This is a genomic window from Alkalicoccus saliphilus (genome assembly GCF_003044065.1).
In the GTDB taxonomy this organism is placed as follows: domain Bacteria; phylum Bacillota; class Bacilli; order Bacillales; family Salisediminibacteriaceae; genus Alkalicoccus; species Alkalicoccus saliphilus.
Window position 1 is genome coordinate 1 of sequence record NZ_PZJJ01000025.1, and the last position, 47,493, is coordinate 47,493.

At 44.6% G+C, this 47,493-nt stretch carries 46 protein-coding genes, 2 pseudogenes and 1 riboswitch; of the genes and pseudogenes, 18 read left to right on the forward strand and 30 right to left on the reverse strand.

Annotated features, from left to right (window positions below; genetic code table 11):
• Positions 1 to 417 (forward strand): hypothetical protein (locus C6Y45_RS17625; RefSeq protein ID WP_218017817.1); only part of this gene is annotated, 417 nt, incomplete at its 5' end.
• Positions 418 to 523: 106 nt separating this feature from the next.
• Here C6Y45_RS17625 and C6Y45_RS13115 read toward each other — a convergent pair.
• The 4 genes from C6Y45_RS13115 to C6Y45_RS13130 all read right to left on the reverse strand — a co-directional run bounded on the left by C6Y45_RS13115 (position 524) and on the right by C6Y45_RS13130 (position 2,745).
• The gene (locus C6Y45_RS13115) at positions 524 to 751 is read right to left on the reverse strand and encodes a hypothetical protein (protein ID WP_107585685.1); all 228 of its coding nucleotides are present in this window, start codon (positions 749 to 751) and stop codon (positions 524 to 526) included.
• Between the two features lie 140 nt (positions 752 to 891).
• Positions 892 to 1,155: a hypothetical protein gene (locus C6Y45_RS13120; RefSeq protein WP_107585686.1), complete on the reverse strand. Its 264-nt coding sequence runs from the start codon at positions 1,153 to 1,155 to the stop codon at positions 892 to 894.
• Between the two features lie 105 nt (positions 1,156 to 1,260).
• Positions 1,261 to 2,085: a GvpL/GvpF family gas vesicle protein gene (locus C6Y45_RS13125; RefSeq protein WP_107585687.1), complete on the reverse strand. Its 825-nt coding sequence runs from the start codon at positions 2,083 to 2,085 to the stop codon at positions 1,261 to 1,263.
• A gap of 27 nt (positions 2,086 to 2,112) precedes the next feature.
• Positions 2,113 to 2,745: a TetR family transcriptional regulator gene (locus C6Y45_RS13130; protein WP_107585688.1), complete on the reverse strand. Its 633-nt coding sequence runs from the start codon at positions 2,743 to 2,745 to the stop codon at positions 2,113 to 2,115.
• Between the two features lie 276 nt (positions 2,746 to 3,021).
• On the opposite strand from C6Y45_RS13130, the pseudogene C6Y45_RS13135 reads away from it, so the two are divergent.
• Positions 3,022 to 3,579: pseudogene (locus C6Y45_RS13135) on the forward strand (DUF4256 domain-containing protein).
• 268 nt (positions 3,580 to 3,847) lie between these two features.
• On the opposite strand, the gene C6Y45_RS13140 reads toward C6Y45_RS13135, so the two are convergent.
• The 8 genes from C6Y45_RS13140 to C6Y45_RS13170 form a co-directional block, all read right to left on the reverse strand.
• Complete coding sequence (locus C6Y45_RS13140; protein ID WP_107585689.1) at positions 3,848 to 4,171, reverse strand: hypothetical protein; 324 nt, start codon at positions 4,169 to 4,171, stop codon at positions 3,848 to 3,850.
• Positions 4,172 to 4,192: 21 nt separating this feature from the next.
• Complete coding sequence (locus tag C6Y45_RS13145) at positions 4,193 to 4,747, reverse strand: DinB family protein (protein WP_107585690.1); 555 nt, start codon at positions 4,745 to 4,747, stop codon at positions 4,193 to 4,195.
• Between the two features lie 11 nt (positions 4,748 to 4,758).
• Positions 4,759 to 5,712, reverse strand: coding sequence for a BMP family ABC transporter substrate-binding protein (locus C6Y45_RS13150; RefSeq protein ID WP_160058376.1), 954 nt, complete (start codon positions 5,710 to 5,712; stop codon positions 4,759 to 4,761).
• Positions 5,713 to 5,804: 92 nt separating this feature from the next.
• Positions 5,805 to 5,975, reverse strand: coding sequence for a hypothetical protein (locus C6Y45_RS17630; protein WP_160058378.1), 171 nt, complete (start codon positions 5,973 to 5,975; stop codon positions 5,805 to 5,807).
• Positions 5,976 to 6,009: 34 nt separating this feature from the next.
• Positions 6,010 to 6,246 (reverse strand): molybdopterin converting factor subunit 1, encoded by a 237-nt coding sequence (moaD, locus tag C6Y45_RS13155; RefSeq protein ID WP_107585692.1) that lies wholly within the window; start codon positions 6,244 to 6,246, stop codon positions 6,010 to 6,012.
• On the reverse strand, positions 6,243 to 6,713 hold the full coding sequence (locus tag C6Y45_RS13160; RefSeq protein ID WP_107585693.1) for a molybdenum cofactor biosynthesis protein MoaE: 471 nt from the start codon (positions 6,711 to 6,713) through the stop codon (positions 6,243 to 6,245). The genes moaD and C6Y45_RS13160 overlap by 4 nt, the downstream gene beginning before the upstream one ends.
• A complete protein-coding gene (gene mobB / locus C6Y45_RS13165) occupies positions 6,656 to 7,174 on the reverse strand; it encodes a molybdopterin-guanine dinucleotide biosynthesis protein B (protein WP_107585694.1) in 519 nt (172 codons plus the stop codon). Before mobB ends, C6Y45_RS13160 begins: the two co-directional genes overlap by 58 nt.
• Positions 7,171 to 8,445: a molybdopterin molybdotransferase MoeA gene (locus C6Y45_RS13170; RefSeq protein WP_107585695.1), complete on the reverse strand. Its 1,275-nt coding sequence runs from the start codon at positions 8,443 to 8,445 to the stop codon at positions 7,171 to 7,173. The genes mobB and C6Y45_RS13170 overlap by 4 nt, the downstream gene beginning before the upstream one ends.
• Before the next feature lie 460 nt (positions 8,446 to 8,905).
• Here C6Y45_RS13170 and C6Y45_RS13180 point away from each other — a divergent pair, with 460 nt between their 5' ends.
• Complete coding sequence (locus tag C6Y45_RS13180; protein WP_107585697.1) at positions 8,906 to 9,160, forward strand: GlsB/YeaQ/YmgE family stress response membrane protein; 255 nt, start codon at positions 8,906 to 8,908, stop codon at positions 9,158 to 9,160.
• Between the two features lie 146 nt (positions 9,161 to 9,306).
• Here C6Y45_RS13180 and cls read toward each other — a convergent pair whose 3' ends face one another.
• Both cls and C6Y45_RS13190 read right to left on the reverse strand, forming a co-directional pair.
• A complete protein-coding gene (cls, locus tag C6Y45_RS13185) occupies positions 9,307 to 10,761 on the reverse strand; it encodes a cardiolipin synthase (RefSeq protein ID WP_107585698.1) in 1,455 nt (484 codons plus the stop codon).
• A 278-nt stretch (positions 10,762 to 11,039) separates the two neighbouring features.
• Entirely contained in the window at positions 11,040 to 11,396 is a 357-nt protein-coding gene (locus C6Y45_RS13190; RefSeq protein WP_107585699.1) for a DUF805 domain-containing protein, read from the reverse strand.
• A 162-nt stretch (positions 11,397 to 11,558) separates the two neighbouring features.
• A riboswitch (guanidine-I (ykkC/yxkD leader) is annotated at positions 11,559 to 11,659 on the forward strand.
• Positions 11,660 to 11,712: 53 nt separating this feature from the next.
• Here C6Y45_RS13190 and C6Y45_RS13195 point away from each other — a divergent pair.
• Both C6Y45_RS13195 and C6Y45_RS13200 read left to right on the forward strand, forming a co-directional pair.
• A complete protein-coding gene (locus C6Y45_RS13195; protein WP_107585700.1) occupies positions 11,713 to 12,552 on the forward strand; it encodes a DMT family transporter in 840 nt (279 codons plus the stop codon).
• Positions 12,553 to 12,633: 81 nt separating this feature from the next.
• A complete protein-coding gene (locus C6Y45_RS13200) occupies positions 12,634 to 13,437 on the forward strand; it encodes an alpha/beta fold hydrolase (protein WP_107585701.1) in 804 nt (267 codons plus the stop codon).
• A gap of 108 nt (positions 13,438 to 13,545) precedes the next feature.
• Here C6Y45_RS13200 and C6Y45_RS13205 read toward each other — a convergent pair whose 3' ends face one another.
• Positions 13,546 to 15,717 (reverse strand): glycoside hydrolase family 16 protein, encoded by a 2,172-nt coding sequence (locus tag C6Y45_RS13205; protein WP_107585702.1) that lies wholly within the window; start codon positions 15,715 to 15,717, stop codon positions 13,546 to 13,548.
• 536 nt (positions 15,718 to 16,253) lie between these two features.
• On the opposite strand from C6Y45_RS13205, the gene C6Y45_RS13210 reads away from it, so the two are divergent.
• Positions 16,254 to 16,862, forward strand: coding sequence for a serine/threonine protein kinase (locus C6Y45_RS13210; protein ID WP_107585703.1), 609 nt, complete (start codon positions 16,254 to 16,256; stop codon positions 16,860 to 16,862).
• Positions 16,863 to 17,130: 268 nt separating this feature from the next.
• Here the strand turns inward: C6Y45_RS13210 and C6Y45_RS13215 are convergent, their stop codons facing one another.
• The 3 genes and pseudogenes from C6Y45_RS13215 to C6Y45_RS13225 form a co-directional block, all read right to left on the reverse strand.
• Entirely contained in the window at positions 17,131 to 18,069 is a 939-nt protein-coding gene (locus C6Y45_RS13215) for a ring-cleaving dioxygenase (protein ID WP_107585704.1), read from the reverse strand.
• Between the two features lie 73 nt (positions 18,070 to 18,142).
• Positions 18,143 to 18,580, reverse strand: coding sequence for a MarR family winged helix-turn-helix transcriptional regulator (locus C6Y45_RS13220; RefSeq protein WP_107585730.1), 438 nt, complete (start codon positions 18,578 to 18,580; stop codon positions 18,143 to 18,145).
• A 186-nt stretch (positions 18,581 to 18,766) separates the two neighbouring features.
• Positions 18,767 to 19,774 (reverse strand): annotated as a pseudogene (locus C6Y45_RS13225) (FtsX-like permease family protein); the annotation flags it as partial.
• A gap of 409 nt (positions 19,775 to 20,183) precedes the next feature.
• On the opposite strand from C6Y45_RS13225, the gene C6Y45_RS13230 reads away from it, so the two are divergent.
• Complete coding sequence (locus C6Y45_RS13230) at positions 20,184 to 20,897, forward strand: hypothetical protein (RefSeq protein WP_107585706.1); 714 nt, start codon at positions 20,184 to 20,186, stop codon at positions 20,895 to 20,897.
• Between the two features lie 66 nt (positions 20,898 to 20,963).
• On the forward strand, positions 20,964 to 21,395 hold the full coding sequence (locus C6Y45_RS13235; protein ID WP_425427870.1) for a tubby C-terminal domain-like protein: 432 nt from the start codon (positions 20,964 to 20,966) through the stop codon (positions 21,393 to 21,395).
• Positions 21,396 to 21,834: 439 nt separating this feature from the next.
• Here C6Y45_RS13235 and C6Y45_RS13240 read toward each other — a convergent pair whose 3' ends face one another.
• The 3 genes from C6Y45_RS13240 to C6Y45_RS13250 all read right to left on the reverse strand — a co-directional run bounded on the left by C6Y45_RS13240 (position 21,835) and on the right by C6Y45_RS13250 (position 25,657).
• On the reverse strand, positions 21,835 to 22,647 hold the full coding sequence (locus C6Y45_RS13240; RefSeq protein ID WP_107585708.1) for a hypothetical protein: 813 nt from the start codon (positions 22,645 to 22,647) through the stop codon (positions 21,835 to 21,837).
• A 344-nt stretch (positions 22,648 to 22,991) separates the two neighbouring features.
• A complete protein-coding gene (locus C6Y45_RS13245; protein ID WP_107585709.1) occupies positions 22,992 to 25,082 on the reverse strand; it encodes an AAA family ATPase in 2,091 nt (696 codons plus the stop codon).
• 158 nt (positions 25,083 to 25,240) lie between these two features.
• Positions 25,241 to 25,657: a GNAT family N-acetyltransferase gene (locus tag C6Y45_RS13250; RefSeq protein WP_160058380.1), complete on the reverse strand. Its 417-nt coding sequence runs from the start codon at positions 25,655 to 25,657 to the stop codon at positions 25,241 to 25,243.
• Positions 25,658 to 25,918: 261 nt separating this feature from the next.
• On the opposite strand from C6Y45_RS13250, the gene C6Y45_RS13255 reads away from it, so the two are divergent.
• The 9 genes from C6Y45_RS13255 (at position 25,919) to sdhB (ending at position 33,722) form a co-directional block, all read left to right on the forward strand.
• A complete protein-coding gene (locus C6Y45_RS13255) occupies positions 25,919 to 26,293 on the forward strand; it encodes an ArsR/SmtB family transcription factor (RefSeq protein WP_107585711.1) in 375 nt (124 codons plus the stop codon).
• 65 nt (positions 26,294 to 26,358) lie between these two features.
• The gene (gene arsD / locus C6Y45_RS13260; RefSeq protein WP_107585712.1) at positions 26,359 to 26,730 is read left to right on the forward strand and encodes an arsenite efflux transporter metallochaperone ArsD; all 372 of its coding nucleotides are present in this window, start codon (positions 26,359 to 26,361) and stop codon (positions 26,728 to 26,730) included.
• 246 nt (positions 26,731 to 26,976) lie between these two features.
• Positions 26,977 to 28,740: an arsenical pump-driving ATPase gene (gene arsA, locus C6Y45_RS13265; RefSeq protein ID WP_107585713.1), complete on the forward strand. Its 1,764-nt coding sequence runs from the start codon at positions 26,977 to 26,979 to the stop codon at positions 28,738 to 28,740.
• Positions 28,741 to 28,812: 72 nt separating this feature from the next.
• Entirely contained in the window at positions 28,813 to 30,144 is a 1,332-nt protein-coding gene (locus C6Y45_RS13270) for an arsenic transporter (protein WP_107585714.1), read from the forward strand.
• 329 nt (positions 30,145 to 30,473) lie between these two features.
• Positions 30,474 to 30,905, forward strand: a complete 432-nt coding sequence (locus C6Y45_RS13275) for a ferritin-like domain-containing protein (RefSeq protein WP_107585715.1) — start codon at positions 30,474 to 30,476, stop codon at positions 30,903 to 30,905.
• Positions 30,906 to 31,039: 134 nt separating this feature from the next.
• Positions 31,040 to 31,492 carry a MarR family winged helix-turn-helix transcriptional regulator gene (locus C6Y45_RS13280; protein WP_107585716.1) on the forward strand — a complete coding sequence of 151 codons (453 nt, stop codon included), beginning with the start codon at positions 31,040 to 31,042 and terminating at the stop codon, positions 31,490 to 31,492.
• A gap of 23 nt (positions 31,493 to 31,515) precedes the next feature.
• The gene (paiA, locus tag C6Y45_RS13285) at positions 31,516 to 32,034 is read left to right on the forward strand and encodes a spermidine/spermine N(1)-acetyltransferase (protein WP_107585717.1); all 519 of its coding nucleotides are present in this window, start codon (positions 31,516 to 31,518) and stop codon (positions 32,032 to 32,034) included.
• A 20-nt stretch (positions 32,035 to 32,054) separates the two neighbouring features.
• Entirely contained in the window at positions 32,055 to 32,678 is a 624-nt protein-coding gene (locus tag C6Y45_RS13290; protein WP_107585718.1) for an FMN-binding negative transcriptional regulator, read from the forward strand.
• 282 nt (positions 32,679 to 32,960) lie between these two features.
• On the forward strand, positions 32,961 to 33,722 hold the full coding sequence (gene sdhB / locus C6Y45_RS13295) for a succinate dehydrogenase iron-sulfur subunit (RefSeq protein ID WP_107585719.1): 762 nt from the start codon (positions 32,961 to 32,963) through the stop codon (positions 33,720 to 33,722).
• Positions 33,723 to 33,867: 145 nt separating this feature from the next.
• On the opposite strand, the gene C6Y45_RS13300 is transcribed toward sdhB, so the two are convergent.
• Positions 33,868 to 34,737 (reverse strand): alpha/beta fold hydrolase, encoded by an 870-nt coding sequence (locus C6Y45_RS13300; RefSeq protein WP_107585720.1) that lies wholly within the window; start codon positions 34,735 to 34,737, stop codon positions 33,868 to 33,870.
• 203 nt (positions 34,738 to 34,940) lie between these two features.
• Here C6Y45_RS13300 and C6Y45_RS13305 point away from each other — a divergent pair, with 203 nt between their 5' ends.
• The gene (locus C6Y45_RS13305) at positions 34,941 to 36,023 is read left to right on the forward strand and encodes a ketopantoate reductase family protein (protein WP_107585721.1); all 1,083 of its coding nucleotides are present in this window, start codon (positions 34,941 to 34,943) and stop codon (positions 36,021 to 36,023) included.
• A gap of 213 nt (positions 36,024 to 36,236) precedes the next feature.
• Here C6Y45_RS13305 and C6Y45_RS13310 read toward each other — a convergent pair whose 3' ends face one another.
• The 8 genes from C6Y45_RS13310 to C6Y45_RS17635 form a co-directional block, all read right to left on the reverse strand.
• Entirely contained in the window at positions 36,237 to 37,421 is a 1,185-nt protein-coding gene (locus C6Y45_RS13310) for an erythromycin esterase family protein (protein ID WP_107585722.1), read from the reverse strand.
• Positions 37,422 to 37,629: 208 nt separating this feature from the next.
• The gene (locus C6Y45_RS13315; protein ID WP_107585723.1) at positions 37,630 to 38,235 is read right to left on the reverse strand and encodes a TetR/AcrR family transcriptional regulator; all 606 of its coding nucleotides are present in this window, start codon (positions 38,233 to 38,235) and stop codon (positions 37,630 to 37,632) included.
• A gap of 178 nt (positions 38,236 to 38,413) precedes the next feature.
• Positions 38,414 to 41,002: a PEP/pyruvate-binding domain-containing protein gene (locus C6Y45_RS13320; RefSeq protein WP_107585724.1), complete on the reverse strand. Its 2,589-nt coding sequence runs from the start codon at positions 41,000 to 41,002 to the stop codon at positions 38,414 to 38,416.
• 509 nt (positions 41,003 to 41,511) lie between these two features.
• Complete coding sequence (locus tag C6Y45_RS13325) at positions 41,512 to 43,188, reverse strand: SulP family inorganic anion transporter (RefSeq protein WP_107585725.1); 1,677 nt, start codon at positions 43,186 to 43,188, stop codon at positions 41,512 to 41,514.
• Between the two features lie 175 nt (positions 43,189 to 43,363).
• Positions 43,364 to 44,047: a potassium channel family protein gene (locus tag C6Y45_RS13330; RefSeq protein WP_107585726.1), complete on the reverse strand. Its 684-nt coding sequence runs from the start codon at positions 44,045 to 44,047 to the stop codon at positions 43,364 to 43,366.
• 235 nt (positions 44,048 to 44,282) lie between these two features.
• Positions 44,283 to 45,218 carry an endonuclease I family protein gene (locus C6Y45_RS13335; protein ID WP_245922659.1) on the reverse strand — a complete coding sequence of 312 codons (936 nt, stop codon included), beginning with the start codon at positions 45,216 to 45,218 and terminating at the stop codon, positions 44,283 to 44,285.
• Between the two features lie 438 nt (positions 45,219 to 45,656).
• On the reverse strand, positions 45,657 to 46,595 hold the full coding sequence (locus C6Y45_RS13340; protein WP_107585728.1) for an endonuclease I family protein: 939 nt from the start codon (positions 46,593 to 46,595) through the stop codon (positions 45,657 to 45,659).
• A gap of 440 nt (positions 46,596 to 47,035) precedes the next feature.
• Positions 47,036 to 47,173 carry a hypothetical protein gene (locus C6Y45_RS17635; RefSeq protein WP_160058382.1) on the reverse strand — a complete coding sequence of 46 codons (138 nt, stop codon included), beginning with the start codon at positions 47,171 to 47,173 and terminating at the stop codon, positions 47,036 to 47,038.
• Positions 47,174 to 47,493: the final 320 nt, after the last annotated feature.

Consider the following 47,493-nt stretch of genomic DNA (forward strand, 5'->3'; position numbering starts at 1 on the left):
CCAGGCGTCCCGACGACTTCCCTTCCCTTCTACAAAAAAAGCGTAGCACAAACCATGGCCTTGGTTTGTGCTACTAATGTTAGTATGTTTCCGGGCGGGCCGGCTTCAGCTAATTTCTTCCTCCCAATGCTCGGAAGAAATGGATCTTCTGCTCGTCCTATCTCGCCTCGGAGTCGCCTGCTGCAGCTCCAACAGGAAAATAAAAAGAAGGTTTCTCTTCTAAAAAATGTGTTGATTCCGTCCTTTCTTCCATTCAGGAGAGGCTTTTTCCTCCGAAACGACCGGCGGGGACGCCGGTGGGATAAAGCGAAGTCAGAAGATCCTTTTCCATGGCCGAAGGGCAAACAGCTGATGACGAGCCCCACGGCAAGCTTCCGCCGGGGAGTGCAGGAGAAAGCTGTACGCTCAGAAGAATAATTATTCTGAAATTAAGACTTAATCAACACTCTCTTTTTCAGGCTGTCTCTATGAATCTTTTGAGACAGTCCCGCTCTTCAAATTCAAACTTCTAAACTGATCCAGATCACCGGCGGTCTTTTGGCAGGCGGTTAACGGATTCTCTTTTTCCTTCGCTCTCATTGCTTCCGGGAATCCCTGCCCTGGCACGAAAAACCGTCTCTTTCTTTAATACAGGGCGTTTTCCTCCGAGGTTGATTTCTTTTTCTTCCGACCTCATAACTGTTGATTCATCCTGCTTTTTTAAATCTGAGATCAGCTGCTTCATATCACGAAAAAAATCTCGTTTATTCACAACGCATCCTCCTTCCTCTTTGCCCTTCTTGTTATTCTTTACCCGGGGCCAAAAGGAGTTAAGCAGAGGAAGATATATCTGTACAGAAAAAGCAGCGTTAGGAAATTCCTAAAAAAAACCGGCACGGCGGCCGGACTTTTTTATTTTTCCTCTTTATCATTCAGCCGTTTTTCTTCCGTATGCTGCACATTAACGACGTTTTGTTCCTTGTCCTTTGCCGCCTGCAGCTCTTCTTTATCGGGGAGCCCGACACGCATAGTAAAAGCGGATTCTGTTTTAACTTTTACTGTTTTGCCGCCTATCGTCATTTCAGTTTCCTCTTCTCGTACGGAAGCTGACTTATCCTGTTTATCCAGATCAGTGAGCAGTTTGGAGATGTCTTTGAAAAAATCGCCTGAAAGCATAATTTTTCCTCCTTATTTATTTGAAATACCAAGATCAACCCTCTCCTCCAGCGTACATAAAATTTTCCTGAAACGTACCATTTCTTTTTTAGAGTAATTCTGCCATTACGCTTTCTCTTTTTTCGCAAAGTTCGAGAAGTGGAACGGCGGCCATGGACCAGTGATTTCAAAGGTAAAATCCTCCGAGGCTTTCTGTTTCTCCTTTACAAGGTCAATCACTTGCTGGACATTTTTTTCCGGGATAAGATAAGCGGCGTTCCAGCACATATCGTCTTCCCGTTCGGTCAGTTTCTTTTCCCAGTTTTTCTTTACTTCATTATTTCTTGCCAGCATCTTTACTTCTTCATGAACCGTTTCACAGTAGGAAGTCAGCTCTCTTTCCGATACTTCCTGTATCAGCTTATCGAGCTTCTTTTTTTCAAAAAACTGTTTCCCGCGTGGGAGTTCAGCGATTTCTTTCTGTTTTTCGGTAATTTCCGGGCTGTTTTTCCCGGCAGCCTTGGAAAACATCTCTTTATCCGTATAAATTTTAATGCTCCACTCTTCGTTTCCGGCCAGATCACCGAACACTTCACGGATATTCTGACCGTACCCTGTTACAACGGAAGCGAGGCTTTCTTCGCTATTGTAAATTGTACCGAATTTCAGAGGGATAACGGTATACATTTCATGCAGTTTATTTGTCAGCTGGTGATGATGGAACGCTTTCTTCTGAAGCCACTTCATATCTTCCACATTTTTCTGGAGAGCCTCTTCACTGAATTCCTCCGGTCTTACACGACTTGTAACTACGGTAATGTCATCAAACGTATGATAATCAACCATATAATTTTCATCCATGCCATTCATTTCTTCTGACTGCTTTTCACTGTATTCCTTTGTCGGGATAAATCCGTAAACATAAATTAGTGTATCTGGTACTGCGGCCATAATAATTCCTCCAGTTTCGTATCGTTGTTATCCTGATTTTTCATTCGGATGGGTAAGCTGCGCCCCCCATATATCAAGTACAGACATAAGTACGTCTTCCGCGTCCGGGATTAGTTCAAACTCCGTGTCGTCTCTCACCCATTCAGCAAGGAGTCCAGAAAGCATCCCCACAAAAGCAAGAGCACCGGACTCCGGTGACCACGGAACAGAAAATGACGACCGTTCCTGAGCGCTTCGAAGTACCTCGGTCAGCACTTCCCTCGCCCGCTGTTCGGGCGATTTCCCCCCTGCCGATTCCCGTTCCCCACTGTACTCAAATTTAAAGACGATTTTCGTGAGTTTTCGGAGTTTCGGGTTGTCCTGAAATTCACGGAGCGACTTCCGAAGCGTATCAGCGAGGGCCAGCAGTGGATCCTGACAGCTGTCAGAGATCATCAGGTTGTGCAGGTGCTCCATCGGCATTTCGATTCGCGAGCGAATTTCCAGCAGAAGCCCCTGCTTGTTTTTAAAGTGCCAGTGTACCGCTCCTCGGGTGACCCCGGCAGCAGCTGCAATGTCTTCCAGCGAAACATTTTCATAGCCGTGTTCGCTGAAAAGATCTTCCGCTGCCCGGGTGATCGCTTCTTTTGTCTGTTCAGTTTCCGCTTTCGTTTTCCTCAACGCTTTTCACCACCGATCCTTTATATGTCATATGTTACATACATTCCGTATGTTTGTAAAATTATTGTACCCGCTCTCAGCAATGAATACACTTTAACTTATAGTCATAAAAGATAACCAGTGAAAAGCAATAAAACAGAAGCTTCCAGTCTTTTTAAATATAATAATGATCCCCACTCCCCCGCAGTGGTGTTCCTCAATATTTAAGCAGGATGCATGGCTTGTTTTTCAATATTATTTTCCACTTTCCGGAAGAAGCGTTTATACTGAAAGAAAATGAGCTCGGAAAAGGAGGAGAATTTTATGAAAGAATTTTTCGCTCTGATGGAGAAGCGTTTTGAAAAAAACAGCCACCGCCACCCGGATGTTCTATGGCAGGATGTACAGGAAAAGCTCGAAATAAATCCAGAAAAAATCCTTATACTTCAGGAAATGGAAAACACCGGAGGAGAACCGGACGTACTCGGCACTGTCACACCTTCCGGGAAGTTTATGTTCTGTGACTTTTCCGCAGAGAGTCCTAACGGACGTCGGAGCGTCTGCTATGACAAGGAGGCACTTGCCTCACGAAAAAAATACAAACCTAAAACGAGTGCATTGGAAATGGCCGAATCTATAGGGATAGAGCTGTTGACGGAAGATCAGTACCGTGAACTTCAGAAAGTGGAAAAAGTAGACCGAAAAACGTCGAGCTGGGTCCAGACTCCTTCTTCGATCAGGGAAAAATGAGGCGCTCTATTCTGCGACCGCCGTTACGAGGAGGTTTTTGTTTATCACAATGGAGCTGAGTCCTACTACAGCATACGAGGATTCCGGGGATGCTTCTATGTTTGATGCGCCCACATTTGCATAGTTGTGAAGAATGGGCAGTTTAATAAATCGTTTATTAAATCTCATAGTAAAGTTTAAGGACGAGGTCTGAAAAAACTTCGCTCCGCCCCCATCCACAGAGCCTTATTAAATTGTGGGCTCTGCACTAAAAAATCCGCTTTGATTTTTAAAGAATTTCAATTGTGCACCCGGTATTCTACATTGAGAATATGGTGTGCCGTGGTAAAAATGCCGCATAAAGAAACCACCCCCGGCAGCGGAGGTGGTTTCTTTAGTCTTCTTCGTTCAGCGTATCCATAAGCATGACGAACATATCGTCAACGCGCTGGACGAGGGCAGCTTCCTGATCGTTCGCCGGTTCGTATTTTTTCAGCTCCTCACACGTTTCGAGGAAGTTTTCTACATCCTTTGTACCGAGCTGGGCAATGGCACTGTAGGAGAGCAGCTTGATGTTCGGCTTTGTTTCCGAGTGAAGCATCGGCACGAGCGGATCAAGCAGCTGCTTTGCTTTTGCGTAGTCCTTCGCGTGTACTGCTTCATAGCCGCTGATTACCCGCTGGGCGAGTTTATTCATCGCCTGTTTATTTTGTGACAATCGAACACGTCCTTTCGAATTTTAAAGGGAAAGATACGGGCTGTTGAAATGATCCCACTTTTCCCGCTGGCCGTTTATCCACGTCTGCAGCATATACATCTGGCCGAGATGATAGCTTTCGTGGTAAAGCAGATGATACAGTACCCACTCCGGTGAGTAAACCTCTTCGCCTTGTCCACCGGCCACAGTCAGATCAGCCCGCCGGAATTCCTGATCCGACAGGGCGTAGTAAAACTCACGCGTCTGGATACGGGATTCCCCGAGCCTCGCTAACAGGAAGCTTTTTTCCACCGAGTCCGGGCAGCTGATTTCCTGCTTTTCTTTGAAATGAAACCTTTCACGGTCTTCGTCGGTAATGCCACTGTCCCGGAGAACCATCTGGTTCCACCACCATTCTATCTGGGACAGGTGCAGCGCATAGGCAGCGATTGTCGGGAAATCATGCACTTGATGGTGCATCGTCTCTTCGTCCATTCTGCCGAGAAGATCGAGAAGGCGTTCCCTCGTCTGAATGACTCCTCCGAGCAGATGCATTGATTCTCTTGCGGATACTGGTGCGAGTGTGTATTCTTTCATAACAGTCCCTCCTATGTCTCCTGCTCATGCGGCAGAAGCCCGGTTTCCTTATATTCTTCGACTATATGTTCAAGCCACTCTTTTGTTTCTTCATCCACGGCTGGTCCGAATGCTCCAAGCGAAATAAAGCCGTCCTGAAAATCGACCCGCCGATTCCCGGGCTTAAGCGTACCGTCCACGTATTCTGAGGCGGTTTCTTCGTATAGCTTTTCGACGTGCTGAACAGTACTTGTCAGCACCATTTCGCCGTCGGAATCATTGTCTCCGAGATAACCGATCGTATAAATATCCGCTTTTTCGGCCTGCTCGATAATCTCCTGATGAAAGCCGTCTCCTGCAGCGTAAACTACATCCGTTTCATCGGGCAGATTCTTCAGATGAGAAAGTGCCGCTTCTCTATCGACCCAGCTTTCGGTAAACCGGAGCGCTATCTCAGTGCCGGACTGCTGATAATCCGCCCCATCAGCAAAACCATGGATTTCCGGCTGGTAAGGATAGGCCCCGACAGCGGCAATACGGCCTGTCTCCGACTGCTCTGCCGCAAGCATCCCGGCAAAATAGCCCATTGCATAGCCCTCAAAATGCACGCTCGTAATGTTTTCTCCGGAAACGGGTTCATTAAAAGTCACAAAATGAACGTCGGGATACGTATCTTTTAAGTTCATAAACATGTCTGCATACACGGCCCCATGGCCGAATAGAAGGGATACTCCTTCCTCCTCCAGCTCTCTGACCGCCTGTCTCACATCACCCGGACTTTTCGTGTTTTCCCGGATATGAACCTCCGCTCCGAAGTCCTCTTCCAGACGGTGAACCGCTTCATAACCTCTTTCATTCCATTCCTGCTGCCCGGCTTCGTATGTCAGCAGCAGGCCGATTACAAGCTCCTCGTCTTCCGCAGCCTGAGTGCAGGCCGTCAGCGGCAGGAAAAGAAACAAAAGCAGTAGGATGCCTTTCCCATTCACTGGCCTCATCACCCCCGCTGATCTTTCTTTTTCGCTCTTCTATAAATGTATTCGACAAAGGTGGAAAGTTTCCTACCTGAACCGGTTCTTTTTTATGAATGCTGATTTTTTGTAAACGCCATGTAGCTCCATTCGCAGAGAATTCCTCCCCCAAGCGCTGCAACGACGGCTACTTCTGTCGGGACATCCGTACCGAGATCAAGCAGAAGATACAGAGCCAGTGCCGTCACTGAAAAAATAGCTACTCCTATTACCAGTCTCATGGGACGCCTCCTTCCTGCACACTGCTTCTATGGATCATCCGCCCGATACCGGCGGTATAAACGCCACAGTGTCACCCGTCCGTACAGTTTCGTCATTGCCCGCAAATTCTTCATTTACCGCTGTCATCGCAAATTCTGCCTGATGAAGCTGCGGGTACGTTTCTTTCACTTTTTCCCGGATGTTTTTTACAGTTGTTTCTTCAATCTCCCATGTCATCTGAGGCGTACCTGCAGCTTCTTTCATCCCCGCAAAAAAATAAATCGTAATCATGATGTTCCCTCCTCCGGGCCTTTCTCGTTATAAGCTGTCTGTTCCAGCTGGTCACCGATCCACTCGGAACCGTCCTCCCAGTGCTCTTTTTTCCAAATCGGCACGATTTCCTTGATTCTTTCAATCGCATAACGGCTCCCCTTGTAGGAAGCATCCCGGTGCGGCGAAGATACAGCTATGACGACTGCAATATCGGAAATATCGAGTTTTCCAATACGATGGGCAATCGCTACCCGCGAATCTTTATTTTCTGCTTCAATTTCTCTGCCGATCTGCTCAAGCTTTTTTTCGGCCATGGATTTATAAGCCTCATAGGTGAGCGACAACGTCCGTTTCCCTTCCGTGAGCTCCCGTACGGTACCGATGAATGTATTGACAGCGCCCGCTTCCGGGCGGATCACCTGCTGAATCAAAGGTGACGGGTCGAGCGGTTTTTCGGTGATGTAATAATTGCGCTTTTGTTCCATAATAATCCTCCGAGTTGATCAATGTTATCCTCCAGGTCTTCCCACGAAAAATCAGGACTTAATGCAGCGGGTCCCACAACAGCTGTTACATTCGTAAGTGTTTCAGCGTCTTCTGCTTCCCTCAGCGTGACGACTTTTGGATACGTTTCACGTTTAAACCCTTCCACTATTACGAGTTCCATTCCTAAAAGCCTATAGATTGCCAGCAGGCTGTTCAACGAAAGTGCACGATCGATATTTATCTGTGTTTCTCCTGCTCCGGTCAGTGCAGAAGCTTCTGCACCGGCCCTCCGGTGTTCCGCGGTGTCTGTGCTGCCACTGTCGAGATAAAGCGGCACGTCTTTTCCGTGATGCTTTACTGCTGCCGTCCGGATACCTTTTTCGGAGGCCCAGCGGACGAGCATGTTAGTCAGTGTCGTTTTTCCGGTGTTTGACCAGCCGGTAACTTGAAAAACTCTCACGTCTGCTCCTTAACCGGCTCCTGAAATTCTGCGGCTCCGTCACTTCTCAGCATAAACACCGTCACCGGGTCGCCTTTTTCATAGCCGCGCGTACCTCCCGGCAGGACAATTAACGCATTCGACTGCGCAAGGGATGTGACGACCTGTGACTTATCAAGCCCGGCAGGTACAGCATGCAGCTTTCCTTTATAGAAAAAAGCATGTCCGCGGACAAAACGTGTAAAAGGATTCGGTTTCGGAAAACTTTTTCCAAGTACAGCATCTGCCTGCTGCAAAAACGGTTTCTGAGCTCCCATTGCGGCTTTCAGCCACGGTGCGGCAAACAGTTCAAATCCGACAAAACAGGCAGAAGGATTCCCGGAGAGACCAAAGAGAGGCTTCTCCCCCTGGAAAGCAACGGTCGTCACACTTCCCGGGCGCATCGCGACTTTATTAAAAAGCACTTCTGCTTCAAGCTTTTCGTAAACAGCCGGAAGAAAATCAAAGTCTCCGACAGATACTCCACCGGTCGTAATTAACGCGTCCACATCTTCAAGTACCCCGGAAATTTTGGATAGACATAAATCAAATTCATCCGGAAGCTGTCCGTAGTACACAGCCTCTGCCCCGGCTTCCTTCAGCTGCTCGACGACCATCGGTGCGTTGCTGTTACGGATTTTTCCCGGCTCGAGTGGATCACCGGGCTCGAGAAGTTCTGTGCCGGTCGCAAATACACCGACAACAGGCTTTTTTCTTACCTGAACGTTGGAGTAGCCGAATGTAGCAAGTGCTGCAGTAATTCCGGCATGCACGCGCTCGCCGCCGGGAAGGACTTCCGCCCCTTTCTGCATTTCTTCTCCTTTTTTCACGACGTTGTCTCCCGGTTCAAACGGGCGGGTAATTTGTATTTCCTCATCGGACAGTTCTTTTGTCAGTTCAAACATGATGACCGCGTCTGTTTCCTGCGGCATAATCGTACCAGTCATGACACGGACCGCTTCTCCCGGCCGGGGCGTTTTTGTGGCAACATGCCCTGCCCCGACCGTCTCAATGACGCGAAGAGTTACAGGGTTCTCACGTCCGGCGTTTTTCGTATCTTCTGCACGGACCGCAAACCCGTCGTACGGGGACCGGTCAAATGGCGGCACCGCTTCATCTGCCGTAATCGGCTCTGCCAGCCATCGTCCTCCCGCCTGCTCCAGCCGGACGGTTTCTGTTTCTGCTGTATGTATCCGTTCCATAACCCGTCCGACGGCGTCAGACACCGGAATCGGCTTTCTTTTCTCGACCATTCCCATCACACTCCTCTTTCTTCCTATTTTAGCAAAAGCACGTGCGATTCTAAAACGTTTCGTGAAAACAGTTTCTAACGAAGATCCCCCAGGCTGCGACAAGAATTTTAAAAGTCGGAAAAAGTATATCTGACCGGCATTTTATTTAGTATAGTCTTTGTTAAAGCTTCGCAGTGATGAAAGGTGACTGCGGAGCTTTTTTACTTTCGCAAACTGCTTGTTTATTGTTCTGCGGAAAGAATTATTTCTTGAGAAAAAGTTCGGTAAAGAAAAAATCTTTTATAAAAACATGTGCCGGGAATTGGATCAAAAGCCCTCCTCTGGAAACAGCAGCAACCCCCTTCAGAATAGAAAATGTATTTTTTTCATCAAAAGTATGATTGAAACCTGGTTCCTCCGGGTACACTAACCATGTGCCATTATTTTATAATTATTTCATTTTAGAAGAGGAGGATGTTTTATGGGCTGGATTATTACATTAATTGTCGGAGGTATCATCGGGTGGCTTGCCGGTGTTATTTTAGGCAAGAACGTTCCATTTGGTATTGTCGGTAATATTATTGCCGGACTTGTCGGTGCGTCTATCGGTAACTCACTTGGTCTCGATATTGGACCATCACTGGGCGGCGTAAGCATTATCGGCGGTCTGCTCGGCGCGATAATTCTTATTTTAATTGTTTCCGTCATTATGAAAGCGATCGGCAGCAAAAAATAAGCAAAGTGCATGAATCGAACCTCCTGCGGTTTTTAATCCGCAGGAGGTTTTTTGTGTTTATCCCATCGAAAATTAGAGCTGTGCTTAAAGACTCTGAAAGTCCTTTCCTTTCATTTCTCTAAGATACGCACCGCCCCTTTCCCGCTCTACAAAATAGGACTGAGGAGACTCGAAATGCCTTCTTTGAATTTTTCCGTCCACTTCCTCTCCGCGTACATTTCTTTTGTGAAGAGCCGGCTCCCTGCCGTGTCGGTTTCAAAGTGGGATTCCAGCTCCAGAGCCGTACGTTCGTTGTAGATTAAAGCGTTGATTTCAAAATTCAGCCGAAAGCTTCTTGCATCAAGATTAGTTGTCCCGACTGTGGAGACTTCACTGTCCACAACAAGTGTCTTCGCATGCAGGAATCCTTTTTCATAGAAGTACACTTTGGCCCCGTACTGAAGAAGCTCTCCGAGAAAGGACCTGGAGGCCCAGAAAACAAACGGATGATCCGGATTTCCCGGTATCATAATATTCATATTCACACCGGAAAGAAGTGCTGTGCGGCACGCATCCATGAAGCTTTTATCCGGAATAAAGTAAGGGGTCTGAATGTAAATATCATGTTCCGCTGACATAATAAGCTTAATCATCATATTTTTCAGATGCTCCGAGTGGGAATTCGGTCCGCTCGTTACAATCTGCATCGGAGAATAATCTTCGATCTGGTGACTCACAAACGCGAAAGTATCTTCTTTGTTTTTCCCGTTCCCGGCATAGTTCCAGTCGAAAATGAACCGCTGCTGCAGATCCGGCACGACGTCTCCCTCGATCCGAAGATGCGTATCACGCCAGTAGCCGAATCTTTTATCCTGCCCGAGGTATTCATTTCCTACATTAAATCCGCCGACGTAGCCGACTTTACCGTCAATAATGCATACTTTTCGGTGATTCCGGTTATTCAGACGCAGGTTGATAATACCGAGCAGCGGCGGAAAAAACACCCGGACTTCCCCGTTATTAGCTAGAAGATCCTTGAAATCTTTAAGTTTTAATGTTCTTGATCCGACTGCATCGTATAACAGCCTCACTTTTACCCCGGCCTTCGCCCGTTCAACCAGTGCCTCCAAAATCTTCCTGCCGAGAGAATCCCGTTTAATAATATAATACTGAATATTAATTTCATGCTGAGCACTTCGGATATCCTTCAGCAGGGCGGCGAATTTCTGCTCCCCGTCATGCAGAACCTGCGTTTTGTTCTGCAGACTGATCAGTGACTGGCTGGAGCGGAGGTTCAACTTAATCAGCTGTTCATATTTGTTTAAAAAAGCATCCTCCACTCCTGATTTTTTGTGGCGGATCTCTTCGATCTGCTGATCAACCTGCTGGTTGAAAAACGTCTGTTCTTCCACACTCAGGTTATAGAAGTTGTCTTTTTTCAGCTGTCTGCCGAAAAATAAATAGATAATAAAGCCAATTACCGGGAGGAAAAATAAAACGAGCAGCCACGCCCACGTCGTTGCTGCATCCCGGCGCTCAATAAATATAACGAAAACGGCGAGGAGAAAGTTCATGACAATAATAATGTTTAAACTCCACCCCAGCACGTAGGACCATTCCATAATTCTCTCCTTTCACAAATGAATCCGGACTTATTAATTTAAAACTGCATAAGTCCGGACCGGGCCGGCAGCACTCCTGCCACAAGAGTTCCTATTTGCTTTTCTGCGGCTTAAGCAGTGTGTAAAATACCGTGATCATTAATATCGCAATGACAATATATATCGGTTCATCCATAAGTGTCTCCATCTAAACAGCCTCCTCTTTTTACCTTTCTTCCAGTATAAAGAAAAATCCCGGATACGTCACCTGCAGGGAGGACGATTTCCGGGAAGTTCTTTTATGCTGCCGGCTGTTCTTTAGGATTCGGGCCGAACCGGTTGGCTCCTGCTTCACTGTCCTGGATAGCGAAAATTAAAAAGATAATCCATCCGATAAACGGGAGCAGTAAAATGAGCACCCACCAGCCGCTTTTATTCGTATCGTGCATTCTTCTGACCGCAACGGCGATACCCGGAATAAGCACTACGAGAGAATAAAGGCTGGAGATTACTGTCGGCAGGCCGATCAGCGTTTCAAGTATGGATAATACCATGAGAATCAGGAAATTTACGAGTACAAACATCCAATACTCTTTTCTTCTTGCTCTCGATTGAAAATCACCGAAGTTCTGCAGTACTTTAATATACCATTCCATGAGTGTTTCCTCCTTTCTGTATGTTTAATGCATTAGTAAATAACATCGTAAATGTATATATTTCACTTTTTGGAAATTATCAAACCAATATTCGTGTGCATTTTTCCCCAGGCCCTCCTGTTTGACGCCCAATGAAGAGTGTGATTGAATAAGAAGCAGAATAAACAGGTTTTCTAGGGTTCCGCAGCGCGGACAGAGCTGGTCCGGTCCGAGAGAAAACTCACAGTACTGCTGTGCCACGGAGGGATAAAAGCCCGGGAGATGACTAAATACATCTTCCGGGCTTTTTTATTGTCCGGACAGGGAGGAATTTAAAATGGCGTTATTATATGGGTTGATTACTGCGCTCGCATTCGGTGCGGGTGATTATATTGCGGGACAGGTAACAAAAAGAGTTCCGACATTGCTTGTCGTCTTATACGCCCAGGCATTCGGAGCAGTCGTGATGCTGCCCGCCGCGCTTGTAAGCGGTCATTCGTTAAGTGTTTCCGCGGTTATATGGGGGCTTCTCGGCGGCTTGTCACTCGGACTCGGGTTTCTATTATATTTTCATGCTTTATCACTGGGTAAAATGGGGGTCGTTTCCTCCATCGCAGGAATATTGTCTGCTGTCATTCCAGTAGCGGCCGGACTCTTAATCGGTGAACGCCCAGGGACAGCTGCTCTCGCTGCGATAGCTATGATTGTCTTATCGATTTTTCTTATTTCAAAGAAAGACGCAAACGGGAAGACCGGGGGGACGACTGTCAAAGTGCTGCTTCAGTCAGCGGCAGCGGGTGTGCTCCTCGGAGGCTTTTTTATTTTCCTTCATATTCCTGCTTCCGGAGAAAGTATGTGGACCGTCTTCTTCACTATGTCGGGCTCCTTTCTCGGTGTCGCCGTTTTACTTATCGTACGGCGCGCCGATATCCGGGTCAAAAAACAGGCATGGCCTTTCATTTTAGGGAATGGATTTTTACAGACGTTCGGAGCTGTCACGTATGTGGCCGGTGTCAATATCGGTCTTATGTCCATTGTCGCTTTAGCCGGCGCTCTTTCTCCGCTTTTCACCGTTATTTTTGCACGGCTTCTTATCCAGGAATATTTGAATAAATTTCAGATCAGCGGTATCCTCGTCGCGTTATCAGGAATTGCTCTGCTCGTTGTCACAACTTAACATCCCGGTGTATTAAACTTGCCCTCCACTCCAATATATGTAAACTATGAAGTAAATCTGTTTATATTGGGAGGGGAAGAAATGTTTTACGAACATGACGGAGGAAAATTGTTCTATGAAGCATTCGGAAGTGACAGCAGCCTGACATTAGTTTTTTTGCATGGCGTGGCGATGGACCACAAAACTTTCGATTCCCAGACAGCTGAACTTCAGCATCACTACAAAGTCATTACTGTAGACCTGCCTGCTCATGGTGAGTCTACTCCACTCGACCGGAGCCTCCCCTATTCTAAAACTTGTGCACATATCATCGCCGGCTTACTGGATCATTTAAAAATTGATAAGGCCATTTTCATCGGCCAGTCGCTTGGCAGTTTCATCGTTTCTCATGCTGCAGCTCTGCATCCGGAGAAAGTGCTGGCGACTATTCACATCGGCGGAGGCGGACTGTATCCTAAATCCAGCGCTCTATTAAAAGGCGTTAACCCGTCCATCGCCCCTTTCATTACGCTGTTACCAAATAAATATACGTTTAAAACGTTTGCCGACCATAAAGCATTAAAGCCTCATACGAAAGGTTATATGATCAAAACTGCCGCCACCACCGGCAAGTCTGTTATCATTCAGCTTACAAAAGCAATGATAACTGATATGACGGAAGGCACATCCGCGCCGATTCAGCAGCCCACCTTAATTTTGTATGGAGATCACGAAGCGGCCTATGTAAAACGGATGAACATCAAATTCCATGAAACGCTGAACAACAGCAGGCTCGTCGTGATCAAGGAAGCACACCACATTGCAAATCAGGATAATCCTGAAGCTTTTAATAAAGAAGTCATTTCCTTTATTAAAGATATAACAAAAGACCCTGTCTCCCTTTGAAAAGAAATATTTTTCTTTATTTTTCAGATCCACAGCAAAAAAATCGGTCATGACAAATTGTCATGACCGATTTTTTATATTTGTTAAAGTATTTCCTTCGGAGGATTTTTAGTTGTTATTTCCTCTACCGGCATGATCGGGCTTATTACCCCTCCCGGGATTTTCAGCGTGAGAGTTCCCTTTCCCTGCAGGAATGCTGATTTTTTCACCATTGCCTGTTTCCAGGTAAAGATTACCGTCTTCATCTTCCTTAAACGGAGCTCCTTTTCCAGGATGGGAAGGTTGTCCGCTCACGGGCTCGTCCACATCTTCTTCCTGACCCTCGTCGTTTCCTTTTTCCACTTCAACAATTCTTACATTGTCAAGATGAATGTCATAAGGAACATCGAGTTCCGGGTCGTCACCATCCCGCCCAAGACCAAACATCAAGGTAAATTCTCCAGGATTCACCACATTCACATACGTTTCGTACGATTGCATGTCATTTCCGACATCGAATGTATGAATGCCGGTACCGGACCCGGTTAACTCTACGCGCACATCCCTCTCTTCCTCGGAACGCATATCAAAGCCAATTTTATAAATACCTTCCGGAACCATGACATCCTGCATAAACTGAATGTGCCACCACTCCCAGCCTTCCTGGTTGACCGTTGCCTTCAGTTCATTATTCACGATAGAAAAGTCGGCTGCTCCTGCATACTGCTCATAATTTCCCATGTTAAATACGTTCCAGACAAGACCGTCATTTTCGTCACCGAATTCTGTGGTCGTATCGAACGTGCCGTCCTCGATCAGGTTATCTCCTGATTCGACCCAGTTGTCTGAATCATTCGGGTCTTCCGGTCCGGTCGATTCTCCGTCAATACCGACTTCAACAAGCCGGACATTGTCGATATGCATGTCATACGGAACGTCCAGCTCCGGATCATCGACGCCTTTACCTAATCCGAAAAGGAGTGAATAATCACCCGGCTGGGCCACGTCGATGTATGTTTCGTACGTTTCCATTTCCTCATTTACTTCAAATTCAATCTGGCGGTATCCGGCTCCGGTAAGCTCTGTGCGGATCGTCCGCTCTTCATCTGAGCGCATGTCGAATTCCAGTTTATACGTGCCTGCCGGTACCGAAACATCCTGCATCAGCTGAATATGATACCAGTTCCATCCGACCTGATTGACTGTGGCCTGCAGCTTGTTATCTACAATCGAAAAGTCAGCGGTCCCGCCATTCGGATCATGGTCAGCCATGTTGAACACGTTCCAGACCAGGCTGTCATTTTCATCACCGAATTCCGTCGTCGTATCAAACGTGCCGTCTTCAATCAGGTTTTCCCCGATTTCTTCCCAGTTTTTCGTTTCGTCTACTGGAGGAGGTCCATCATCTTCCGGCTCTCCGTTTTCATCCGGGTCTATCCATTCCCCTGGCGGTGGATGCTCAGCGTCGGCATCTTCATATACGCGGACGTAATCCACTTCCACCTGTCCCGGGAATTCCGTTGTTTCGTCTGGTTCTCCACCGTACCATCCGCCGACAGCAAGGTTTAGAATCATGTGAAATTCCTGATCAAACGGTGCTGGGTACTCTCCGTATTTCGTACCCCATTCTGTTTTCGTGGAATAAAGCTCATCGTTGACATACCAGCGGATTTCGCCGGGTTCCCATTCGATGGCATATTCATTGAAATCGGTCGTGGACTGCCCTTCCGGGAATTGATAAACTTCTTCACTGTAAGTATTTTGAGGCCATAGATCTCCATAGTGTATCGCTGCACCGACTTTATCGGTTTCTGAGCCCCGGTTTTCCATAATGTCGATTTCCCCGGATGCAGCCCAGCCGCCGTAAATATCGTCCTGCGGCATCATCCAGAATGCCGGCCAGTAACCCTGCCCTTCCGGAAGCTTCATACTTGCTTCAAAACGGCCGTAGGCCTGACTGAACGATTCATCTGTCAGTACTTTGCCGGAAGTATAATCATACTCCCCTTTATCGTCACCGACTGATTCCTCGCGGGCTTCTAAAATCAGCTTTCCGTCTTCCACCCGGACGTTATCTTCCTGATAGGACTGCAGCTCATTGTTCCCCCACCCTTCAATCCATTCGTCTCCGTCATAAAATCCATTACCGATGTCTATACGCCATTTGGATGTATCAAGCTGATTCCCCTCAAATTCATCCTGCCAAGTCATCTGCCAGTTGGGCTCATGCTCCTCAGCTCCCGCAGTGAACGGTACCGCAAGGGCTGATATAAGTACTGTACTGAACATTGTTTTCTTCATAACATTCTCCTTCCACAATTCTGATGAATTATTTTCTTTAAATTAGCACCGTGACCTCTTCTTCAAATCACCTCCACTGTATAGTAAACTATGTCTCCCCCCAAAAACTAAATCGATTTCGTAAAACTACAGAAAAAAGTCTTTGTTTTTGAAGAATCTTGTTTAAAGACATTATAAAATTTTAAAGAAAAATGTAATAAAACCTTGTATATCAATAAAATCCCGTAGTTTCACAAGATTGCAGATGGAACCTTGAGGCTATCTGCACCAGGATGAAATTCATAAAACATTATGTAGGAGGAGTAATTAACGAGAAATTACCGAAAGCGCTTTCGTATAATGTACAATGGATTAAATATTCTGTCAACTTTTCTTTTGATGGTTTTTTCTTTCGTTTCTGAAAACGGCTGCTTTGCTGGGAATACAATAAAAAGATTATGTGATTTGACGGAAAAGCTCTGTATATTTATGGAGACTAATATCTTCCGGATAAATAAAGGGTATATATAATAAAAAGAGGAGCGGCAGAAGATAAGATGAAAAGCCATAAGGAACTTGCGGAGCGTGTATACTATAGGAAAAAAGGAAACCGTTTTGTACTCGTTTCATCGGATCGGCGGCTTTCTCATATAGGTACGGGAAGAAGCGCCTGTGCTTTTCGAATTAACGGCACTGGACGGGTACTAAAAGTGTACTACCCGGACTTCCATCATATTGCGGAGGAAGAAGCCGATATATACAGGAAGCTGCATGAAATCCCTCATTTTCCAGTACTGCACGATGCAGGAGTCAATTATATAGTTGTTGACTACATTGAAGGAAGGACTTTTTTTCAATGCCTCACGGGCGGGGCCCCTATAAGAGAAAGTTTTATAACAGAAGTCGATAAAGCCCTCCAGGAGGTAAGGCACCGGAAGATGAACCCATCGGATATCCACCTTCACAATCTCATTCTTACTCCTGATGGCCAAGTGAAAATTATTGACCCCGCAAGATTTAACCAGCAGAAAAAGTGTACACAATGGGACGATTTAAAAACTGCTTACAGGAAGCTGTATTCTAAAAAGCTGTTCCCGAAAAAAATACCCGCTTTCCTGCTTGTTTCTATTAGTACGCTTTATAAACATAAATTGATTAAGGTATAAAAAGGAGGCGCTTATACATTAAACCAGCACAAGGCCCTGCTTTAAAGGGAACAATTACCCCACCTTCTCCACGGAAGGTTATCCTTATTTCTAAAGGAAATTAAAAGCCGTACGACGTCTTTTATTCGTCGTACGGCTCTACTGGTCAGCGATACTTTGCAGTAGGATAGCTTCCAAAAGAAGACTTAGAGAGACTAGAAAGTATGAGCAGAGTCATACTTCGTCTGAATCTATAAAAAAAGTGTGAACTGTTTCTCTTTCCTGATTTCTATTCAATCGGTGCCAGCTTTGCTTCAATTTCCTTCCTGCGGTCTTCGAGGAACGGCGGCAGGTCCAGCTGCTCGCCAAGGCTCTCTACGTCCCCATCAATGGTGAAGCCCGGCCCATCGGTGGCGATTTCAAACAGAATCCCGTTTGATTCCCGGAAATAAAGGCTTTTAAAATAAAAGCGGTCGACGATGCCTGAGTTTTGGAAGCCTTTTTTCTTCACCTCGTCCTCCCAGTAGGCGAGTTCCTCTTCGTTTTTAACGCGGATGGCAAGGTGGTGTATACTGCCGCGGCCCGGTTTTTCCGAAGGACCATCCTCGTATTTTACGACGATTTCTCCGAATGCTTCGCCTTCGACAGATTGATACACCGCTTCATCACCCGTCTGACTTACTTCCGTATATCCAAACATGCCGGTCAGCGTATCTGCCAGTTTATCTGTTCTTTTAACCGTCATCTCCACAGGACCCATCCCCTGAATCTGATGTTCTGCTGGTACATCTGATTTTTCCCACGCTGCCCAGTGCTTCACTTTTTCTCCCCCTGCAGCGATCAGAACGAGACGCAGCCCTTCCTCATCTTCCAGTTTCAGCGCCGGACGACCGGCGTACGTACTGATTTCATCATGGAATACCTCTTTTTCATCCAGCCGCTTCTTCCAGTAATGAAGACTTTCTTCGGAAGGAACGAGCAGACCAATTCTCGTAATCGCGTTCGTGCCACGGTGTGTTTTTCCGACCGGTGGAATTTCAAAAAAGGAGAGCTCTGTCCCCGGGCTTCCGGTTTTATCTCCGTAAAACAAGTGATACATGGATGGATCGTCCTGATTAACCGTTACTTTAACACGGCGCATGCCGAGCACGTCCCGGTAAAAGTGATTATTTTCCTGTGCACTTTTTGTAATCATAGAAATGTGATGATGCCCTGGAATAGTATACATAATACAGCCTCCTTCATTTTACTAATCAAGTGATGATGAAAAAATTAAAAACCGGCTCTTTTATAGGCAGTTTTTAATTTCTTGTTTTATTCTCCGTATTTTTCTGCAGCTTTGTCATCAGGTTATAGAGTGTTTTCTGCTCTTCTCCGGTCAGGCATTCGTTAACAAGAGTCGTTTGAAAAGCGAGCTGATGCTCAAAAACTTCCTCCATTTTCTTCTCTCCTTCCGCAGTGAGCGTAATCCATTTCGTTTTCCAGTCCTGCTTCCGCTGAATATACCCTTCCTTTTCCAGCCTCGCGAGCATACGTGAAATTCCGCCTTCTGACACCGTGACTTTTTCCGCCAGTCCGTTCTGGGTTACCGGCTGGTAAGTGGAGATTTGATTCAGCACATCAAACTGCGCCACGGTAATATCGAACGACTTTAAAAAATCATTGGAGAGCAGATTGCTCTGCTGGGTAAAGCGGGTGATCCGCAGCCAGATCAGTGAGCCGAGGGTATGTTTCTTCAAAAGCACTCACGCCCTTTCCTGACTATCACTTTACACGTCAACTGATAATAAGTCAATAAAACCCTCCTGTATTAGAGTCCTAAACCTTCCCCGGTTACACCCCCCACTCGAGCATTCTTCCTGTTACTATTTCCACCCTTTTATCCATCCCTGTTCCATTGAACTTCGAAAGCTGCAGCTCATTTACGATTCTTCCATGTGAAGCCTGATATTTTCAAGAAGCATGCCTTTAAAAATAAATGCAAAAGCCAGTCCAAGGATACATCCCGCTGCCGCAACTGCTGTATATTTGGCAAGATAGATCTTCTTTATATCCGAAATACGCAGACCTAATGCTTTCATAACTCCTATTTCACGGTAATCACCTTCAATTTTAGCAAGCAGCGTAAATCTTATACACAAAAAGGAAATAGCAACGACGAGTATACTTATTAAAAAAATAACGGCAATCATCATTCCGTCGGAAATTGCATTAATCGTCCGGAAAAGCGGGTACGTTATGGTCGGTCCGTTTGCTTCAATGCCGGCCGATACATAGTCCGATTCAAACTCCCCAAGTTCTGATAGATCATCTAATCGGAACTCAATCAAATATTCCATACTTCCGTTATTCTTTATTTCTGCAAAATCATTTTCACTGACAAGAAACCTCTTTGAGGAAGAGAGTGTAGAATTCATCTGCGAATCCCGAAGAAATCCCGCTACAGTAAATTCCTGTCCGCTCACCTCCACTGCATCTCCAACCTCTGCCGTATCATCTTTCATATAAGATATTGGCACATACAGTCCGCCGTCGTTTGCCTCTATTACATTGCCATCCAGATCCAGAAGAAAATCGAATTTTTCGCTCTGAACGGAAAAACCGTTGTCCTGAACGTTATCTACAAGAGATGTTTCATTTAATACTATCTCCGCACCTTCCACGTTCAAAAATTCAAGCACCTGGAATTCCTCGACCCGGCCGTTTTCTTCTGCGAAAGATATGAGCCGCCCGGTATCAATTTCACCCGAATGCATCTGCATAAAATGGGGAGTCTCTGCCTTTGTCATCAGCGTATCAATCGCTCCGGTTAGATTTACAACGAGTATCGCCGTGAGAGACACAAGCATAGCTGCGACAGCGACAAACATCATCGTCGTCAGCGAAACGAGTTTATTTTTTACAAGGTCATTTCGGATTATCTTTAAATACATAAGAGACCTCCTGTTTCCAGCTTTCTCCCCAGTTCTGCAGCCGGATCTTTTCCTTTGTCAGTATATATACTTCTATAGTACTCTATATTTCAGTTAATTATCTGATTAATCAGATAATTAACTGTAGGAAATAGTTGTTAATTGCTTAAAAATAACTTTTTTCTCAGTAAGGATCCGATAAAGCCGCTCTTTTTAGTGTTGGAAAGCTTCACTCCGGCCGATATAAGTATGGAAAAGCTGCAGTCGGTCTCAGATTAATATTCGAGTGCCCGGAAATAAATATAAAACCTTCTTTTAACGGCACACTCCTCTCATGTTCTTTCTGCTGCTTCACTGGTAAACTATAAGATAAAGGCAGTCAGCATTTCAGCTTCCAATCATCCACTTGACTATCGAAAGGATTTTTACGATGACAACAATTATTCCTTATATCGTCGGACTCGTATTCATCGCAATTCATTTCCTGGCCAATGCTTTTATTCCCTCCGGAAAAGTACAGCGCAAAAAATGGTTTTCTTTTTCCGGAGGTCTGGCCGTTTCTTATATTTTTGTTTATCTGCTTCCTACACTGCACCGAGAACAAATGAACATTGAAGATCCCTATTTGCATTTAACGATGGAATCGGAAATATATTTTGTCGGACTCCTCGGTGTCGTTGTATTTCTCGGCATTCAGATTCTGATCCGCCAGAACTATGTTTCCCACTTATCCTCCTTCTGGTCGGCGGTGGTTTTTTATGCTCTCTACAATGCGCTCGTTTCTTACGTTGTACTGTCGCTCGGCGTATCCGGGATTCAGGCTGTCTTCTACACATTTGCGATCGGCCTGCACTTTATTGCAGTAGCCCACGATCTGTGGCGGGAGTTTCCGGAGAAATACAATAAATACGGCCGGTACGTGCTGGGTGCAGGAATTGTGGCAGGGTGGATTTTCGCTTTAACGACGAACCTCGCACCGCTCATTAAATCTATTATTTTCGCTTTCGTTTCCGGAGCAATGATTTTTAACGTATTTAAACATGAACTGCCGAGCGATGAAGAAACCCACTTCCCGACATTTGCCGGTGCGGTGGTCATCTACTCAGCGATAACGATGTCACTGAAGTTCTTTTTTGAGTGGTAAAGAACCCCAGCCTCTTGGTCAGACTATTTTGTCTGTCATCTTCAGAAAGGAGTTGTCCGTATTAAAATATCATTTGCTCCACCTAAATATACGAGTTCAGTAAAGAAATTTGCTGTTTATGACTCCAATAAAATAGTATTCGGAAAGATGAACAGATACAGCGACAATTTTTTTCTGCATACTATCGGCCGGCATGTAACGAGAAGAGCTGTGCAGCATATCCAAATTAAAAGTGTGGCTGAGGAGCTTACTTATCAGTTAAAGGCACAGAATAAAGTGAAAAATTCAGTCTACGCGGCTGATTTTCTTATTTACAGAAACGACCGGGAAATCGGCAGCGCTTCGGAAGCAAAAATCGGGAATACGCTGTATTTTGCACTGGAGGGGCAGATGTATAAGGCACATTCGCCTGTTAACCGGTTCAAGGAGTTAAATTTTTATGCAGTGAAAAACGAAGAAGAGCTTTTCAAGGACGGGCCGAACGGCAGAACCCTGTAGATACGACGACTGTTGTTACTATATATGAAGAAAAAATGAAGCTCGACTCGCTGTTATTTGCAGGTGTCTCCTGGCTCCACAGTTCTTTGAAGTAAACACACAGTGCTGGCGAATAGAAAAAAACACAGCGGAAATGAAAATTACCCGCTGCGTTTTTTTATGTGCATATATTAATAAACTTTTAATATAAGTGGATAAAGCTTTATCATAATTAAACTCCGTATACTACCGTAAGGGTTAAACGACTGACTAACATAATGCTTGCTTCATCAGTTTTTTTCTGAATGCGTTACCGGCTGTTTCGTAACTTTCCATTCAGCCTGGAAGCATCCAGCAACTCACTACATCCTCAATATAAAGAGGCAGTTCCCCTATTATCGGTATTTAAATTTAGTTCTTTAAACATTAAATGCTAGCGTATTATGTGCATTAAATTATTCTATGAAGCAAAAAGACGATTGGGTACGTTCTTTTTTTCTGTTGAGGTTCTCATATCTCTTGATGTTCGTTCTTTAGAAGAGTCTCGTACTACTGAATGTCCCGTCGATTCTCGTGTCCCCTCTAGATGTTGAGGTTCTCTCACTTCTTGCGCCGTTTCCTTTAAAGAAGTTACTGAAGAATCATTATGGCTTTGTTTTAATTTCACTTCCTCTTTTTCAGCTGTGACTTCTTGGATTGCAAGAGAGCGACTTAAATATCCTACAATAAAATATCCTACAACAATTGTAATAATAGGCATACCAATTATATTTCCTCGGATTATTTCAACATTTGTGATAGCTTGCAAAAATGAGAACAGCCCTGTTGTGAGCTCACTACTCCACAATTTGTAACCCATTGAAACAATAAAGAGAAAAATGCCCCCTATTACAGCCTTAGAATCGATGTTAAGTTGACTGATTAATAGACCTATCACTATACCCAAAAGTGATAGCAATGGACTGAATCCAAGTATCATAAATAGCCAGGTCCAGAAGACTATAATGACAACAAAATATCCTTTATTTTCACTTGTAGGGTCAATTCTAGATTCAAACCAATAGATCATTAGTAAGAATGTAAAAAGAATAGCATTTATAAAATGAAGTTCACTTAAAATTGCTGCCGTGTATTGATGTTCAAAACCGAATAAAAATGCTATCCAAACCAGTGCTTGACCAAAGGCCCATATAATGAATCCAAATCCTATCAGAAACGCAGTAATTAAAGTTATTTTTTCTAAGAAGCCTAAAACGTTGATTAATACTTTCATTTATTACCTCCTTTTTAATACTTATTTTAATAATTAGGTAAAGAAGGAAAATATTGATTCAATTGTGTTTTAATTAAAAAATCACTATCTTTCTTCATAAAATCATTAAATCTTTCATGAAAAATAAAAATTTAAATATTCCGTAAAAACATTAGATATGCTTACAAAATATAATTTCCGTTCCTAAATGAAATTTTGTAATTTGTTTAACTATTTTAAATACTACTTACTAACTGTTTCTGATTTTACTCTTTAAATCTAAATGATTTCATTTAAGAATTCGTATTAAACCATTTATATTAGCTTAAAAGTTATTATCCTGTTCAAAATTTCAGAGTAATTATTTAATCCGTTCTAATTGAAGTATGGCTTAATTGTATGTTTCGAAATGCCTTTTTCAAATCGCTTGCAATTATTTTGGTAAGCATTTCCTTATTCACGGTTGTGTTTTTCGATTCATCACTAATGCGAGAAAATTGGGCCTTTTGCACTTCTCCAACAAAATTACTAGCCCACCTGCCGTTTCCAGAGAAGGTAGAAACTTCTGAAAAAAGTTCTTCGATTATATCATCCTTTGCAGATGAAAAGTATAGATTGTTTTTCTTCAAAAGTAACTTAACCATATTTATAATGTCTTCCTTGGAATAATCTGAGAAATTGAAACGCCGACTAATACGAGATTCAAACCCTGCATTTGCTTTCATTAAATGGTTCATATCTTCTGTATAGCCGGCTAAAATAACTACAAGATCTTCTCGCATATTTTCCATTTCTGAAATAATAATATCAACAGCTTCTAATCCAAAGGTATCCCGGTAACCCCTATACAAAGAATATGCTTCATCGATGAAAAGTATACCTCCTTTAGCTTTGTTAAAGATTCCCTGAGTTTTTTTGGCTGTTTGACCTTGATATTCGGCAACAAAATCAGAGCGATTTGCTTCAATAAATTGTCCTGTAGATAACAAGCCGGAAGATCTGAAAAATTCTCCTAATATACGAGCTACGGTTGTCTTCCCAGTTCCAGGAGGCCCTTCAAAAGTCATATGTAACCTAGGTTTTTCTAACGAAAGCCCATGTTCAAAGTGAAGTTTTTCCACTTCTACATATTTTATCAACTCCTCAACTTGTTCCTTTATTTCTTTAAGTCCAATTAAACTATGGATATCCTTAAGAGCTTTCTCTTGAATTCCTTTCATTCCTTCTTGTTCATTCGGATGAAAATTTGCCCCAGTAGCATTGTTAACATCTTCAGCCACAATAAGGAGAGTATCTACTTTCCCGAATTCTTTTCCAATTCGAATATTTAATTGGTCAATAATATCTTCGGCTAAAGAACGCGCAGCACGGGCATTACCATAAACTGCCCCCTGCTCAGCCATATGCACCATTGCTTTTTGCAAAGCTATAGGAACGTTCTTATCAATATTGTAATGATTACTCAATAGAATGCGAACTACTATATTACCAAGCTGCTCAGGTGTATAATTTTGAAAAGTAAATGTGAATCGAATCCTCGACCTAAGTCCAGGGTTCGCATTTGTTAGAAAATATTCCATGTCGCTAGTATAGCCAGCGAGTATCACTACAATATCATCCCGATAATCCTCCATGTATTTCACCATTACATCTATAGCTTCTTTTCCGAAATCTTTTCCTTCACGAAAAAGAGCATAAGCTTCATCTACAAAAAAGACACCTCCTCTTGCTTTATCCATAGCTTGACGTGTCTGTTCTTCAGTCCTGCCAATATTAGAACTTACTAATGTAGAAGGGTCATGTTCGTGAACTTCATCCTGTTCAATTATACCTAGAGAATAAAATATTTTTGAAATTATACGGGCGACTTCCGTTTTTCCTGTCCCTGGGGGGCCTGTAAAAAGCATATGCATAGACTGTGTCACATTTTTTACCTTACCTGTATTAATTAGTTGACCTCTTAATTGTTGAATTAATTGCTTAACTTGTTGTTTAATATTCTCAAGACCTTCCAGGTTGTTCAGATGTTCCCAAGCTTGTTCGAATTCACCCCACCTGCTACGAATTTCAGGATAATTAAGGAAGATAATTTGATAGTTTAGTTTTTCTTTTAAAACAGGAGGCTTTTGTCCGTCAAGCGCAGCTCCCACAACCTCACCTAAAAATATTTTAAGATTTTCACATTCCAGAACTAGAGCGGGTGCTTTGGGAAGAGACCAATCCATTACTTCTAAAAAGTATGTAGCGATAACTTGAAGTATTTCTTTGCTATGATAATCTTTGATAGGGTATCCTGATGGCGTATGAATTAATGTATATACTCCCTTATAATAAACACAATGAAAATGCTCGATTTCAAAAATGAGTTCTGCAGTGACTGTCTTTCCCTTCACCTCGAAGTCTTCGATATCGTAGTAGAAACAGTTCACCTCGTAAATAAATGGTACTTGCTTCAAAGTAATACCCCCTATAACTCTACTAATTTATGTATAACATTATTATACATAAATTAGCTTAATAGTGGTTTTATTTCAAAATAAAGTAACAAAAAGATTGGAAAATTACTATATCAAGTACGTAAAAATTGAGGTCGCTACTTATAAATTTTCATGTTTTACCACTTTTCTTTAATATAAATATCGTAGTGATATGCCACTTCCCGCTCCCCCATCGACTCATACAGAGCAACGGCCGGCTCGTCCTCCGCTTCTGCCTGAATAAACACGGCGGAGGCTTCAAGTTTTTGAGCTTCTTTAATAAGAAACTCCAGCAGGTGCGTGGCAATTTTCTTTCGGCGGAATTTTGCGTCCACAGCGAGATCGTAAATATAAATTTCGCACGTTTCCCTCTCGAGCTTGTCCATCACATATGCCGTCAGTCCGGCAACTACCTGTTCACCGGATAAAGCAGTACATACGATGATGTCTTTTTTAGCCAGCTGCTTCAGAACATACTCATCCGACGGCTTATTTTCAAGATACATTTCTTTTTCATCAAATGCTTCCGCATAAAGTTCGTTCAGCTCCCTCACCTGCTTTAACCCCCTGCTGGTGCTCTTAAGACGCTGGAACGTGATCGACATAATAAAACACCTCACGATTCGATATAATTTTCCAACAAGCTGTGTAACAACAGTTCTCCTGCTTCCCAGTATATACCTAAATCATCTGCACAACACGCAGCTTTCCAAAAAGCTCGTTAAAAACAAATTCAAGTGTTTTTTATCAACGGTTGATTATATAACAAAACGATTATATACTTGATTTATTATATACGATAATGAGGTGAGGGAATGAAGAATCCTGATCTTTCTTCCTATGCAGCGATGCACAAAATGCTCGGAGACGAAAAACGTCTTCATACACTGCGTTTTTTATATGAGGCAGGCCTCTGCGTCTGTGATCTTGAAACGCTGCTCGACAGCAGTCAGCCCGCTGTCAGCCAGAGCCTGAGAAAACTGAAGCAGACTGGTATGATCACGTCCCACAAGCATGATCAGTGGCAGATTTACAAGCTTAACAAAGAATATGCGCATTACGACCAGCTCGTACAGATACTTCAAAACCTCCCTTCTGCCAAAGAGCAGGTGGATGAGATCACGGCCAGCGGCCTCCGAACACGCTGCTCTATTGAAATTACAGAAATTCGATTTCTCGAGAAAAGCTGATTCTGCTTCTATTTTCCTTAAGGCTGTATTAGTAAAATGAATGATTTTAAAGGAGGCACCATCTTATGATTAAAAAAGTTGAAATTTTCGATCCTGCTCTCTGCTGCCCGACAGGTGTATGCGGGACGGATGTCAATCCGGAACTGACAAAGATAGCGAGACTTGTGTCTGTTTTGAACAGCATGGGTTACGACGTTAAACGCTACAATCTCGCGCAGGAGCCTATGCCCTTCTCTACAAATTCTGAAGTAGTCAAACTGATGGAAAATGACGGAGTCGAGAGTCTGCCGGCGGTCGCTGCAGACGGCAAACTGACATTCAGCGGGCGCTACCCAACCGTGTCTGAATTTGCCTCCTGGTTCGATATCGAAGACGATAAGCTGCGGGAAAAGTTGAAAACACCAAAGAAAACGTTGAATATTTCTTTTAATAAATAAAATTCTTCATCAGATTTTTAAAGAATAATTTTCCATTTTATAAGGCTTTGGCAGAGTTCTCTGCTGTTATTACGTCCAACTCCGTTTTAACCGGGCCACCAAGGAGATTCCCAGAGCAGCCTGCGGCAGGATGAAAGCGGGAGCGGTATTAACAACCCCTATCCTTCCTGCTGTCTGCGAAGTTAAATTACGTTTAACTTCATTTAAAAAGAAATTTTGTTCAGATAATGAAGGAGGCCCCATACAATGAAACAATTAATGATCGGTGATTTTGTCGATACAAACTATTTATTTTTTACAGGAAAAGGCGGAGTCGGCAAAACATCAGCTGCCTGCGCGACGGCAGTATCCCTTGCGGACCAGGGAAAGAAAGTACTTATTGTAAGCACTGATCCGGCTTCAAACCTGCAGGACGTGTTTGGTACGACACTTGCCAATAAACCGGCCCCCGTCCCCGGGGTGAAAAACCTTTACGCTGCCAATCTCGATCCTGAGGAGGCTGCCGCTTCGTACCGTAATAAAATAATTGATCCCTACCGCAATACGCTTCCTAAGGCTGCACTGGACAGTATGGAGGAGCAGCTTTCCGGTGCCTGTACTGTGGAAATCGCAGCGTTCGATGAGTTTTCAACCCTTCTGACCGATGAAGACACAACCTCGGAATTCGATCATATACTCTTTGATACAGCACCGACCGGCCATACGCTGCGGCTTCTGCAGCTGCCAAACGCGTGGAGCGATTTTCTTGAAACAAACGACAACGGCGTTTCCTGCCTCGGACCGCTGGCAGGTCTTGCAGACAAAAAAGCGCTATATCAGAAGACGGTGGAAGCTCTTGCCAATCCGGAGCGTACAAAACTCGTCCTTGTCGCCCGTCCGGATGACTCGACATTGATCGAAGCAGGAAAAGCAGCGGAAGAACTTGAAGAAATCGGCATCCGCAATCAGATGCTTGTCGTAAACGGAGTATTTGAACGCTCTTCTGATGATCAAACAGCGATCCAGCTGGAAGCGATGCAGCAGGAAGCCCTGCAGTCCATTCCGGCCTATTTTGGCGACAAACCGACGTATCATCTTCCGCTTGTTCCCTACAACCTTACAGGCTTTCAGGCACTCCGTGATTTGTTTGATCCGGAGGCACTGGAGATGATAGAAGAGATCCCGGAAACAGAGCCGATCAAGCTTCCTTCCATCAGTGAGATGATCGACGACCTGTCAGCTAAAAAACAGGGAGTTTTCATGACGATGGGGAAAGGCGGCGTCGGCAAAACGACCGTTGCTGCGGCTGTCGCGGCCGGGCTTACGGACCGCGGGCACCGCGTCCTGCTCACGACGACTGATCCGGCGGCACACGTGGATCTTGTAATGGATTCAGACAGCGGAGATAATCTTTTAACCGTGAGCCGCATCGATCCAAAAAAAGAAGTCGAGAAGTACAAAGCGCAGGTGCTCGAAAACGTCGGTGAAGACCTGACAGAAGAGGAGCTTGCTTATATTAAGGAAGATCTTGAATCTCCGTGTACAGAAGAAATTGCTGTCTTCCGGGCATTTGCAGAAACTGTGGATCAGGCAAAAGATGCTTTTGTCGTTATCGACACCGCACCGACAGGACACACGCTGCTTCTCCTGGATGCTGCCCAGTCCTATCACCGGGAAGTCGAACGCACACAGGGTGATCTGCCGGAATCGGTCAAACAGCTGCTGCCCCGCCTCAGAAATCCGGAAGAAACGTTTATCAGCCTCGTCACGCTGCCGGAAGCAACCCCGGTCTATGAAGCAGGCCGTCTGCAGGAAGATCTCCGCCGGGCACAGATCGAACCGGCCTGGTGGATCATCAACCAGAGCTATCACGAAACCGGTACGACAGACCCGATTCTTTCGGGACGGGCCCATGCGGAAAGAAAGTGGATCCGCGAAGTACAGGAATCCTACTCCCGGAAAACGTGTATCATCCCGTGGCAGGCAGATAAGGTAAAAGGTCTGGAACGTCTGAAAACATTAATTAAATAACCATTATCCACCGCGGTCAAAACGGAAAAATTCGTTTTGACCGCACCCGTTTATTAGACTGGAGGAAGTTTTATGCTATCTATTTCACTGGCAGTGATTATTTTTCTTTTTACATTATACTTAGTGATCAGGCAGCCGAAAAATATTGGTATCGGCTGGTCGGCGAGCATCGGTGCCGTACTCGCACTCCTTGCAGGAGTCGTTAATTTTGCGGACGTTGGTGAAGTAACGGGTATTGTGTGGAACGCGACATTAACGTTTATCGGTATCATTATTATCTCTCTCATCCTGGATGAAATCGGCTTTTTTGAATGGGCAGCTTTACATATGGCACGCGTTGCCAAAGGAAACGGCGTGAAAATGTTTGTTTTTGTTTCTCTTTTAGGAGCGGTTGTCGCAGCTTTCTTTGCTAATGACGGTGCGGCACTTATTTTAACTCCGATCGTTCTCGCGATGGTACGGGCACTGAATTTCAAGGATGCGATGATTCTTCCGTTTATTATGGCAAGCGGGTTTATCGCTGATTCCACGTCCCTCCCGCTGATTGTCAGTAACCTCGTGAACATTGTATCTGCCGACTTTTTCGGCATCGGGTTTATTGAGTATGCTTCTGTCATGATCGTACCGAACTTTTTTGCTCTTTTTGCAAGTATTCTCGTGCTTTATATTTATTTCCGTAAAGACATACCTAAATCGTACGACATGTCAATGCTTCCGAAACCGGCAGAGGTTATTAAGGATCACAAAATGTTCCGTCTGTCCTGGGCTGTTCTCGGTGTGCTCCTCGCCGGCTATTTTATCAGTGAATTCATCTATATCAGTAACCCGGTTACAGGGGAATCCATGACGTTCCCTGTTTCCTTTGTGGCTCTGTCGATTGCCGGGTTCTTCCTGATTATGGCGAGCCGCAGCCATGCAGTCGATACGACGAAAGTAATGAAAGGTGCCCCATGGGGGATTGTCGTCTTCTCGATCGGAATGTATGTTGTCGTATTCGGACTCCGAAACGTCGGACTGACGGATGTGCTCGCAGGGGTCTTCCATAATGCCGGGGATCAGGGACTGTTTATCGGTACGATATCGATGGGCTTCATTGCTGCCTTTCTTTCCTCCGTTATGAACAATATGCCGACGGTGATGATCAATGCACTTGCCATTAACGATGCAGCGTTAACCGGCACGATGGAACAGGCTTTCATTTATGCGAATATTATCGGATCCGACCTCGGTCCGAAGATTACGCCAATCGGTTCCCTCGCTACGCTTCTCTGGCTCCATGTACTCGCTTTGAAAGGCGTAAAAATCAGCTGGGGCTACTACTTTAAAGTGGGGATCGTCATTACGATTCCAACATTGTTTATTACGCTGACAGGACTTTATTTATGGCTGTTGATTATTGGATAAGGCAACAAAGAAAGAAACTGCATTAACAAAAGGGTCAGGACCATCCTGAACCCTATTGTTCCGTAGTGTTGACTCAATTTCATCACTGCTTAATTTCTAAGACCTCCTGAATCGTTTCTTTTCACCTGGCTCGAAGAAAGCTTTTATCACAATCATTTTCGCAGCCAGAATATTATTTCAGGTGATATATTACAATTACCTTATCGACGAATTATCTCTTCCGAAAAATTGTTTATGAAATTTATTCTTCTATAAAAGGTTTAACCTTTCTATATTGTGGAAAGCATAATATGTAGGCAGTTATAACTAGAAAGGAAGGGATAGACGTTATGGATCAAAAAATGCAGGAACTAATTGATGGTTTAAATGAGGATCTGGCGAACGAATACGCCGCGATTATTATGTACACGTATAACGCTTCAGTAGTCTCCGGACTTTTCCGTTCGGTGCTGAAACCGTTTTTCGAAAGCGAGGTTGCGGATGAAAGCACCCACGCTCTCTATTTATCCGAAAAAATTAAGACGCTCGGCGGCACGCCGACAACGACACCGGCGAAAGTTGAACAGGTAACTGAAGTACGGGATCTGCTCGAACAGGCAAAAGAAGCAGAAATCGCAACGATTGAACGGTATGAAACACGCAAAAAGCAGGCTGATGACCTGAATCTGACCGAATTGGTCGTTAAACTCGAAGACTTTATTACCGATGAAACCGGCCATAAAGAGGAAATCGAACGGCTGCTTCAGGACAGCCGTCTGTAATTTAATAAAAGCTGCATCCCGCCTTTTCATAAGGCGGGATTTTTTTATAGAAAAAATTTTCTTTTTTGTTGCAAATGCAACAAAAAACATTTATATTTAAGCCAGAAGCTGAATAATTCAGAAAGGAGTCAATGATGACAAACATACTCCGCGAAATAGGCATGATAGCAAGAGCTCTCGACTCTATCAGTAACATTGAGTTTAAAGAGTTCGACCTTACAAAAGGTCAATATTTGTACCTCGTACGAATCTGTGAAAATCCAGGGATTATCCAGGACAAGTTAGCCGAAATGATAAAAGTGGACCGTACGACCACCGCCCGCTCCGTACAAAAGCTGGAAATGAATGGTTTTATTGAAAAGCAGGAAGATCCGCATAACCGGAAAATTAAAAAGCTCCTCCCAACTGAAAAAGGAAAGAAGGTTTATCCAATGATTATTAGAGAAAACGATTTTTCCAACAGTAAGGCGTTGGAGGGATTTTCGAAAGAGGAAGCAGATACCTTGTTCCACCTTCTTCAGCGGACAAGAAAAAACATCGAAAAGGACTGGGAGTATGTAAAAAAAGTAAACAAAAGAACTTATTGAGCTTTCAAAAAGGAGCTGTTGGTATGTCTGTAATGTTAAAAAAATGTACGCTGGATGATGTATCAGAACTCGAGAAAATCAGCCGGGAAACGTTTTGGGAAACGTTTGTGCATCAAAACTCTGTAGAAAGTATGAATCAGTATCTCGATAGGGCATTTCATCCCGGCCAGCTGAAAAAAGAACTGGCCCACAGCGGAAGTCATTTCTTTTTCGTTTATGCTGATAGTGAGATCGCCGGCTATTTAAAAGTGAATACGGACGAGGCCCAGTCGGAAGAAATGGGCGCTGAATCTTTGGAGATTGAGAGAATTTACGTGAGAAATAAGTTTCAACAGCTCGGTCTCGGCAAATATCTATTAAATAAAGCCATCGGCATGGCTGAGGAGTTCAGAAAACGTACAATATGGCTAGGAGTGTGGGAAAAAAATGACCGGGCGATCCGCTTTTATGAGAAAAAAGGATTTGTTCAGTCAGGCTCGCACTCTTTTTACATGGGAGAGGAGGAACAGATCGACCTCATTATGAAAAAATCAATCGAATAGTATTTTAAGAGGAGGATCAGATGTATATTCCGAAATATTTTAAAGTCGAAAATACGGATGAGATTTTGGACTTTGTCGAGCAGCACTCTTTTGGCACGGTGGTCACTACCGATCAGGGAAAGCCGATCGCCACGCATCTGCCGCTGCAGCTGGTAAAAGAAGAGGAGTCGTATTTTGTAACAGGACACGCGGCTTATGGAAACCCTCAATGGAAAACACTCGAAGCGAATGAGGAAGTACTGGTGATGTTCCAGGGTCCGCACGCTTATATATCTTCTTCCTGGTATGAAAAGGAAAATGTCCCGACCTGGAACTACCAGGCCGTACATATTTACGGTACAGCCACCCTTCTAAACGAAGAAGAATTGAAAAAAGACCTGGCCAAGCTGCTGGAAAAATTCGAAAAACAGCGTGAAAATCCAGTTTTATGGGAGAATTTGTCTACTGAGTTACTTGAAAATCAGCTGAAAGGAATTGTCGGATTTAAAATTAAAGTTCACGACATTCAAGCTGCCTACAAACTTAGTCAAAATCGTCATACAGAGGATTATGAGAATATTATTCACCAGCTGTATAAAGAAAAGAACCCTTCTTCGTCTCAGGTGGCACGCTCGATGGAGAAAAACTTTAGAGAGAACAAATAATTTTTCAGGGTTAATATGTCGGCCATATTATAAATACTGTCTCTAAAATGCTCCCCTCCTTCCATTAGAGCTGCACCACGTTATCGGTGCAGCTTTTTAAATTATTATTCTGTTTTCATATATATCTGCGCGCCGACTTCCTCGCTGCTGTACGTCATTTAATGACACATGAACCCGTGCAGGTGAAAAATTTAATTAGAAAGACTCCAGGAAAGTCATGGTACAATCAAAGTGTAATATAATGGAAGCGCTTAATTCTTAGAAAATAAGGAGGGGCTTCAAATGGCAGAGAATAAAAAGGTGCGTTTTATCATCGAAAGACAGGATGATCCGGACAGTAAGCCGTACATGCAGACGTTTGAAGTGGACTATCGCCCGAGTATGAACGTGATCACTGCTTTAATGGCAATCCGCACTTACCCTGTGGATGCTGAGGGTAATAAGACGACTCCGGTAGCGTGGGATATGAGCTGCCTTGAAGAAGTCTGCGGAGCTTGTTCCATGATGATTAACGGGACAGCGCGGCAGTCATGCACTGCTCTCGTGGACAAACTCGACCAGCCTATTAAGCTGGAACCGATGAGAACCTACCCTGTTGTGCGGGACCTTGTTGTAGACCGCTCCAGTATGTTTGCCTCCCTCAAGAAGTTAAAAGCATGGATTCCTATTGATGGTATACATGACCTCGGACCAGGGCCGAGAATGTCAGAGAAAAAACGCGCATGGGCGTATGAACTCTCCAAATGCATGACGTGCGGCGTGTGCCAGGAAGCCTGCCCGAACGTAAATGACCGCTCCAATTTTATCGGACCCGCCCCAGCTACCCAGCCACGTCTTTTTAACGCGCACCCTACAGGGGCAATGAACAAAGCCGAGCGGCTTCATGCCCTTATGGAACTCGGCGGCCTGCAGGGATGCAGCAATGCGCAGAACTGTGTGCGTGTCTGTCCTAAAGGTATTCCACTTACCACGTCGATAGCAGCCCTTAACCGCGATATGATCATTCAGTCTTTCAGAGACTTCTTTGGCAGTGACAGCGGCTGAACTGTCCTCCCCTGCTAAATCCACCATCGGAACCGCCTTCATTTTTCCTGCAGACAGGCCGTTGCCCCTGCCCCTCATTAGTTAAAAAACAGTTCCTAGTATTCTGCAAAATAACCTTTCGTTTTAACGATGTGTTTATTATTATTCAAAGCTTCTGTTCATGATCCTTTAAAAAAGCAAGCAGCTTTTCATCGACCTCCTCCGCCCTATCTCCGAGCCAGATAATGTGCCCCCACGAATCGAGAAGCTCAACAGCGGTATGTGGTATGTGGGAAGCGGCGTGCTGTGCATGTTCCACCGGGACGGAGCTGTCAAAACGGCTGTGCATAATAAGCACCGGACTGGAAATGGCTTCGAGCTGCTCCACAGTAATCATCTTCGTCTGCTCCAAATCTATGAGAAATCCTTCTCCGGATCGCTGGCGCCGGTTCATAGATGAGAGAATCAGATGGTCGCCCCGGCCGATACGGTCCGACGCTTCCGCGTATGTCAACAGACTGAAAGAAGAAAACATCTGTTTCAGCATAAAGCGTGGGAACAAGCTGCTTAAGGAAGCAATCAGCTGCCAAGTATACTTTTCTGTTTTAGGATGAAACAATATGCGTGCAGCCTTATATGTTCTGTCTTCCGGTTTCAGCCATTCTTTAGTCACCGCCGACTGAAGGGTAAGCGAACGGACAAGTTCCGGAAATGCCGCTGAAAATGCAATTCCCGTTGGCCCGCCTGCGGACGCAGCCACGACATGGACCCTGCCAACTTTCAGATGCTGCAGCAGTGCTTCGTAGGCACGGCATGCCTCCTGCAAGGTGCGGACGATGGAAGCCGACGTTCCGCCATAACCTGCGCGTGACGGGGTAATTACAGAAAAACCGCTGTCGATAAGCGGCTGATAGCCTGCTTCCTCAAAACAGCTGGAATGTCCTCCGTGAAACATCAGCAGCGGAATTCCTTCTCCGTGAATCGTGTATTCAATGGTCCAGTTTTCTTTTGTAAACGTGCCGTAGACAGATCGCATTTAAACCCCTCCTTCGTTGTTTAACTCATTAATCTTCTTAAATTATGCGTCATGATGCTCCCATTCATTTACTCCCTATTTTATCACGAAATGACCGTACTGGATTTCCACTCCCCTTCCGGCTGCCAAGTTTATCTGCCCTTTTCCTGCTCATGTGAATTTCCGCACTGTTTGTATCAAACGTATAAAGGAGTGATCCACAAATGAAAAAGAAAATTTTAATCTACGGTGCCGGTCCGTTTGGAACTTTGTTTTCAGAAAAACTGACGAGAGCGGGACACGATGTTTCTCTGCTGGCCCGCGGGAAGAGACTGGAAGAGCTGAAGGAGCACGGAGTGGTTACGGAAAACAGCTCGACCGGAGAGCAGACAGTGACTCACGTAAACATCGTTGAAAGCCTGAAAACAGACGATTACTACGATCTGGTGATTATTCCAATGCGGAAAAACCAGGTGATTGATATACTGCCGGCTCTTGCTGCTAATAAAAACATTCCGACTTATTTATTTATGATGAATAATGCTGAAGGGCCAAATAGGCTGACGGAGGCTCTCGGCAAAAGCCGTGTGATGATTGGTTTCCCACTTCCGGGAGGGCACCGGAAAGGCCACGTGATGCGGATGCTGCCTGTGAACGAAAAAAAGAAATGGACGATTCCAGTAGGAGAACCTGATGGATCCGTTACGGAAAGGACGTGCGAAACTGCAGACATTCTCGAATCAATGAGCGGGTATCGTGTACAGATACGAAAGGATATGGAGGACTGGCTGAAATGCCACGCGGCGTTTGTCGCCCCTGCTTTTCCTCCGGCTGTCTATGCCGCGGGTACCGATTTAAACCGTTATGCCAATACGCGGGACGCAAGGGTTTTAACAATCAGAGGAATAAGAGAAGCTCTTCGTGCTTTACGTGCCGTTAATGTTAAAATGACTCCGGCTTCTGTCTCCCATATGCTGGAATGGCTCCCTGAACCGCTTTTAGTATTCTATTTAAAAAAGGTTGTAAAACTTCAAGTAGTTCAGGTTTCATTCGGCCACCTGGAGGCGGCTCCTGATGAATTGAAGCATATTACCGACGAATATTTTGCGTTAGTCCGGCCCGGGGCAGTACCTACTCCGGTGCTTGATGAGCTGTACAAATACTACAAAGGAGAAGCTTCTCTCCTGCCGGAAGGAAGCCGGGACATTCCATTGAACTGGAAAGGCATTTTGTGGACAGCTGCCGGTGTAATAACTGTCTGCATCGGAGCAGTACTTCTCACCTGCCGGAAACAATCCCGCTTTTAACATAAATATTAAAAAAAGCCCCCGAATCCGGATTGGAGGCTTTTGGCTGCAATTAAAGTTCATTGCTTGTTTCTCTGTACCGGGTGATCTATAAATTTCCCCGATACGTTCAAAGAGACAATATGTCTTTCTTTGATAAGTCAGGCGTCTAATATCCTCTTGTGACAGCACCGCATGCTCATACCCTGACAGTTCAAACTCCCGCCGCTCTTTTTACTGCTCAAAATAATCGGGAGCCTGAACATGCCTGATAAACATCAGCGCATCGTACGCACTTTCCGGCTTCAATGTTTCCGGGCCGAGCTCGGTTATACCCGACTCCAGAAAGCGCCACTTTGTCCGCTGCCATGAAGAAGTTTCATCTTTTCGAACCGGCAGGAAAAGCTTTTCTCCTCCCTTTTTCATAAGAGCTGCTTCCATGTGCCTGCCACCAGGAATTTTCACTGTTTTTTCTTCTCTCAGCTGGGAGGCATACGTTCCGCTTCCGGCATAATAGCCAACGGTCAAACTCTCCTTTCCATAATGCTCCTCCACCCAGTGACCGAGGGATTTCACACCGAGCAGTTTTGCTGCGGCGGGCTGATTTTTCCGCACATGAAAGTTATGGGCCCAGACGATGATTTTCGCTCCCGGCTTGTGCGTTTCTTTCAGCCACTTCAGATTTTCAAACATTCGAAAACTTCGGTCCACTCCGGAACTGAGAGCCTTTTTCTGACTCAGACGCAGCCAGTGGATACGGTTCTCGATGCCACGGGACAGAAGTGTATACATCTCGGGGAGATTTTCCTTTTCAATTTGATCTTTCTGCTTTTCCACCAGCTTCTGCATTACTTCGTATCTTTCAGCGACCTGTCCCATCCGGTCTTTCAGCTGCTTCGAGGCTCTCCCACTCTGGCGGATGACGTCATCAATTTCAAAAAATAATTTTTCACAGTGGTGAAACGCTTCAGCGGTTTCTTCGTCCACAGATGTTTCCATCCAGTCCCTCAGCATTTCAGACAGTGGGGTGTACGCCGGCTGAGGATCGATCCCTGCAACGGTTAAAGACTCCGTCCATGCTTCGGTAAACAGCGGCTGCATTTCTTTCGTATGGTAAATATCCAAAAAGCAGTCCTGAAGCCGTTCCTGTATTGATTTGTCTTTGTAAAAAGGCTCGGACAGTGCCGTTTCCATAAAACTGTTTTCAAGAGCCAGCATGTTAAAGTCATGTTTTTCATGAAGGTAGCGTATCAGCCCGATTTTATCCGTAAAGTATTCCGACATCCCGTGGGAACTTTCTCCGAGCAGGACGATGGATTTATTATTTACATACTCATCCAGCACCGCGTAACCGGACGGGCCGTTAATTTCCACGGTCTCTTCGATGATCTGCTGGACCTGTTCTTCCTTTTTGTTCATTGGGTGTTTCCTCCTCTTTTCCGCTGCTTATAAGCTTACGACTGATGTTATCCTCATGTGTAGGGTCAGTACAGCCGGGAGTGAACTACAGGCAGTTCATTGTAAATCCCCCTCATCATCCAGAAATTATTAAATTATACTGCCCAAGATCATGAGAAAAAAACGGCGGGTAATGAAGTCTTTTCTCCTGCTCCAAATTTTGATTGACTTACTTGTTAACGACGCCATTCAAATATAAATCATAAAACTGCCTTAAAAACTCTTTCAGATCCACTTTCTTATCGTAATAAGGAGAGCCATGAAGTGAACTTATCATCGCCTGCCGCATAGCTACGGTATACTGAATCAAAAAGTCTGTGTCAATATCCATTCTAATCAGTCCGTCCACCTTAGCCATGCGCATTAATTCCTGATATTTGGGCAGACGCCTTTCCATAACCCACTGCGTATAAAGAGCGACCATTTCCGGATAGTCTGTCTGCAGTTCTTTAATAAAGTCCGATTGGAATATTTCTTCGTACTCATCCAGGTCAAAGACACTCATAAAAGATTCATAGGTGAGTTTATCCCGTTTTCCTATTTCCACGATATTCTCCAGTTTGTGTAGATTTTTCTTAAATAATTTTTCAAGAACATGTTTGATCAGGTCCTGCTTATCTGAAAAATATTTATAATATGTCGCTTTACTGACTTCAGCTTCACGCGTTATTTCTTCCACCGTAATGGAACGCACGCCTTTACTGAGAAATAATGTTTCTGCGGCAGCTAAAATTTCTTCACGTTTTTTTGATTTTCGAATAGCATCCTTCGGCATTTCCGGCAACCTCCCGCTGCTTTCTTCTCGTCATCTTTCGTTCGTTTTCATCCATTTCAGCATGAGCTGCTTTCATAATATCACAGGTTGAAGCTGAGAAACGGCACTGCAGGATCCGGGAAACACTAGTAATTTAAGATAATTTTTATATCCTCAAACAGGAGGCCTGATTATACATTTATACGCCTTCTGTTTCTTCAAGCAGCAAAACTTGCCCGGAGTTTCCGTTAATCGTTACCTTATCCCCGGTTTTTAATTTTTCACTTACCCGCTCAATTCCACTTACGGCCGGAAGTCCGTATTCCCTCGCAACGATCCCTCCGTGGGAAGCAGTACCGCCTGTTTCCATAATTAAAGCTCCTGCAGTAAGAAATAAAGGGGTCCAGCTCGGATCTGTACTGTGCGTTACGAGGATTTCCCCTTCTTTTAACTTAGCTTCTGCCGGATCGTGGACGACACGGACGGTGCCTGTGTATTCCCCTGAAGAAACAGGAATGCCATGCAGTCCGTCTTCACTGCTTGAATAAGCGCTCTCATACAGGCATTCACCTGTATTGGTCATAAACCGCGGTACGGTTTTTAGTTTCTTCTGTTCATGTAAAGTTTTCTTGCGTTCTTCCACCAGTTCAAGCAGAGGAGCTGAAGGTTCTTTTACTTCCGCCAGTTCCAAATAAAAGACGTCGTCGACTTCCTGAATAAATTTCCTTTCGACGAGCTCCTCACCGATTTCCTGCAGAAGTTGACGGATCAGGGCAAACGAGCGGATTAAATCAAACTTCGGTCTTTCGCGCAGACCAAGAGTTTGACGTAAATACCGGCAGTCTTTTTCCATTTGTTTCGCAGCCCGGTTCCCCTTTTTCTCTTTCACTTTTCTGACAGTCGAGGATACAGCCTCGTCTGCACTGTTATGATGTCTGCTTATTTTAGATGAAAGAGTCTCTTCATCCATTTTCATATACGTCTCAAGCAGATTCATAATATAGTCCGGTTTTTCTCTCCAGTTCGGATGCCCGACGTCCAGTTCGACATTCGAGCGGTGCCCGTAATTTTTTAAAAACTGAATAACAAAAGGGTGAGTCTTGCTGAGGTGTTCCCCATTCTGTTTGACTTCGTAAGCTATTTCCATGAGCCGGAATCCCATGGCAGAAGTAGGACTGTTTGGGAGACCTTGAATGACGGGATCTAAATAAGCTTCACTTCCCAGCCATTTTCTTAATCGTTTTCTTCCCCGCTGATCCGCTTTAAATGCCGGGATAAAATAAGCGCACTGATGTATGATTACTTTCATCGCACGTTCCATAATTTCTTCAATGAGCTCTATTTTTTCGGCTGGAGTTTCTCTTGTCAGCGCTTTTCGATTCATTGTTTTCAAATGGTTTTCCGCTAAGGATATGCTTCGTCTTTCTGCATGCTGCGGCTGTATGAACGCCCCTGCTGCTCTTGCTGCAAACCGTCCTGCTGGCAGAAGGGATTTAAGAGGAAGCGGCAGTTTACTTTTCTTTGAAGTAAGCTGTCTCTTATTTCGATCCACGAATTCCATCAGCACTTTTCCTGCAACCGGATCTCTATTACTAATATTTTCAGCTATTTTCCGAGCACGTTTCGGCTTTCTTATGAGTTCGGTAAAGTCCCAGTAGATTCTGCCGGCGGCAGTTTTGAATCCACGGGGCCGTTTCTCCGCGTTTATACCAACTGCTTTTAATGCTGCCCACATTTCCAGCCCCATCGGCGTGAAGGGCTCACTGATTCCCTGCGCCACCCGGGTAAAGGAAAAGTATAAACGCAGCCCATGCTTCTCTATATCGTCATTTTTAACCGGCATAGGATGAAGACCCGTGACAGGCCTCGCCTGCACAATGTACGCCTTCCCCCCGCTCATCACCCATTCTGTGTCCATAGGCTCCCCGTAATACGTATCAACTGCCTGAGCCATATTAAACAACTGCTTCAGATCTTCCGGATTCAAACTTTCTTTCTGCTGAAGCTCCGGCGGGACAGCTGTTCTTACATTACTGCCGTCTGATCTGATAATCTGTGTTTCTTTTTTCTCAATGACAGAAGTAATCAACTCCCCTGTTTTTTTGTCGAGTACAAATTCATCCGGGGTGACTATTCCGGAAACTACCGCCTCTCCCATCCCCCAGGAAGAATTAATGTACAGCTGATCACGCCGGTTGTTTACAGGATTAACTGTGAACAGCACTCCCGCACAGTCACTCGGAACCATCGTCTGCACGACGACCGCAAGAGAGAGTGATTTAAACTGCTGCGAAACACCATGCCTCATTCTGTATGAAACAGCCCGGGCATTCCACAGTGATGCCCAGCACTTTTGGACAGCTGACAGAAGATTCTTTTCTCCACTGACATTTAAATAACTGTTATGCTGCCCTGCAAAAGACATCTCCGGTAAGTCCTCCGCTGTGGCAGAGGAACGGACAGCTGTTAATGGGACATCCAACGTGTTGTATGCCTCAACGATTTGTGAGCGCAGCCCTTCGGAAACAGGCGCCTGAGTGATAAGCTGTTTAATTTCGTCTGATACTTTTTCCAAAGCGTTCATGTCATCTGCCGACACACCTTCAACCAGAGCGGCAATCTTATCCTGTAATTTGTTTTCTGCAATAAACTGATCGTACGCTTTTGTCGATACAATGAATCCGTCAGGAACCACCAGCCCTCCCTGAGTCATTTGGATCAGGTTCATCCCCTTGCCCCCAACGTCATGCAGAGCAACCTTTGATGGCGTGGAAAACCGAGTAATCATTTCTGTTCTCCCTTCTTAGAAAATACTTAATATAAACGATTATATATCAAATCGTTCAATTAATGAAGTTATTCAGCTTATATAATTGAACTAAATAATATATTTCGTTCATAATTGTTCATTGGAAGGTTCCTTAGCAGCGGACTGGCCAGCCGGACCGGACTTTTTAATCATTATAGAAGGCTGTATTCACTTTAGCGGAGGTCGATTAATCATTATAGACGTATCTTTAATCATTAGTGGGTTTATTAATCTTTATAAACAGCTTTTAATCATTATAAGCTCTCTTTCAAAAAGAATTAATCAGCATCCCCGCTTCATTAATCACCATAAAAGAGGCTGCTACCTCACTTCGTTCACAAAAAAGAAGCTGCCCTCTTATACTGGACAGCTCCTCAAACGCCTGCGATATTCACTAATTTTCAATATAAAAAAACAGGAACAAAGTATTTTTAAAAATGCTTTCTGCTGGGAGTATTCACAGAAACACCCTTCTTTTAGGAAACACTCTAGATCATGTAGTCGTGCTCGGCCTGGTGCACTTTAACGTAGTGGCTGAGGGAATCGGTCGTGACCGCCTGAGCGGTGCGGCTGCTCCATCCGGCTTTTCCCACGAGATCTGCGACCGTACCTTTGACATTAACGAAACGAAGAGTGATTTCACTGTCGGTATCGTACTTGGAGATCAGCCGTTCGAGTGCTGCGATCCCCATCGTATCAATATCGTTTACCCCGCCCATATCAATCACCACGTGAAAAGGCTCCCGGCTGTTTGTCGTTTTATCATAGATCAGGGATTCGATTTTCTTTTCGACATATTCCACGTTGGAAAAATGCAGCCGGGCATCGATCCGGATTAAAATAAACTCCGGTATGCGCACGGCATGGGTATAGCGCTCAACGTCCACGTAGCTGCGGCTTTTCCCGTCCCATCCGAGCTCCACAATGCGCGGGTGCGAAATACGGTCCAGTAAAATAGCCAGGGACACACCGACTCCGACGAGAAGCCCCCATTGAATACCGATCAGAAGCGTCGCCAGAAATGTCACGATCCAGACGACACCGTCGGACTGTTTTACAGCGAGCGTCTGACGGAGCGTCCGGATACTGATAAGGCCAACGACGGCAGCAAGAATAATTGCGGCAAGTACAGCCTGCGGCAGATAATAAAACACCGGCGTGAAAAACAGGAGTGTAATAATGACACCGGCCGCGGTAACAATCGCTGAGACCTGCGATACGGCTCCGGTACGGTGATTGACCGCACTCCGGGAAAAGCTTCCGGTAACGGCATAGGCGGAGAAAAAAGATCCGATGACATTGGCACTGCCGATGGCACGGAGTTCTTTATTCACATTCAGCGGCGGACTGTCTTTTCCGGCGAGCGTTTTTGTAATCGCAAGCGACTCCATCATCGCGATTAAAGCAATTGTAAGCGCCGTCGGCAGAAGCATCTGCAGCGCGGAAAAATCCAGTTCAGGTACTGAAAACGCCGGAAATCCCTGCGGTACCTCCCCGACAACAGCGACTCCGGCAGCCGGTAGATTCCAGGCTGACGCAACCATAATGCTTCCGAAAACGATCAGCAGCGGTACCGGAATACGGCGCGTCATTTTTGGAATGACAACCAATAGTAGAAGACTAACCAGCCCGACAGCCGCTGTAGGCCAGTGAATCCCGCTGATATTTTCCATAAAAGCAAGAAACAGCGGAATCAGCTGGTTTTCGCTCGGCATATCAATACCGAAAAAATTGCCAAGCTGGCTGAATCCAATAATAATCGCAACGGCCGAAGTGAAACCGCTGATGACACTGGCTGATATGAATTTAATGAGTGCTCCGGCGTTCATAAGACCGAGTGCGAGCTGCAGCACGCCGACCATGAGTGTAAGAATAAGGACGAGTGTGATATAGCTGTCTGTCATCGGTTCGGCAAAAGCAGAGACCCCTGAGAAAATCAGTATGGAGGCCATCGCTACGGGGCCGACGGCAAGGTGTCGCGATGTGCCGAGAAGAGCGTAAACGATGAGCGGCAGTGTTGCAGCGTACAGCCCCATCACCGGCGGGAGGCCTGCCAGCAGAGCATAGGCCATGCCCTGAGGAACGAGCATAATCAGGACGGTGAGTCCCGCCGTGACGTCCCGCCGGAGACTGACGGTGCCGTAGTTTTCAGGTAGGTTGAGCAAGGCGGAGGCCTCCTTTCGAGCTTCATTTTAACGACGGGCCGGCATGTCTTATACCGTGTTATTTAATTTCTCCCCTTAACATAATACTATTTGCAAAGAAGATATAGTTTTAAACCAGTTTTGTTTATATGTAAAGACAGCGGGTGAAAGCCATCTTTTCTATGGACTGTCAAATTTACAAGCCTTGATTTTCAAACCTTGCCAGGTCATCTTTATGTCCCATCACAATCAACAGGTCGTCTTCTTTGATTTTGTCGTCCGGACGGGGAGCGATGTTCATTTTTCCACCGTTTTTCATAGCAAGAACCGTTACTCCATATGTGGCTCTTAAATGCAGGTCGGCTAATGACTTTCCACTTACTTTTTTCGTGGCGTACAGCTCGACGATGCTGTAGTCGTCTTCCAGGTCGATAAAGTCGATCACTTTATCGGACGTCATTTTCTGGGCGATACGCTTTCCCATATCAAATTCAGGGTGTACGACAAGGTCCGCTCCGAGTTTATCCAATACTTTCTGGTGATACGTGTTCTGGGCTTTCACCCAGATTTTTTCGATGCCGAGTTCTTTTAAAAGAAGCGTTGTTAAAATACTTGCCTGAATATGATCCCCAATAGCTACGACAACGTGATCAAAGTTACGGATACCAACATTTTTGAGAGCTCCTTCATCCGTTGTGTCGATCTGCACCGAGTGGGTGGCAAACGCAGCGTATTCCCTTACTTTATCTTCGTCAAAATCGATGGCCAGTACTTCATGACCCTGGGCATATAATTCTTTACACACACTGCCTCCGAACCTTCCAAGTCCTATAACAGCGTACTGTTTATTTTTCTGCTCTTTCTTTCTGCGTTTTTTCATTATTACATCCCTCCAGAACTTGACATCTGTTTATTAAACCAAGCGAGTGACTCATTCTTCCCGCCGACTGCCAAACAGTCCGTCTGCCTATAAAGATGCTGCGCTGTTTAAAGCACTGCGGATCGAAAAGGTCTCATTTGACCGGGATTAATGAACTGCTAAATAAAAACTACTCCTCTCCCGCCACTTTGTCAATGTATGGTAATTTACAGACGAAGAGGCCGCTTATGATTAATTACAGAGTCCACCAACCTGTTTTTTCCGCCAGTTCCGGAAAATCGATATAAGGATTTCTATTTCCCTGAATTTCAAACACTGCTTTGTTTCGGTGTTTTTCATACAAAGTTACAGGGAACTGACGGTGCCATTTCAGGAGCAGCTGGAAGTTAATTTTCTTTCTGAACCTTTTTTCTATCACTCCCGGGTACCGAAGCAAAAAATATAACGTCGCTCTGGCAGCTATTCCTTTTCCATACTCCGGTTCAAAGCGGCTGATACCATCGTACACACCGCAGTCCTCGTACTTCAGAACAGATTTGGATCCTTTCGGAAATTCATGGTAGAAAAAATTGGAGCGCACCCTGTTGCACTTTGGCTCACACGTAAACATATGATGAAGGTCGCCCTTCATAGGTTCTGCCGCCCGGTACCAGGATTGGGGAACGACGTGCTCCACGTTAAATTTATGCTGTCTGGATATGAGGCGGAGATGCTTGATCAGCTCCGGGTCCGCGTGTTTCTGAGCTTCTATAAGCTCCCTATACTTTTCAAAGCGCTGCGAAATAATTTCAAAATCTTCCATTATAACATTTTCCGGACTCGCATGTTTTCCCGAATAAATATTTTTCAATTCCCCATACGGCTGCAGGTCAACCCACGTATACAAGTATTGATCTTTACTGATATAGTACGGCTGTCTGTATTTATGTGTTTGGTGAAGAGTTTTCTTCAACTGTCCTAAAGATTCTTCCTTCTCTAAGTAAATACCTCGGTAATACTCTTCCAACCACAGCTGGTCCTCTAATTCATCGTAATACAGTTCCTTATCGGACAATATCCGCCGCTGATTTTCTTTACATTCTTTTACGAGCAGATCCGAATTGACCTGCTGCATCAGCCTCAGCTCATCCAGATGGTTTTGTAGTATATCATCGTTCGCGATTCTCCCCAACTCCTTTCCTAAACAGCTCGGAGAGATTTTTTGAAATTTGTTCATAAAATCCTATTCGAAAAATTATTTGCCTCTCTATTAATTAAAATATTCTCCTATACTCTAAGATAATTACATAATTCTGAGCTTTTCGACCTCAAGAATTTTGATAGAAACACGGGAGCAGCACACCAGTTCCGAAAAGAATAAGGGCCCAAATCATTCTTAGAGATTGGAAGAAACCCCATTCCTCCGTGTATTCAACAAGAAAATCTGTTAGAAATATGGATTTATCCACTGGAATGAGCTGGAGGAGACAAACCATAAGCGTAAGCACGAGGACGAGTGTCAAGGTAGCTGTCAACCGATTCAACGGAAAAAATAGATGTGGAGGTCATCGCCAGTAGCGATGCGTGCCCAGAAGACCGTAGACGCTCATCGGAAATTTTGTTTTCAGTTCTACAGCAGAGTATACAGTGCAGGATTTTTCGTCAGTTCCGGGAAGTCTATAAAGGGATTTCTATTCCCCTGAATTTCGAAAATCGCTTTATTTCTATGCTTTTCATACAATGTAACTGGAAATTCATTGTGCCACTGCAGCATTAATTTCCGGTTAATTAACTGTCTGTAGCTTTTTACAATTCTGTTTGGATAGCGCAGTAAGAAATAGAGGGTAGCTCTTGCTACTATACCTTTGCCGTATTCAGGCTCAAAAAGACCTGTTTCATTATGCAGACCGCATTCATCATATATGTTTAAAGGTTTCGCTCCTGCAGAAAACTCATAGTACGGGTAGTTGGAACGTATACTGTTACATTCCGGTTCGCATGTAAACAAATGATGCAGATCCCCTTTCATAGGCTCCTTCGCTCTAAACCAGGATTGCGGCACTACGTGTTCCACATTGAATTTATACTGACGGGAAATACTCCGGACCTGGTTTTTGACCCTCTTGTTTTTCGAGTACCTTTGCGCTACGACCAGCCTGCGGTACTTTTCGAAACGTTTATAAATGGTTTCAAAATCTTCCTTTATGGCTTCTTCCGGGCTTTTTTCCGTTCCCGAATAAATATTCTTTAACTTTCCGTACGGCTGAAGATCCACCCACGTATACAAATACTGATCTTTACTGACGTGATAGGGATTTCTATATTTATGTGTGGCGCCAACAAGCTTTTTCATCTCAGAGAAAATATTGGGGAAACTGCTTTTTCCAAAAGAAATATCACAGTAATAATGGTCGATCCATGATTGATCCTCTTCTTTATTGTAGTATATTTCTTCGTTGGACATGATCCGCTGCTGATTATATCTTAACCCCTCCACCAGGACGTCAGAATCGCATTCCTTCATCCGTTCCAACTCTTTCAGGCGGCTCTGCAGTATATCACCCGTCATTATTCATCCCAACCTTTTCTATGAAATAGTCGATACATCTAGTGTATCCTGCTTTACAGACGAAAACTATATGCATTCTCATTCTCATAAATATATCCTACAGTTTGCCACTACTACCCCAAAGCGGAGGAATACATTAACAGTTATTATAATCGCCTACCTCCCAAAAACTGCTTTTATTTTTTCTACTTCCCGCCTGTCAGCACAAGATATTTTTCGGCAAGCGGAGGCAACCTGCAGAATAAAATAGAAGTTCAGCACCTGCACAGGAGGACGTATTTACACACCCGTCCATGGTAACATCATGGCATAGAGTTCGATGAAAGAAGAAAAAATCCCTCCGTATGAAGTGGTTCTACGGAAAGGACGGATGATATAAAAGAACGAAGGATAGAAAAGTAATTTATCTACGTATCTTTCGGTTTATTTATAAGGCTCTATTAAAGCTCCGGGTTGTTATTTAAGGTTGCCTGCAGCTCTTTACACCTGCCGCGGAGAAAGCTGAGAATCTCCTCCACGGCAAGCCTGCCGGTTGGAAGTGAAGTTTTTTTCCTGGCATCAACAGCGAACTTTAACATAGCTATTTATAAAGCTTCCAGAGCAATAAAGTCTAAATATGCCACTACTGCTGTAAGGAGCAGCATAGGTGAAATGTATAATAATGCTGCTCCTGTAACGAAGGCCGTTTGAAGTAAGTCTTTCTGACGACCCCTTCCCTGATTCTTCAGGGCTTTTTTAGTAAAAGCTGCTGCCTGAAGAATTACTACAGTCTGATACTCTGTCAAGAAACTAGACACGTATAATTGGGATTTGATCGTTTCTTCTACCGCGCTCTCGCTTGGTGGCATTCGATAGACAATCAGGGAGACCCTGAATGTCTATCGAATGGACAGATGAG

Bases quoted from the DNA above. Each gene is read 5' to 3' on its own strand.
- C6Y45_RS13120 (WP_107585686.1), bottom strand. From the start codon at position 1,155: ATGCTTTCAGGCGATTTTTTCAAAGACATCTCCAAACTGCTCACTGAT.
- C6Y45_RS13125 (WP_107585687.1), bottom strand. From the start codon at position 2,085: ATGGCCGCAGTACCAGATACACTAATTTATGTTTACGGATTTATCCCG.
- C6Y45_RS13145 (WP_107585690.1), bottom strand. From the start codon at position 4,747: ATGAAAGAATACACACTCGCACCAGTATCCGCAAGAGAATCAATGCAT.
- C6Y45_RS17630 (WP_160058378.1), bottom strand. From the start codon at position 5,975: ATGAGACTGGTAATAGGAGTAGCTATTTTTTCAGTGACGGCACTGGCT.
- moaD (WP_107585692.1), bottom strand. From the start codon at position 6,246: ATGATTACGATTTATTTTTTTGCGGGGATGAAAGAAGCTGCAGGTACG.
- C6Y45_RS13160 (WP_107585693.1), bottom strand. From the start codon at position 6,713: ATGGAACAAAAGCGCAATTATTACATCACCGAAAAACCGCTCGACCCG.
- C6Y45_RS13170 (WP_107585695.1), bottom strand. From the start codon at position 8,445: ATGGTCGAGAAAAGAAAGCCGATTCCGGTGTCTGACGCCGTCGGACGG.
- C6Y45_RS13180 (WP_107585697.1), top strand. From the start codon at position 8,906: ATGGGCTGGATTATTACATTAATTGTCGGAGGTATCATCGGGTGGCTT.
- cls (WP_107585698.1), bottom strand. From the start codon at position 10,761: ATGGAATGGTCCTACGTGCTGGGGTGGAGTTTAAACATTATTATTGTC.
- C6Y45_RS13190 (WP_107585699.1), bottom strand. From the start codon at position 11,396: ATGGAATGGTATATTAAAGTACTGCAGAACTTCGGTGATTTTCAATCG.
- C6Y45_RS13195 (WP_107585700.1), top strand. From the start codon at position 11,713: ATGGCGTTATTATATGGGTTGATTACTGCGCTCGCATTCGGTGCGGGT.
- C6Y45_RS13200 (WP_107585701.1), top strand. From the start codon at position 12,634: ATGTTTTACGAACATGACGGAGGAAAATTGTTCTATGAAGCATTCGGA.
- C6Y45_RS13205 (WP_107585702.1), bottom strand. From the start codon at position 15,717: ATGAAGAAAACAATGTTCAGTACAGTACTTATATCAGCCCTTGCGGTA.
- C6Y45_RS13210 (WP_107585703.1), top strand. From the start codon at position 16,254: ATGAAAAGCCATAAGGAACTTGCGGAGCGTGTATACTATAGGAAAAAA.
- C6Y45_RS13215 (WP_107585704.1), bottom strand. From the start codon at position 18,069: ATGTATACTATTCCAGGGCATCATCACATTTCTATGATTACAAAAAGT.
- C6Y45_RS13230 (WP_107585706.1), top strand. From the start codon at position 20,184: ATGACAACAATTATTCCTTATATCGTCGGACTCGTATTCATCGCAATT.
- C6Y45_RS13240 (WP_107585708.1), bottom strand. From the start codon at position 22,647: ATGAAAGTATTAATCAACGTTTTAGGCTTCTTAGAAAAAATAACTTTA.
- C6Y45_RS13255 (WP_107585711.1), top strand. From the start codon at position 25,919: ATGAAGAATCCTGATCTTTCTTCCTATGCAGCGATGCACAAAATGCTC.
- arsD (WP_107585712.1), top strand. From the start codon at position 26,359: ATGATTAAAAAAGTTGAAATTTTCGATCCTGCTCTCTGCTGCCCGACA.
- arsA (WP_107585713.1), top strand. From the start codon at position 26,977: ATGAAACAATTAATGATCGGTGATTTTGTCGATACAAACTATTTATTT.
- C6Y45_RS13270 (WP_107585714.1), top strand. From the start codon at position 28,813: ATGCTATCTATTTCACTGGCAGTGATTATTTTTCTTTTTACATTATAC.
- C6Y45_RS13275 (WP_107585715.1), top strand. From the start codon at position 30,474: ATGGATCAAAAAATGCAGGAACTAATTGATGGTTTAAATGAGGATCTG.
- C6Y45_RS13280 (WP_107585716.1), top strand. From the start codon at position 31,040: ATGACAAACATACTCCGCGAAATAGGCATGATAGCAAGAGCTCTCGAC.
- paiA (WP_107585717.1), top strand. From the start codon at position 31,516: ATGTCTGTAATGTTAAAAAAATGTACGCTGGATGATGTATCAGAACTC.
- C6Y45_RS13290 (WP_107585718.1), top strand. From the start codon at position 32,055: ATGTATATTCCGAAATATTTTAAAGTCGAAAATACGGATGAGATTTTG.
- sdhB (WP_107585719.1), top strand. From the start codon at position 32,961: ATGGCAGAGAATAAAAAGGTGCGTTTTATCATCGAAAGACAGGATGAT.
- C6Y45_RS13300 (WP_107585720.1), bottom strand. From the start codon at position 34,737: ATGCGATCTGTCTACGGCACGTTTACAAAAGAAAACTGGACCATTGAA.
- C6Y45_RS13305 (WP_107585721.1), top strand. From the start codon at position 34,941: ATGAAAAAGAAAATTTTAATCTACGGTGCCGGTCCGTTTGGAACTTTG.
- C6Y45_RS13310 (WP_107585722.1), bottom strand. From the start codon at position 37,421: ATGAACAAAAAGGAAGAACAGGTCCAGCAGATCATCGAAGAGACCGTG.
- C6Y45_RS13315 (WP_107585723.1), bottom strand. From the start codon at position 38,235: ATGCCGAAGGATGCTATTCGAAAATCAAAAAAACGTGAAGAAATTTTA.
- C6Y45_RS13320 (WP_107585724.1), bottom strand. From the start codon at position 41,002: ATGATTACTCGGTTTTCCACGCCATCAAAGGTTGCTCTGCATGACGTT.
- C6Y45_RS13330 (WP_107585726.1), bottom strand. From the start codon at position 44,047: ATGAAAAAACGCAGAAAGAAAGAGCAGAAAAATAAACAGTACGCTGTT.
- C6Y45_RS13340 (WP_107585728.1), bottom strand. From the start codon at position 46,595: ATGACGGGTGATATACTGCAGAGCCGCCTGAAAGAGTTGGAACGGATG.
- C6Y45_RS17635 (WP_160058382.1), bottom strand. From the start codon at position 47,173: ATGTTAAAGTTCGCTGTTGATGCCAGGAAAAAAACTTCACTTCCAACC.